We start from the raw sequence: 44,961 nt of genomic DNA on the forward strand, positions 1-44,961 counted from the left end.
GATTCTCGTCAAACATCGCGCACCCCCAAGGGTCAAGGATAGGCTTGTTAACCATTACCGTTCAAGCAATAATATACAAGCGTGTGCGGGTAAGGCTAATTCGGGATTTCGATATTCGCTGTTTTGCGCAACGTCTCGATAGCGAGCGATAAATGGGCTGAACCCAACATCGGTCCTATCGCGTCCAGATCGTGCAGAATCGCTTCAATACGACGGACGGCGTCGGCGATTTTTTCCCGGTCCTCCGGCGAATATATCGCACTATTTGCTTTCGTCAGGTGCGACATCTGGCCTCAATGTTGGAGGGAACCGGAGATGAAAGTTCACTAGCGCGGCCGCCGCGTTACCGACACTTATGTCAATTGGCAACAGGGGTTTTGCCGATAGACCAAAAACGATCCCTCAACCTGCTGGCTCACACCCTGGTCATCGACCAATTGCCGTCGCTGCCCTTGCACGCCTGCATCTTTTCGCTTTGCTCGCCCTGGCCGGGGACGTTGACCGTTTGGGTGACGACGCGGCAGTTGTTCGCGGCCATCTGTGCGGCGACCGCAGGCTTCATAAGGGGGGCGCTGACATAGCCCTGCGCGACGCCGCCGTCGCTGACCAGATACCATTGCTGGTTGGCGACCTGCGCGGGGATCCACACGCGCTGGCCGCTGGCGATGCGGCCGCGGATGGGGGCGGCGGTGGTCGGGGCCTGGCGAATGTTGACGTTGGCGGTGGCGACATAGGCGGCGTTCACGCTGCGGAAGCGGTCGACGGGGTCGATGCCATCGCGGAACTGGACGTCGGCGAGGGCTGCGCCGCCGCCGCTCAAATTGCCCTCATCCTCAACCTCGACCGTGCCCGAGGCGCCGGTTTCGGGGTTGCTCCATGTCTGGTCTTTGCCAGTCAGCACCGCGTCCTGCACCGCCCGTTCGGCCTTTTCCCGGTCGTCCTTTTGCAATTTGCAGCCGATGGCCGATCCGGCCGCCGCGCCGAGTGCGCCGCCGAGCACGGTGCCGAGCAGGCGGTTGCCGCGCCCGGCGATGCGGTTGCCAAGGAAACCGCCCAGCAGGCCGCCGACGCCCGCGCCGATTTCCTGACTGTCTCCGCCTACCGAGCAGCCGAAAATGCCACCAACGCCCAATACCTTGTCCTCGCGCTGCGCGGCGGCGGGCGGTGCGACAGCGAGCATGGCGGTGGCGGAGAAAATGGTGATAGCAGTTTTCATGGCGGCTCTCCCTAATGCAGCGAAGCTATGCCTTTGCATGCGGCATGTGAATGTAAAATGTCTCGACAGCGGCGCGGTTCCGTAAGGGATGCAGTGTAAGATTAACCGACACTCAATATGTGGCGGTTATGCACGGGCGCGATGTTCCGGCTGTTCAAACATTATGTGCCGCATGCGGTGATCGGCCTGTGGCTGGTCGAGCTGGCGACGCTGCTGCTGGCGGCGGAGGCGGGATGGCGGATTTATGCCCACCAGATCGGTATGGTGGTGGGGCCACTGAACGACCGCTGGCTGCCGCTCATTACCTTTTCGGTGACGCTGCAGCTGGGAATGATGGCGACGGGATTTTACGGCAACGAGGCACTGCGTTCGATGAAATTCGGCGTAGCGCGGCTGATTGCCGGCGTGTCGCTGGGGGTGATTTTCCTGGCGCTGGTGCGCTTCGCTTTTCCCGAATGGACGCTGTGGCGCGCGAACAGCATTTACGCGATGGCGGTGGCGCTGGCCGCGCTGTTCTGCATTCGCTTTCTGCTCATGCTGTGTGTTGGCACGGACACATTCCGGCGGCGCATTGTCGTGCTGGGCGCAGGACGGCGCGCAGCGCGGATTGGCGAGCTGGCGGAGCAGCCGGGCGGCGGCTTCACGGTCGCGGGTTATGTTGCGATGACCGATGCGCCGACCGTGGTGCCGGGCGCGGTGCGGCGCGGCGATATTCACAGTCTGGCCGACCATGTGACCGCGCTGGGGGCAGGCGAGGTGGTGCTGGCGCTGGAAGAAAGGCGCAACGCACTGCCACTGGCCGATCTGCTGCGCATCAAGACCACCGGTGTGCATGTGAACGACATGGCGAGCTTTCTGGAGCGCGAGACCGGGCGCGTCGATCTGGCCACCACCAACCCCAGCGTGCTCATCTTTTCCGACGGTTTTTCGGCGGGGCAGCGCGTGGCGCGGGTGAGCAAGCGGGTGTTTGACATCGTCGCCAGCCTGGTCGTGCTGCTCGCGACGCTGCCCCTGATGTTGATCGCCGCGATTGCCATCAAGCTCGATAGCCGCGGTCCGGTGCTCTACCGCCAGCCGCGCGTCGGTCTGTATGGCGAGACTTATGACATCTGGAAGCTGCGCTCGATGCGGACCGATGCCGAAGTCGCGGGGCAAGCGGTGTGGGCCGAGGAAAATGACCCGCGGATCACGCGCGTCGGGCGGATCATCCGGATGCTGCGTATCGACGAGCTGCCGCAGTGCTGGTGCGTGCTGAAGGGTGCGATGAGCTTTGTCGGACCGCGCCCTGAACGGCCGTGCTTTGTCGCCGATCTTGAACAGCAAATGCCCTATTATGCCGAGCGGCACATGGTGAAGCCGGGGCTGACCGGCTGGGCCCAGATTAATTTCCCTTATGGCGCGTCGGTCGAGGATGCGCGGGTCAAGCTGGAATATGACCTTTACTATGCCAAAAATTACTCGCCTTTCCTGGATCTGCTGATCCTGTTGCAGACGGTGCGGGTGGTGCTGTGGCCGGCGGGGGCACGGTAATGGGCGATTGGCTGGTCCAGCTGAGCAGCATCGTCGCCGGGCTAGCGCTGCTGGCTTTTGGCAGCGGTGCGCTGTGGCTGGCGCTGCGACCAGCGCGCCAGATGGCTGGGCTAATGCCGTCGCGGGCGGCGCTGGTGCTGCTGGTTGCGGGCATGGCACTGTGGAGCGGCGTGTGGTGGATGACCGGGCCGGGCAGTTCGGGCGCGCTGCTGGCCGATACGCTGCGCAATCTGGTGTTTCTGGGCTGGTTGCGGGCATCATTCGTCGTTGACGGTGCGGGTCTGGGAACGCGCGCCATCCGGCTGGTGATGCTTACGTTGGTGATGATCAACCTGATTGCCGCCATTTTTGGTGGTCTTGCCCTGCTCGACGTGGCCCTGGCCAGTGTCCCCATCGAGACGGGGTGGTTGCAACCGGGTTTGCGGCTGGTCGACATGTTGACGGCGTCGGGCGGGCTGCTGCTGGTGGAGAATTTTGCCCGGCATCGCAGCGACGGGCTGCGCGGACCCGTGCTGCTGGTTGCGGGCGGCATCGTGGTGATGTGGGCCTATACATTGAATAACCACCTGCTCGGCTGGCTTACCGGCAGCACTCCGGCGACGCTGGTATTGTTGGAGCCGCTGGTCGCCCTGATGGTGCTGCCGGCCTTTTTGCTGGTAGCGATGGATACCGGGCGTGAACGCATCCGGTTGTCGCGCACCATTGCTTTCCGCACGCTCGCGATTGTCGGACTCGCGGCCTATTTCATGGTTATCGCCCTGACCGCTGCTTTGGCGCGCCTGCTGGGCGGCGATTATGGGCAGCTGGTGCAGGGCGTGTTCCTGATCCTGGCGCTGGGTGTCGGCGGGCTGTTGTTTGCGTCGCGGCGCGCGCGGGCCTGGCTGTCGGTGATGATTGCGAAGCATTTCTTCGAGCACCGCTATGACTATCGCGCCGAATGGATGCGCTTCACCGCCACGCTGGAGGGACAGGCCGACGCCAGCGAGCCGACTTTTCGCCGCATCGCCCGCGCGCTGGCCGAACTGGCCGGCAGCCCGGGGGCGCTGCTGCTGACAGCCGATGGCGATGGCAATTACCAGATTATCGACCATTGGCAGTGGCCCACCGCGCTGGATGGTGACAATCTGCTTTCGGTGCGTGATGCGTTTGCCCTGCAAGAAACGGGGCATATCGTCGATATCGACCAGATCCGCCGTGGTGTAAGCAATCCGCAGGACGATGTCGGGCCGCCGATCGAACTGCCAGCCTGGCTGATTGCCGACCAGCGGGCGTGGGTGCTGATGCCGTTGCTGCACATGGGCCGCATGGTCGGCGTTGCGCTGCTGCACCGGCCGCTCGCCACGCGGGCACTCGATTGGGAGGATCTGGACGTGCTGCGCATTTCGGGGCGGCAGGCAGCCAGCCATATCGCCGAAATGCAGAGCCAGGCCGAATTGTCCGAGGCGCGACGCTTCGACGAATTCAACCGCCGTTTTGCGTTCATCATGCATGACGTCAAGAACCTGGCGAGCCAGCTGGGGTTGCTGGCGGCCAATGCCGAACGCCACGCGGACAATCCCGAATTCCGCGCGGACATGATCGAGACGTTGAAATTGTCGGTCGCCCGCATGAACGAGCTGCTGCTGCGCTTGTCACCGCAGGGGCGCGGCGGTGCGGTCAATCTTGGCGCGGTGCGGGTGGCGCCGCTGCTGAACCGGGTGGCGACCGAGGCCGGGCGGCGACACCCGGTTTCGACCGGCTATGATGATGGCTTGGCCGTGATTGGCGATAGCGATGCCGTGCTGCAGATTTTGGGCCATCTGGTGGCGAACGCGATCGACGCCAGCCCGGACAATGCGCCGGTGTTGCTGGCAGCGAGCGCCGAGGGCGACGGCGTCCGCATCGATGTAGTCGATCATGGGCGCGGTATGAGCCGCGAATTCATCCGCGGCGGCCTGTTCAAACCTTTCGTATCGACCAAAGACAACGGATTCGGCCTGGGCGCGTTTGAGGCGCTGCAGCTGGCGCGCGCGATGAACGGGCGGCTCGACGTCGACAGCCGCGAGGGCGAAGGCACGCGCTTTTCGCTGTGGCTGCCGCGCGCGGCGGCCGATGCTGAAAATGGACGGAAGGAACGGGCGGCATGAACGCAATGACGGGGGTGATAAAGGCCAAGCTGCTGGTGGTCGAAGATGATCCCGGGCTGCAGCGTCAGCTGAAATGGGCCTATGACGCGCACGAGGTGCTGATTGCCGGCGATTATGATTCCGCCATGACGCTGCTGCGCGCCGAGGAGCCCGAGGTGGTGACGCTCGACCTGGGGCTGCCGCCCGATCCCGATGGCGTGCGCGAAGGGCTGCGCCTGCTGAGCGCGATATTGGCCGAAAAGCCGGATACCAAGGTCATTGTCGCTTCTGGCCACGGCGCGCGCGAAAGTGCGCAAGCCGCCATTGCCGCGGGGGCGTGGGACTTTTACCAAAAGCCGCTGGATATTGACGAGTTGGGGCTGATCGTGCGGCGTGCGATGCACGTGCGCGCCATCGAGGTTGAAAATCAAAGACTCGTGACGCGCGCAGGCAGCGATAACCGCGTGCTGGGCAGCATGATAACGGGTGCACCCGAAATGCTGAAAGTGGCGCGCACCATCGAGCGTGTCGCCGGGGCCGATGTGTCGGTGATGCTGCTGGGCGCCAGCGGTACGGGCAAGGAATTGCTGGCGCGCGGGCTGCACGATGCGGGGCCGCGGCGCGGCGGCAATATCGTTGCGATCAACTGCGCTGCGATCCCCGAAAATCTGCTCGAAAGCGAATTGTTCGGGCATGAAAAGGGCGCGTTTACCGGAGCAGTCAAGGCGACCGAAGGGAAGATCGAGTTGGCGCATAAGGGCACGCTGTTCCTGGACGAAGTGGGCGACATTCCGCTGCCGTTGCAGGTCAAGCTGCTGCGCTTTTTGCAGGAACGCGTGATCGAGCGCGTTGGCGGACGGCGACCGATCCCGGTCGATACCCGAGTCGTATGCGCCACGCACCGCGATCTGGATGCGATGGTGGCCGAGGGGAGCTTCCGCGAGGATCTTTATTATCGGCTCGCCGAAATTGTCGTGCGCATTCCGTCATTGGCCGAACGGCCGGGCGATGCCGTGCTGCTCGCGCGCCATTTTGTTCAGACGCTGGCGCCCAAGCTGAATCCCAAGGTCAAGGGTCTGGCCCCCGACGCGCTGGCGCTGATCGACCAGTGGAGCTGGCCGGGCAATGTCCGCGAGCTGGAAAACCGCATCAAGCGCGCGGTGATTATGGCCGATGGCAAGCTGGTGACCGCCGCCGATCTCGATTTTTCCAATCCTGACGAAGCGGCCGCGAGCGACTATCTGAACCTGCGCGCCGCGCGCGAGGCGGCCGACCGCATCGCCATCCGCCGCGCGCTGGGGCAAAGCGAGGGAAATATTTCGGTCGCGGCCAAGCTGTTGGGGGTGAGCCGACCGACGCTTTACGACCTGCTGAAGCAATATGACATGCAGGCCTGATCAGGCGTCGATGTCATCCATCAGCGAGCGGACGTCGATCCCGATCCGGCGGATCTGGTCAGCCACTGGCGGCCACACATTGGTCAGAAATTCCTGACGCAGCGCAGCGCGCAATTTCTTCGAAGCGCCATCGGCCACGAACATGCCGACACCGCGGCGGACGATGACCAGCCCGTCATCCTGAAAGCTCTGATAGGCTTTGGCGACGGTCAGCGGATTGGCGCCCTCCTCGGCAGCGAGCGCGCGGACCGAGGGGAGCATGTCGCCGTCACCATATTTGCCGTCGAGGATCGCATTGGCGATGGTGTCGCGCAGACGCAGATAGACGGGCTTGTTGGGGTCGATCATCCCGCCCTATTGCCATAATACAGCAGCACAGTCAATCAGCGGGCGGGGTCCATTTGCGGATGATTGCGGTTGGATCGGGGCGCGGGCGTTCGGTGAGCTCGGCACCCGGCGAGCCGATGAAGAAATAGCCGACGATGCGGTCGTGCTCGCCCAGCCCGAACGCGGCGGCGACGTTGGGGCTGTAGGCCGCCCAGCCGGTCAGCCAGCTGGCAACAAAACTGTGCGCGTGCGCCGCGTGGAGCAGGTTCATCGCCACCGCGCCCGCCGACAATTGCTGTTCCCACAGCGGGATTTTGGACGGGATGACCGGGGTTGAGGCGAGCAGCACCAGCGTTGGGGCTTGATGCGCGAACTGGTCGAGCGCGGAGAGATCTTGTCCTGCAGCGCCGGGATGTTCGGCAATCCAGGCGGTCTTGAGCAATTGGGCAAGATCGGCGCGCTGGTTGTCGCCGATGACGATCATTCGCCACGGCGCAAGCTTGCCATGGTCGGGCGTGCGCGTCGCCAGCGTGAGGATTGCATCAAGCGTGGCGGCGTCGGGACCGGGCGCAACCATGTCGCGCGGCTTGCCCGACCGGCGCGTGGCGAGGTGGGAGCGCAAGGTGGAGGTGTCGTTGAACATGGGGCGTCCATGGCGGGGCGTGGGGGACGGCGCAAGGCCCATCGCGACTGTCACAGACGTGAAATTAGATTCTTCCCTTGCGCAATTTTCTCGCTAGGTTGGCCGCAATCAAACCATAAGGGGAAGGGTCGACATGACCAATGCAGCGCTGCCGCACGGAGATTCGGCAGGGACGATACTCGGACATCCCAAGGGCCTGTTTGTCCTGTTTTTCGCCGAAATGTGGGAGCGTTTCTCCTACTATGGCATGCGCGCCCTGCTGATTTTCTATCTCACCAAGCACTGGCTGTTTTCGGATGGGCAATCGGGCATCATCTATGGCGCCTATACGGCGCTGGTTTATATCACCCCGGTGCTCGGCGGCTATCTGGCTGACAAATATCTGGGGCAGCGAAAAGCGGTCGCTTACGGTGCGGTGCTGCTGACCTTCGGCCATTTCTTGATGGGTTTTGAAGGCGATGGGGGGCAGGATGCCGCGAGCCTCAACATCTTCTGGCTGGCGTTGGCGTTCATCATCGTCGGCTCGGGCTTTTTGAAGGCCAATATCTCGGTGATGGTGGGGCAACTTTATCCGCGCACCGACGTGCGCCGCGATGGCGCCTACACCATCTTTTACATGGGCATCAATTTGGGCGCGTTTCTCGGGTCGCTGCTGTGCGGCTATATCGGCGAAACCCGTGGTTGGTCCTATGGCTTTGGCCTCGCGGGCGTGGGCATGTTGTTGGGTCTGATCGTCTTCATCTGGGGCAAGCCGTTGCTGCTGGGCCGCGGCGAAGCGCCCGACCCGGCCCGGCTGGCTGCGCCGGTGGCAGGCATCAAGTTCGAATGGCTGCTCTATCTCGTCGGCTTGCTGGCGGTTGGCGCCTGTTGGTGGATGGTGCAGAATCAGGCGGTGGTCGGCACGGTGCTGGGCCTGAGCGGGGCCATATTGGTGGCTTACGTCCTCTTCACGGCGGTGGTGAAGCTGCCCGCCGAGGACCGTGACCGCATCTTTGCCGCGCTGTTCCTGATCCTTGGGTCCATTTTGTTCTGGGCGCTGTTCGAACAGGCCGGATCGTCGCTCAACCTGTTCACCGACCGCTATGTCGATCGCGCCGGAGTGCCGGCATCGGTGTTCCAGTCGCTGAACGCGGGATACATTGTGTTGCTCGCGCCCGTCTTTGCCGGGCTGTGGACCTGGCTGGGACGTCGCGGAAAAGAGCCTTCGGCGCCCGCCAAATTCGGCCTTGCCATGCTGCAACTGGGCCTTGGCTTTCTGGTCTTGAAATGGGGCGCGGAGTCGGTTGGGCTGGGCAATGCGACGCCGGTGATTTTCATCTTCCTGATCTATCTGCTCCACACCACGGGCGAGCTGTGCCTTTCGCCGGTGGGCTTAAGCGCAATGAACCGGTTGTCGCCCGCGCATATGGCGTCGCTGATCATGGGCACCTGGTTTTTTGCTTCGGCCACCGGCAATTTCGCCGCAGGGTTGATTGCGGCCGCGACGGGTTCGGAAAAGGCAAGCGGTGAGGGCGCGGGCAAGGCGCTGGTGCTGGATGTTTATCAAACCATCGGTCTTTACGCGATAGGCTTTGGCGTGCTGGTTATTTTGGTATCACCGTTGATCAAAAAGCTGATGCACCTCGACACGTTGAAGGATGCCAATGATGCGGCTTAATCTGGTTGCAACAAGCCTATTGGCGCTGGCCTTGTCGGCTTGCGCATCTACCGGCGGCAATGTGGCTTCCGCGGGCGACAAGCCTGTTGCCGAGGCCAAGGAAAAGCCCGTCGCCTTTAACAAGGACCCCTATCCTTCGACCTATAAGCCCTATCCCGGTGCGCCGGTGGCGATCATCAACGCCACTGTGCATGACGGCGAGGGCGGGGTGTTTGAACGCGGGGTCGTGTTCCTGTCGGGCGGCAAGGTGAGCAGCGTCGGTCCGGCGGGCACGCCTATTCCCGCCGACATCATGGTCATCGACGCGGCGGGGAAGTTTGTCACGCCCGGCATCATCGATATCCACAGCCACCTGGGCGATTATCCCTCGCCCGGCGTACCCGCGCACAGCGACGGGAATGAAGCGACCGATCCGATCACGCCGCAGGTGTGGGCGGAGCACAGCGTGTGGCCGCAGGACCCCGGCTTTGCCCGCGCGCTCGCCAACGGCGGGGTGACGAGCTTGCAGGTGCTGCCGGGCTCGGCGAACCTGATGGGCGGGCGCAGCGTGACGCTGAAGAATGTCTATGCGCGCACGATGCAGGGGATGAAGTTCCCCGGCGCGCCCTATGGCCTGAAAATGGCGTGCGGCGAAAATCCGAAGCGCGTTTACGGCGGGCGCAACCGCTTGCCATCGACGCGCATGGGCAATGTTGCGCTGAACCGCGCGACTTGGGCGAAGGCGGCGGCCTATAAGAAGAGGCTGGACGAGGGCAAAGCCGTCGAGCGCGATTTGCAGATGGAAACGCTCGCGGGCGTTTTGTCGGGAGAAATCCTGATCCAGAACCACTGCTACCGCGCCGACGAAATGGCCATTGTGCTCGATATGGCGCGCGAATTTGGATACAAAGTCAGCGCGTTCCACCATGCGGTCGAAAGCTATAAAATCGCCGACCTTTTGAAGGCCGACGACGTGTGCTCAGCCGTGTGGGCGGACTGGTGGGGTTTCAAGATGGAATCCTATGACACGGTGCGCGAAAATGCCGCGCTGATCCACAATGCGGGCGCGTGCACGGTGATCCATTCGGACGACGCCAACCAGATCCAGCGGCTGAATCAGGAGGCGGCAAAAGCGCTCGCCTCGGGCCGCCGCGCGGGGATGCAGATCAGCGATGCCGATGCAATCCGCTGGATAACCTATAACCCCGCCAAAGCGATGGGCATTGCTGATAAGACGGGCAGCCTGAAGCCCGGCAAGATGGCCGATGTTGTGCTGTGGAACGGCAATCCGCTGTCTGTTTATGCGCGGCCCGAAAAAGTGTGGATCGACGGTGCGCTGATGTTCGACGCGAACGACCCCAAGAAGCGGCCGGTGAGCGATTTCGAACTGGGCCAGCCGGGCGAAGGGGATGTGAAATGAGGCGCCAATTCTCCTTCTCCGTTCCCCGGCGGAAGCCGGGGTCCATCGCGGGTACAAATACACATTGGCTAAGGACACTCTGGGCCCCGGCTTTCGCCGGGGTGCTGTTGGCGGTTAGTCCAGCCAATGCACAGGACATCGCCATCACCAATGCGCGGCTCGTCATCGGCGACGGGAGCGCGCCGGTGGAAGGCGGCACAGTGGTGGTACGCGGCGGCAAGGTGGTCGCGGCGGGCGCGGGTGTCGCGGTGCCAGCGGGGATCGAAACGGTCGATGCGGGTGGGCAATATGTGACCCCCGGCATTGTCGCGGGGTTCAGCCGCGTGGGCCTGGTCGAGGTCGATGCAGTCGACGCCACCAACGACCGCAACGCAGGCAAGTCGCGCTTTTCGGCGGCCATCGACATTTCGCCTGCGCTCAACCCGATGGGCGCGCCGGTCGCAGTGAACCGCGCCGATGGCGTCACGCGCGCGCTGGTGTTTCCGGGGACCAGCGGCGGGTTGTTCCACGGGCAGGGCGCCGTGGTCGATCTGGGCGATGATATGGATATGGTGACGCGCCCGCGCGCTTTCCAATATGTCACCTTCGGCGAAGGCGGGGCGGAAACCGCGGGCGGCAGCCGCGCAGCGACCTTTCTGTTGTTTCGTGAACAATTGCTCGCCGCGCGCAGCTATGTCCGCGGCAATCTGGCCGACGCCGCTCCCGATGCGCTGCTCCAGCGCGCCGATGTCGAGGCGCTCGCGCGGGTCATTAATGGCACCGACAGGCTGTTCGTCCGCGTCGACCGCGCCGCCGATATTATCAATGTGCTGAAATTGCGCAGCGAGTTTCCGCAGCTTAAATTGGTGCTGGTTGGCGCGACCGAAGGCTGGATGGTGGCGCGCGCGATTGCGGCGGCGGGCGTGCCGGTGCTGGTATCGGCGCTGACCGATCTGCCCGACAGTTTTGAACGGTTGGCGGCGTCGCAGTCCAACGCCGGGCGGCTGAACGCGGCGGGGGTCGATGTCACCATCGGCGTGTTCGACGATGATGATGCGCACAAAATGGGATACACGCTGCAATATGCGGGCAACATTGTCGCGCTGACCAAAGTGCCCGGCGCGAGCGGCATGAGCTGGGATGCGGCGTTTGCCGCGATCACCTCTGCTCCCGCGCGCGCGGCCGGGGTCGATGGGGTGATCGGATCGCTGCGCCCGGGCCGTGCGGGCGACGTGGTGATCTGGTCGGGCGACCCGCTGGAGCTATCGAGCACGCCGATTGCGATCTGGATCGACGGCAAGCGCCAGTCGCTGGAAACGCGGCAGGACCGGCTGGCGAAGCGCTATAGCCAAGCGGGTGAGGGCGATTTGCCCAAGGCATACGAGCGCTAAGTGAGAAAAGGGTCGCACTGTTCCCCGGCGCAAGCCGGGGTCCAGCTGGCCCAAAGCCGCCAAAACTGGGCCCCGGCTTGCGCCGGGGAACAGGTAGCTGCCATAAGCGGATAGCCGCCAAACAAATTCAGGGCGACGGCATTGGGGGGAGTTTTGATATGGACCCGATGAACAACTTGGCTTTCGGAGCGGCGTTGTTCGTCGGTACCCATTTCCTGCTGTCGCATCCGCTGCGCGCGCCGCTCGCCGGGCGGATTGGCGAACGGGGTTTCCAGATTGTCTATTCGGTGGTGGCGCTCGCCACCTTTGTGCTGATGGTGCGCGCCTATCAGGCGATGCCCGCAGAACTGCCATTGTGGGCGGTGGGTGACGCGCTATGGGCGTTGGCGAGCCTGATTGTGCTGTTGGCCAGTATCCTGTTTCTGGGATCGCTGATCGGCAATCCCGCGCTTGCGGCGCCGGGGGCAGAAAAGGCCGCGGCCGCGCCGGCGCGCGGGGTGTTTGCGATTACGCGCCACCCGATGATGTGGGGCTTTTCGCTATGGGCGGCCGCTCACATCATGGTTGTGCCGACGCCGGGGCAGATTACCCTGTGCCTTGCGCTCATCCTGCTCGCGCTCGGCGGATCGCTGGGGCAGGACAGCAAGAAGGCCAAGCTGATGGGCGCGGCGTGGCAGGATTGGCAGTCGCGCACGGCGTTCGTGCCGTTTAGCGGACAGTTCAGCGGACGGCTGCGCTGGGCCGACGCAATGCCTCGCCCGCACGCGCTGTTCGGCGGGATTGTGGTGTGGCTGGGAGCGACCTGGGCGCATGGCGCACTGGGCTATATGGCAGCCGGGGTGTGGCGGTGGTTGTGACGGGCCGTCGCCGGGCTCAATAGCTTTGCCATCGTCATCCCGGACTTGATCCGGGATAACGACCGACGGCAGCATGTTATCCCGGATCAAGTCCGGGATGACGAAAGGGTGCTATATCCGCACCATCCGCATGCCGCGTTCGCCATAGCGCGGGCCAGCGGTGCCGCCGCGCGGCGCAGCGGCCTCGATTGCGGCGAGGTCGTCGGCGGTGAGCACCACATCGGCGGCGGCAACGCTATCCTCCATCGTCGCGCGGCGCTTGGTGCCGGGGATGGGGACGATATCGTCGCCCTGTGCCAGCAACCAGGCGAGAGCGACTTGGGCGTTCGACACGCCATGCTTCGCCGCCACGCCCGCAATCGCATCGACAATGGCAAGGTTGGCGGGCAGGTTTTCGGGGCTGTAGCGCGGGTCCTGCCGCCGCCAGTCATGCGCAGGCAGGTCATCAAGGCTGCGCACCGTGCCCGCGAGGAAACCGCGCCCGAGCGGCGAGTAAGGGATGAAGCCAATGCCAAATTCGCGGCACACGCCGAGGATTTCGTCTTCGACGTCGCGTTCCCAGATGCTGTATTCGCTTTGCAGCGCCGTGATGGGTGCAGCCTTCGCGGCGCGGCGCAATGTGTCGGGGCCGGCTTCGGACAGGGCGATGTGGCGCACCTTGCCTTCTTTCACCAACTCCATCATTCCGCCGACCGTTTCCTCGATGGGCACGTTGGGGTCGACGCGGTGCTGGTAAAAGAGGTCGATGGTGTCGATGCCGAGCCGTTTGAGCGACCCTTCGCATGAAGCGCGGGCGTTGGCAGGCGTGCCATCGACGCCGACAATCTGGTTGCCTTCGAACTTGAAGCCGAATTTGGTGGCGATGACTAGGCGCTCGCGCTTGCCCCTGATGGCGCTGCCGACCAGTTCCTCGTTGGTGAAGGGGCCATAGATTTGCGCGGTGTCGAAAAAAGTGACGCCCAGGTCGATGGCGCGGTGGATGGTCGCGGTCGCCTCGTCCATGTCGGCCACTTCGCCGTACATGATATTGCCATCCTTGATCATCGGCATGCAGCCGATGCCGATGGCGGATACGGTCAGGCCGTGGCCGAGGGTGCGGTATTTCATGGCTTGGGTTCCTCTCGTGGCACGGATTTGTCGATAGCGGCGGTTACCGCAACATCCATAGTGACATTGCCAAGTGTCCGGAAAATGTCAGGCAATTGTTCGACCGCGACCAAAATGGCCAGCGGCGCGATCGGCACGCCCATGGCGACGGCGATGGGCGAAATGGCGGTGATGAAGCTGATGCTGCCGGGCAGGCTGATCGAGGCGAGCGAGGTCATGGTGGCGACGCCAATGCCGATGGCGAGCGTGGGCACGTCAAGCGTGATCCCGAACATGTGCGCGACATAGATGGCGACCGCGAGGTTCATCGCGGGGCCGGTGAAGCGGAACAGCGCGACGGCCAGCGGAAGGATGACGTCGGCGCGCTCGGGCGGGACGCCCACAGCTTCGGATGCCTTGAGCATGGCAGGGAGCGAGGCGAGCGAGCTTTGCGTCGAAATGGCGACGGCCTGCGGCGCGAGGACGGCACGGCTGTAAGTGCCGACGGGCAGGCGGGCGACCGTGAAGGCAACGCCATAAGCGATGAAGGTGAGCAATATGCCAATGCTCGAGACGGCGGCGACATAGTGCGCGAGCCCGCCCAGCGCTGCGAGCCCGGTTTTGACTGCAACCGCATAGCCCAGCGCAAAGACGCCAATGGGCGCGAGGGCCAGCATCCAGTTGATGACCACCAGCATTGCTTCGCCCAGCGAGCGGAAAAAGTCGGTTAAAGGTGCGCGCGTCGCATCGGGCAAGCGCGTGATGGCGAAGGCAAAGATGGTCGAAAAGGCGACAAGATTGAGGATATTGTTCCCGGCTGCCGCGCTGACGACATTCGTGGGCAGGATTGAGCTGATAAAATTGGCGAAATCGGGCACCACGGTATCGGTGTCGCTGCTGACGCCTACCGATGCTGCCAGCGCCGCCATCGCTTCGGTCGGGGCTGGAACATTGGCAAGGATCAGCGGCATGACGATGGCGGCAAAAGTCGCCGACAGCGCCAGCAGAATCACGAAGGTCATCACCGCGCGCGCCGCCACTGCCCCCGCTTTGGCCGCGTTTGCGGCGGCATTGATGCCGGTGATGAGCAGCGCGACGAGAAGCGGGATGATTGTCATCTGCAAGCCCGATAACCACAGCCCGCCGATGGGTTCGATATAGGGCACCGATGCCTGTGCCGCATCGGGGGCGGTCTGGCCCAGCAATGCGCCGAGTGCGATACCCACCAGCAGCGCTCCGATGATCACCACCGCCGAAGGTTTGGCCAATTTCGCCAGCATCTTAGCGGATGCCCATCGCGCGCGCCTTGCCATTGGCAGGGCAGCGGATTAGGCGGGGCGAAGCGGGGGCCAATTGGCCAAGGCTGATATTGGTCATCGACCGCAAGGGTTAGGGAGAGCCGCAGGGATGCGCAAGTTTTTCGGCACCGACGGGATTCGCGGGCTGACCAACACGGCGCCGATGACCGCCGAAATTGCGATGCGCGTCGGCATGGCAGCGGGGACGCATTTCCTGCGCGGCGACCACAAGCATCGCGTCGTGATCGGCAAGGATACGCGCCTGTCGGGCTATATGATCGAAAATGCGCTGGTCGCGGGCTTTACCAGCGTCGGCATGGACGTGGTGCAGGTGGGGCCGATGCCAACCCCAGCGGTGGCGATGCTGACACGGTCGATGCGCGCCGATCTGGGCGTGATGATTTCGGCGAGCCACAATCCCTATCAGGACAATGGCATCAAATTGTTCGGCCCCGATGGCTATAAATTGTCCGACGAGGATGAACGGCACATCGAGCTGCAACTGGCGCGCGAGCCCAGGCTGGCGGCGCCGACCGCGATCGGGCGTGCAAAGCGCATCGAGGATGCGCGCGGACGGTATATCCATGCGGTCAAGCAGAGCTTGCCCGAAGCCGTGCGGCTCGATGGCATCCGCATGGTGATCGATTGCGCCAATGGCGCGGCGTACAACAGTTCGCCGACCGCTTTTTGGGAGCTGGGTGCGGATGTCATCACCATCGGCGTCACGCCCAACGGTACCAATATCAATGATCTGTGCGGATCGACTTCGCCCGCCTTGCTGCAGGAAACGGTGGTGGCGAGCGGGGCGGACATCGGCATCGCGCTGGATGGTGACGCCGACCGGCTGATCATCGTCGACGAGGCGGGGAAGATTGTCGACGGCGACCAGATCATGGCGCTGATCGGATCAAGCTGGGCGCGGCAGGGCCTGCTCAAAGGTGGCGGCGTGGTCGCGACGGTGATGTCGAACCTGGGGCTGGAGCGGCATTTGCAGGGCCAAGGGCTGACGCTGGAGCGCACCAAGGTCGGCGACCGCTATGTGCTCGAACGGATGAAGTCGGGCGGGTTTAACGTCGGCGGCGAGCAATCGGGGCATATGATATTGTCCGACCATGCGACGACCGGCGACGGGACGATTGCGGCGCTGCAGGTGCTCGCCGAGCTGATCCGTGCGGGGCGGCCCGCGAGCGAATTGCTCCACCAATTTGATCCGGTGCCGCAGCTGCTGAAGAATGTGCGCTTTGCCGGCGGCGCGCCGCTGGAGGATGCGGCGGTCAAGGCCGCGATTGCCGAGGGCGAAGCGGCACTGGCGGGCAAAGGCCGCCTGGTGATCCGCCCGTCAGGCACCGAACCGCTGATCCGCGTGATGGCCGAAGGCGATGATGCGGGCCAAGTAACCCAAGTGGTCGATATGATTTGTGATGCGGTGCGCACCGCGACTGCCACCTAAATTCCCGTCACCGTTTGTGCTGAGCTTGTCGAAGCACCGTCCTTTCTTTAACCACAGCGAAAGGACGGCCCTTCGACAAGCTCAGGGCAGGCGGTTTAGAAAGTTAGATATATGCTTGAAATGCGACCCGATTGCGAAAAATGCGGCGTGGATTTGCCCGCGCAGATGCACGGTGCCTTTATCTGTTCGTTCGAGTGCACATTCTGCGCCAATTGCGCCGACCGTCTTGACGAGATTTGCCCCAATTGCGGCGGCGACCTGCTCGACCGGCCGATCCGTGATGCCAAGCATCTGGAAAAGCATCCGGCCTCGACAGTGCGGCGCTACAAGCGCTGACCCTCGTGACCGCACGCATCCTGATCATCGCCGGGTCGGACAGCGGCGGCGGGGCGGGGATTCAGGCGGACATCAAGACGGTCACCATGCTGGGCGGGCATGCGATGACCGCGGTCACCGCGATCACAGCGCAGAATACCTTGGGGGTGCAGGCGGTGCATGCGGTGCCGACCGAGATGGTGCTGGCGCAGATCGACAGCGTGGTCAGCGATATCGGTGTCGATGCGGTGAAAATCGGCATGATCGGCAGCGCCGAGACGGCAGAGCGGGTGGCCGCGCGGTTGACCGCGCTGACCGTGCCGATTGTGTTTGATCCGGTGATGGTGGCGACGAGCGGATCGGTGCTGGCCGATGCGCGTACCATCGCAGCCTTTGGCAAGCTGATGGAAATTGCGGCGCTGGTGACGCCTAACTTGCCCGAACTTAATGCGCTGGGCGGCACCGCGCCGGTCCTGCGCCATGGTTGTCACCTGCTGGTCAAGGGCGGGCACGGCGACGGCGCGGTGGTGGTCGATACGCTGATTTCGCCTTCGGGCCAGCAGCGGCATTGGGAGGGCAAGCGTTTCGACACCAACGATACGCACGGCACCGGCTGCACGCTGGCCAGCGCCATTGCGACGGGGCTGGGGCAGGGGATGGCAATCGGCGACGCGGTCGAGCGCGCAATCAGCTTCACCCGCATCGCGATTATGGAGGCGCCGGGGCTGGGGCAGGGGCATGGCCCGCTGGGGCAGCAGCGCGTGACCGATTTCCTGCTGGACGATGAGGCATAGTAGGTGAGGCCCACGCCCTCAACCGTAGCGCTGAGCCTGTCGAAGCGCGCGTCGCGGCGGCACGCCCTTCGACAAGCTCAGGGCTACGGTGTTTTGATCAAGGCTCCGTTGTGATTATCGGCGTTGACGAGGCCGGGCGCGGGCCGCTGGCGGGGCCGGTGGTCGCGGCGGCGGTGCTGCTGTGCGATGGCGGGATCGCCGGGCTGGATGACAGCAAGAAACTGAGCGAGCGGCGGCGGGTAGCGCTGGAAGCCGAGATCAAGGCGCGGTGCCGCTGGGCAATCGGCGTGGCGAGCGCCGAAGAGATTGACCGCATCAACATCCTGCAGGCGACGATGCTGGCGATGACGCGCGCGGTGGATACGCTGGCGACCGAGCTGGCCGAACCGGCTGAAGTGCTGGTCGACGGCAACCGCCTGCCGCAATGGCGCTACCGCGCGCGCGCCATTGTCGGCGGCGATGCGATCGAGCCCTGTATTTCGGCGGCCAGCATCATCGCCAAACAGCACCGCGACCGGCTGATGGCGGAGGCCGATGCCGCGCACCCCGGCTATGGCTGGCGGTCGAACAAGGGCTATGGCTCGGCGCAGCATCTAGCCGCCTTGCGCGCGTTGGGGCCATCGCCGCTGCACCGGCGCAGCTTTGCCCCTGTCGCGCAGCATTTTTTGCCGCTGTGAGTCCTTCGCGCCACACCACCACCCCTTGAGTCCGCATGCGCGCGCGGACTCCACATGCTGTGGCGGACTCCATTCGTTCGCGCCGCGTTAACCATATTGTCAGGCCTGCGACCTAAGTCTTTGAGCTTGACGGCGGACTCCGCCGGACTCACACCTCGGCTAGCGGGCCCGTCCTGGCGCGCCGATGGACGGGGGAACGACGATGGGCGTGATGGAAAAGGTCGGCCACAAGACGGCGGCCAAAGCGGCGGCGTTGCCGCTCGACACCATCCTGCAGGGCGATTGCGTGGCGATGATGCGCAGCCTGCCCGCCGCGTCGGTCGACCTGATTTTCGCCGATCCGCCGTATAACCTGCAGCTTGGCGGCGACCTGCACCGCCCCGATGGCAGCACGGTCGATGCGGTGAATGACGAATGGGACAAGTTCGACAGCATCGCCGCCTATGACCGTTTCACCCACGCCTGGCTGGCCGAGGCGCGGCGCATTTTGAAGCCCGGCGGCAGCATCTGGGTGATCGGCAGCTATCACAACATCTTCCGCGTCGGCGCGGCGCTGCAGGATCAGGGCTATTGGATCCTGAACGACATCGTCTGGCGCAAGGCCAACCCCATGCCCAATTTCAAGGGCACGCGCTTTACCAACGCGCACGAGACGCTGATCTGGGCGAGCATGGGTGAGAAGGCGAAATACACCTTCAATTACCGCGCCATGAAGACGCTGAATGATGAACTCCAGATGCGGTCGGACTGGTTGATCCCGATTTGCGGCGGGCAGGAGCGGCTGAAAAAAGGGGGGCACAAGGTCCACCCGACGCAAAAGCCCGAGGCGCTGCTGTACCGCATATTGCTCGCTTGCTCGAACCCCGGCGATGTCGTGCTCGACCCCTTTTTCGGCACCGGGACGACCGGCGCGGTGGCGAAGCGGCTGGGGCGGCATTTCATCGGCATCGAGCGCGAGGATGATTATATCGCCGCCGCCGAGGAACGCATCGCGATGGCGCTGCCGCTCGATGAAAGCGCATTGAAGACGATGATGGCGCCGACGGCGGCGACGCGCGTGGCGTTTGGCATGCTGGTCGAGGCGGGACTGATCCCGGCGGGCGCGGTGCTGACCGACGCCAAGCGCCGCTGGCGCGCGACGGTGCGCATCGACGGATCGCTGGACCATGGCGGCGCGAGCGGATCGATCCACAAGGTTGGCGCGAGCGTGCAGGGCGCGCCGAGCTGTAACGGCTGGACCTTCTGGCATGTCGAAACCGCCGAGGGATTGCGCGTGATCGACGCGGTGCGGCAGGATTGGTTGCTGGCGAATGAGGCGTAACCGCAATTCGTCATTGCGAGCAAAGCGAAGCAATCCAGCGCTTGGGTAAACCGCTCTGGATTGCTTCGCTTCGCTCGCAATGACGGGTAAGGAAGCAATATGTTCACCCCCCTGACCAAATCCGACCTGAGCAGCGCTCCCGGCAGCGCGCGCCTCTATTGCCGCCCCACCTGTTTCGTTGATCGCCCGCACGAGCTGGACGAGGCGTGCCTGCGCCTTGCCGACACGATGGTCTGGTTCGCGGCGTGGCATGTCAGCCTGGTCGATGGGGCGAGCGTGCAATCGGCCATCGTGCCGGTGCCCGATCTGGCGGAGTGGATCGCCGCCATGCCGTCGGCGCTGGGCGATGCGGCGCAGCGGCAGGTGGCCGCGGTGCAGCGCCCGCGCGGCCCGCTGCAGCTGGGCGCGCGGACCATCCGGCTGAACGAGCCGCAGATCATGGGCATATTGAACGTCACGCCCGACAGTTTTTCGGACGGCGGCAAGCATGTCGATGGACCGGCCGCGATCGACGCGGGCTTTGCGATGGCCGCGGCGGGGGCGGCGATCGTCGATGTCGGCGGCGAAAGCACGCGCCCCGGCGCGCCGCTGGTGTGGGAAGGCGACGAGATCAAGCGCGTCGAACCCGTCGTCGCGGCGCTGGCCAAGGGCGGCGTCGCGGTGTCGATCGACACGCGCAAGGCCGCGGTGATGGAAGCCGCGCTGGCGGCGGGCGCGGGGCTGGTCAACGACATATCGGCGCTGCGCTATGACGAGCGCGCGCTGGAGGTGGTCGCCAAGGCGGGCTGCGCCGTGGTGCTGATGCACGCGCCATCGGCCAAAAGCGACCCGCACGAGGGCGGCGATTATGCCCACCCGCTGTTCGATGTGTACGACCTGCTGGCCGCGCGCGTGGCCGCGTGCACGGCGGCAGGGATCGATGCCGCGCGCATCATCGTCGACCCTGGCATCGGCTTTGGCAAGGGCGTGGCGGACAATCTGGCGCTGGTGGGCGGCCTGGCGCTGTTCCACACGCTGGGTTGCCCTGTGCTGTTCGGCGCGAGCCGCAAGCGGATGATCGGCGCGCTGGATGGCGAAGCCGCCGCCGACGCGCGGCTGGGCGGATCGATCGCGCTGCATTATCAGGCGGCGAGCCACGGCGCGCAGCTGCTGCGCGTCCACGACGTCCCCGAATCGCGCCAGGCGCTGCGCATGTGGCGCGGGCTGCGCGACGCCGCGCTGGTGGGGTAGGGGGGGCGCATCCCCCCGCCACGCGCGGAGGATTATCACCCCCCAAAGCGCGCCCCACCGACCCCGCAAAACCCGCGGATTCTTCAGAAAGTAGAAGCATCCCCCTATCCCCCCGGCCACCGCCCCCCGGCGGCGGGGTGCGCCCCCTTAAAGCAACAAAAGCCACGGCCACCCCACTCCCGACTGTATCTTTTGTCGCTTTAAGCGCGGACCGGCGCGCGGGGCGGAAGGCGGGGCGGCGCGGCGCAAGCGAACGGGCATTGGCAACAGGCTAAGCCGATCGGGCGGATGTAGGAAAGGGGAAAGTTTGGGGGGCGTGGGGCTGCGCGGCGGGATGGGGTTCACGCAGAGATCGCGGAGGTCCGCAGGGGACGCAGAGGGGGAGGCGTGTTCCGAGGACATGTCCGCCTGCCCTGAGCTTGTCGAAGGGTTGCGTGTCCCCGACCGGGGGTGCGGTCAGAGTTTGGGGGTTAGGCAGGGAGTCATCATAACCGCACCGCAACCCCGCCACAGCCCCACAGGAAATCAGTGTTCATTGCAGTTCAGAATTTACTTCAGCGAAAATCTCGCTCCGTGCTGAATACATCCAACGAAGCAGCAACATTCCTAATGCGCCAAAGGCTGTCAAAAGCATCACTTTAAGTTCGATCTCCATACGTTCCCATCTGGTGGGATTGATTCTACTGTTATTTCTCCAAACGGAATCGCCAAAACCAACAAGGTGAACTTTATTAGGGCCATCGTACTGGCCTCGAAGAGAGCCGGCGATCAAATAGGTACCTGAACTTCGGGCTTCTTGTTTCACCCCATCTATCCAAACGTCGCTCCCTGCTTCCGAAAACGAGATTATTCCAGTGTCACCGAGACTACCTTCGTATTCTTCGCTATCAGCCTTGGCCTCGACGTTCAGCCAGCCATTCGCGTTTTCAATTTTGAGCTGGGACTTGTCAGTCACAAATGACCCGTCCGCATTGCTTTCTGTCACATCGACCCAAAGAGTTGCTCCCAACGCTACGTCGGACAAAGAGAGGTCAAATTCATTTTCGTCTGAATTTACCGTTAGCCCGGGAGCCTCGCTGCATTCCGCGAAGGTCCCTTCCGCTAAGCTCCCGCTAGGTACAAGATTAACCGCCTTATTTACGCCATCAACGGTCAATGCGTAACGGACGGACCGGGATTGAGTGTCTGGTTTCCCCAAGCTCACCATCAGGCTTGAAAGCCCGAACGACAGATCATTACCGGAAATCTTGACTACGTCATCTTTAGTCAGAAATGTTGAAATATTTGGAATCGCAATTTTTCTATCCGTGCTTGTGTCAAGCCAATAAAATGAAAGTATCTTTGGAATTACTTCGATTGTAGATTCCTCTACCAGCCAAAGATTAGATATTCTAGAATTTTCGAGAGAAATATTAAAAGTCTTTACATTCGGGAAATGAAGGATAGTTCGGCGTGGCTTATTGACAACCTCCCTAACTTTAGAAAGATGCATACAGTTCCGCAAAACAGAGATATTCACATCATAAAGGCGCCCCCGCCTCTTTGGAGCAAGCGTCGCGACTAACCTACCCTCGGGATCTGTTAAGTTAATGCTGGCTGCAGGGGTTCCACTAGGAAAAAACGTGAAATTGCGCAGTGAACTTTCGTCTAGGCCATACTTCTCTAAGCGCGACGCTCCTCCGGCACGAAAAAATCCGGAATTTGGCGCATTCAAATGAGCTTCAACACGCACAAGAGTCGGTTGAAAAAATAGCGTCAGGCCATAATAGACAAATGTAGACGTTAGTATCGCAAAAAATACGCAAATTATCGAAAAAAATTCTCTACGATATTTGAAAGATCGTTCTGTTAGAAATCTATATACGTAAAACAGAACGAAATAAACGATAAAAATCAGCACTCCGCCACAGATATTGAAAAATAAATTTACAGTTAAGGAAAATTCAAATTCTGTGGACTGTAATATGTACAATGTTAAATCGTATATCATCCAAACAACGAACGTCAATATGCCTGCGTAGAGTGATATATTTAGAATTTTTCTAGAAAATAGCACAGGGCTAGAAATAGCCAGAGACATGACTAAAATATAAGGATCCAATATTGTGGCATACCATTGGCCTAAATTTGGGAACTGGACTATGCCATGCCCGTATGCTGCATCATAAATCGAAGGTGCTTTGTTGTTGACAGCACTCTCAATTACCAGCTGTACGTATGGTCCTAGTGATATGGCTATGTTTGTTAATATCCAGACGGGCAAGAAAAAGAACGCTATCTCTTGCCAAGTAAGTCTAACAAGTTTGCTTGTAACGTATTGAACGCTACGATTGACGCTGGCGGGCGTCCTTGCAATCGCCCGTCTGAAGGCGGTACTGCGATCTCGGAAAAAATTACGGATTGAGCCCATCATACGGCAATTATGTTAGCTGGCTCAAATGCTAAAGTCGATCTGATACGCAACTTCGCAGCAGCTGATGTGCTGAGGTGAAAACCTAGTTTTGGTGGGCCATTGCCTCTAGATTAACTAGGTTCTGTGCTTGCGCGATGAAAATATAGGTTGCCGTGGGTCGCACCCCCCCCCATCACCCCAACTTAACCGCCTCGCTAAACGGCACATCCTTGTCGGGCCGCACGTCGCCCGGCAGGCCCAGCACGCGCTCGGCGATGATGTTGCGCAGAATCTCGTCGGTGCCGCCGGCGATGCGCAGGCCGGCGGCGCCGATGTAGCTGCCCTGAAAGCGCGTCATGTGGGGCAGGGCGGGGGCGTCGGGGCCCGTCATCGCGCCCGCGCTGTCGGCCAGGTCGGTGGCGAAGGCGCCCATTTCCTGCATCGTTTTGGCGACGACGACCTTGCTGATGCTGCTTTCGGGGCCGGGGGTGCGGCCGCTCGATAGCGCGCTGATCGTGCGCATGCGCGTCAGCGCGATGCCGCGGTCGGCGATATAGGCGTCGGCGATTTTCTGGCGGACGTGGCTTTGTTCGAGCGCGCTGCCGCCTTCGTCGGTGGCAATCGCGCGTGCGAGCTCGATCATTTCCTGCACGCCGGGCGCGCTCGCGGGTTTGCCGCCGACGGCCAGGCGTTCGTGCATCAGCGTGGTCAGCGATACCTTCCACCCTTCGCCCACGCCGCCGAGGCGGTGGGTGTCGGCGATGCGCACGTCGGTGAAGAACACCTCGTTAAATTCGCTGCCCCCCGACATTTGCTTGATGGGGCGCACGTCGACGCCGGGCGCGCGCATGTCGACGATGAACATGGTCAGCCCCTTATGCTTGGGGACCGACGGATCGGTGCGGGTTACGATGATGCCATAGTCGGACAGGTGCGCACCGCTGGTCCACACCTTTTGCCCGTTGATGATCCAGTCGTCGCCATCGCGCTCCGCCCGGGTGCGGATGGCGGCAAGGTCGGACCCCGCGCTGGGTTCGCTGAACAGCTGGCACCACACTTCGTCGCCCTTCATCGCAGCGGGCACATAGCGCGCGGCGATGTCGGGGCTGAGCGCGTGGGTGAAGACGGTGGGGATGCACATGCCGAGGCCGATGGCGTAGAGGCCGGTGGGCGCGCCGACCTTTGCCTCTTCCTGATTGAAGATGATCTGCTGCATCGCGGTGCCGCCCTGGCCGCCGACGGCTTTGGGCCAGGTGATGCCGACATAGCCCGCGGCATATTTGCGCGCCTGCCACGCCTTGGCGGCGGCGATGGATTCGGCGCGGCTGGAATAATCCTCCGCCCGCAGCGCGTCGGCATTGGCGGCCAGCCATTCGCGCACCTGCGCGCGGTAGGCGGCTTCGGCGGGGGTGTCGTTGAAATCCATGTTGGGTGCCTCTCTCCAATCAGTTCGTCATTGCGAGCGCAGCGAAGCAATCCAGAGCGGTGCGGAGCCGCCCCTGGATTGCTTCGTCGCTGCGCTCCTCGCAATGACGATGCATCTTACGCTGCCATCGCCGAATTGCGCTGTTCGAGCGCGCGGACGAGGCGGTCGGCCCAGAGCGCCTTGCCGCCCAAGGCCAGCGTGAGCGTGCGCGCGCGGCGATAGAAAAATTGGCAGTCGCTTTCCCAGGTGAAGCCGATGCCGCCGTGCAGCTGGACATTTTCTTCCGCCGCAAACTGATAGGCATCGATCGCGGCGAGGCGCGCGCCCGCGGCGGCCTGCGCCAGTTCGGGGGCATCGGTGCTGAGCGCCCAGGCGCCATAATAGGCGTGGCTGCGCGCCAGCTGGTTCTTGATGTACATGTCGGCAAGGCGGTGCTTGACCGCCTGATAGCCCGCGATCTTGCGGCCAAAGGCGACGCGCTGCTGCGTGTAGCCCAATGCCATTTCCATCGCCGCGTCGGCCCCGCCCAGCCCTTCGAAAGCGAGGAGGATGGCGGCGCTGTGCTGGAAGGCTTCGGCGGCGGTGCCGCCGCCCGCCATGGGGGCGGCATGGCCGGTGAGGGTCACGCGCGAGGCTCGGCGGACAAGGTCGACGGTTTCGACGGGTTCGACCTTGCACTGCGCGGTTTCAATGAGGTGCAGGCCATTGGGCGCGGTGAAGATGATGAAATCGGCGGCCGCGGCGTCGTGGACGGGGGCCAGCGTGTCGCCGGTGACGGGCTTGGCGGACAGGGCGACGGTGCCAATCGCGCTGCCCTCGGCAAGTTTGGGCAGCCAGCGCGCTTGCTGCTCGGGCGTGCCGGCGATGAGCAGCGCCTCGGTCGCAAGCAGGACCGAGCTGGTGAAGGGCACCGGCGCGAGCGCGCGGCCAACTTCTTCGGCGAGCACGCACAGGTCGAGGATGGAGAGGCCAAGGCCGCCGTGCTCTTCCGGAATGCGCAGCGCGGGCCAGCCGAGCGCGACAATTTCGGCCCACAGCGCGGCGTCGTGGCTGGCGCCCGATTCCATGACGGCGCGCGCCTTGGCCTTGTCGGCGCGTTCGGCCAGGAATTTGCGCGCCTGGTCGCGCAGCGCTTCGGCTTCGTCCGAAAATTGGAAATTCATGGCGTCGTCTCTCCCTTTACGTGAACGTAAGGGGAAGGCGCGCGCAGTCAATGGGGTTGTGGGGTCAGCCCGCCAGCGCTGGATTAATAGCCGTGCTGGCCCTCGGGGTAGGTGGCGACGGAGTCGCCTTCGCCGGGGGCGGTCGTTGGGCGATACGACTCGCTCATCTCGAGGCGCCGGCGCAGGCTTTCGGGCGGGGCCGGGCGCGGCGGCGGCGGGCCGGAGGTGAAGGTTCCGAAGGGCGGTGGGTCGTCACGCTTTGCTATGACCTCTTCGATGCAGGGCTGCGCGAGGCTTTGGTGAACGGCAAGCGTATATTCGGCGTCATCGTTCGCGCGCTTCCACTTTGTCGCGGCGCGCAAGGCACAGCCGCACATCTCGACCGCTTCCATGCGGGTGAAGCCATTGTCATCGGCGATCGCGATGCATTGGCGGCGCGCCTCGCTCTGGGCGCTGGGCGGGCTTTCGCGCCACTCGCTATATGCCTCGTTAAGTCCGCCCATCGCCACGGCCGGAACGATGATCATCCAAAGTCGCATGCGCCGCCTCCCTGTGTCGTGGGGGGAGCGTAAGGCGATGAATTTAATGCCCGGTTAGCATCGGGGCGAGATATTCGCCGGTGAAACTGCCCTTGGTTTTCGCCACCACCTCTGGCGTGCCTTCCGCCACAATCCGCCCGCCTTTGACGCCGCCTTCGGGGCCCATGTCGATGATCCAGTCGGCGGTTTTGATAACGTCGAGGTTGTGCTCGATCACGACCACGCTGTTGCCCTGGTCGACGAGGGCGTGGAGCACCTCGAGCAGCTTGCGGACATCTTCGAAATGCAGCCCCGTCGTGGGCTCGTCGAGGATGTAGAGCGTCTTGCCGGTTGAACGGCGCGAGAGTTCCTTGGCGAGTTTGACGCGCTGCGCCTCGCCCCCCGACAGGGTGGTGGCCTGCTGGCCGACCTTGATGTAGCCAAGGCCGACTTCGCACAGCATCGCCATCTTGTCGCGGATCGCGGGGACGGCCTTGAAGAAGTCGTTGGCATCCTCGACCGTCATGTCGAGCACGTCGGCGATGCTCATCCCCTTGAACTTCACCTCGAGCGTTTCGCGGTTGTAGCGTTTGCCGTGGCACGTCTCGCACGTCACATAGACGTCGGGCAGGAAGTGCATCTCGATTTTGATGAGGCCATCGCCGGCGCAGGTTTCGCAGCGCCCGCCCTTGACGTTGAAGCTGAACCGCCCGGGCTTGTAGCCGCGCGCCTGCGCCTCGGGCAGCCCGGCGAACCAGTCGCGGATGGTGGTAAAGGCGCCGGTGTAGGTCGCAGGGTTCGAACGCGGGGTGCGGCCGATGGGCGACTGGTCGATGTCGATAATCTTGTCGCAATATTCGAGCCCGGTCAGGCTGTCGTGCGCGCCCGCGACGACGCGCGCGCCATTCAATGTGCGTGCGGCCGCGGCATAGAGCGTGTCGATGACCAGACTGGATTTCCCGCTGCCGCTAAGGCCGGTGACGCAGGTGAAGGTGCCCAATGGAATGCGCGCGGTGACATCGAGCAGATTGTTCGCGCGTGCGCCCTTCAGCACCAGATCGAGCCCATTGCCGGGGCGACGACGCTTCGGCACGTCGATGCGCCGCGTGCCGTTGAGATAGTCGGCGGTCAGGCTCTTCTTGCTTTTCAGCACCGTTTTGAGCGGACCTTCAGCGACGATTTCGCCGCCGTGCACGCCCGCGCCGGGGCCCATGTCGACGATATGGTCGGCGCTGCGGATCGCATCCTCGTCATGCTCGACGACGATCACGGTGTTGCCGAGGTCGCGCAAGCGGCGCAGCGTGGCGAGCAGCCGGTCGTTATCGCGCTGGTGCAGCCCGATGCTGGGCTCGTCGAGCACGTAGAGGACGCCTGACAGGCCGCTGCCAATCTGGCTAGCGAGGCGGATGCGCTGGCTCTCGCCGCCGCTGAGCGTCCCGCTGGTGCGGTTGAGGTTGAGATAATCGAGCCCGACATTGTTGAGGAAGCCCAGCCGCTCGTTGATTTCCTTGAGGATGGCTTTGGCGATCTGGCGCTGCGTGTCGGTCAGCTTGTCCTCGAGGCCAGAGAACCACGCCAGCGCATCGCCGACGCTGCGCTGCGCCGCCATGCTGATATGTTCGCCCGCGATCTTGACCGCGAGCGGTTCGGGACGCAGCCGCGCGCCGTGGCAAGTTTCGCACGGCTGCGCGGTCTGGAACTTGCCCAGTTCCTCGCGCATCCACGCGCTTTCGGTTTGCAGCATGCGGCGGTTCAAATTGCCGATGACGCCCTCGAACGGCTTTTTGGTGGTGAAGGTGCGGCGGCCATCGATGAAGGTCAGCTCGACCGGCACGCCGCCGCTGCCGTAAAGAATGACCAGCTGCTGCTCGCCGCTGAGTTTGCTCCACGGCGCGTCGAGGCTGAACCCGTACGCTTTGGCGAGGCTGGCGAGCACCTGCATATAATAGGGGCTGGGCGGGTTCGATTTGGCCCAGGGCACGACCGCGCCTTGTTTGATCGACAGCGCATGGTTCGGGACGACCAGCTCGGGATCAAACTCCAGCCGCTCGCCAAGACCATCGCATGCCGGGCAGGCGCCCTGCGGGGCGTTGAAGCTGAACAGCCGCGGCTCAATCTCGGCGATGGTGAATCCCGAGACGGGGCAGGCGAATTTCTCGCTGAAGACGATACGGTTAGGGGGCAGGCCTGCGCCCTTCATTGCGCCCCCCGCGGCGTCCTCTTCCTCCCGGCCGGGGACATTGCCATCTGCTAAATCCACATAGGCCAACCCGTCGGCCAGCTTCAGTGCGGTTTCGAAGCTGTCGGCGAGGCGCGTTTCGAGGCCTTCGCGCACGGCGATGCGATCAACCACCACTTCGATGTCGTGTTTGTATTTTTTGTCGAGCACCGGCGCGTCGGCAATGTCATAAAATTCGCCGTTGACGCGAACACGGGTGAAGCCGTCCTTTTGCCACTGCGCCAGTTCTTTCCGGTATTCACCCTTGCGCCCGCGCACGACGGGGGCCAGCAGATAGGCGCGCGTGCCTTCGGGCAGCGCCATGACGCGGTCGACCATCTGGCTGACATTTTGCGCGGTGATCGGCAGCCCGGTGGCGGGCGAATAGGGCACGCCGACGCGCGCCCATAAGAGGCGCATATAGTCATAGATTTCGGTGACGGTGGCGACGGTCGAACGCGGATTGCGGCTGGTGGTTTTCTGCTCGATGGAAATGGCAGGCGACAGGCCGTCGATATGTTCGACATCCGGCTTTTGCATCATTTCCAGAAACTGGCGCGCATAGGCCGATAGCGACTCCACATAGCGCCGCTGCCCCTCGGCATAGATGGTGTCGAAAGCGAGGCTTGATTTGCCGCTGCCTGACAGCCCCGTAATCACGATCAGGCTGTCGCGCGGCAGATCGACATCGACGCCCTTGAGGTTGTGTTCGCGCGCGCCGCGCACTTTGATGTGGGTCAGCATATGGAAAACCTATGCTGGCGGATGCGGGTGAGACTCATAGGAGTGGATGTTCCAGATTTGTTCGCCCGATGCAATATGGTGCGGACGAGATAGATTGCACCCAGCAAGTGGCGTGGGCCGCGACAGAGTCAAGCTGCAAGCGAACATGGCCCTTTGTTTCACCCTCATTTCATCGCTTTGGCCGTTGGTCGATTTGCATCCGTCGTCCGTCCCCCCATCGACACGTAAACAGATGTAATCGAAGCCGTGTCGCACCACGGTAATACAGTTCGTAGAAGGGGGCTGCGGGGTTCGGAGGCGGTGGTGCTTCCCCGGTCTCTTCGCCTTCGGCTCCGCGCCCCATTTCGCAGCATGGCCGCTGCCCCAGACCCAGAACGGGCGGGACTGCGGCCTATAGGAAAAGAAAGCTCTCCCCCCCATGACACGTAAACTGACCCTTTTCGCCGCCATATGTGCCACCACTGTTGCCAGCGCCGCACCGGTGCTGGCGCAGAACACAGGGCCCTATGAACCCACCAGCCGCATCGTGCGCTATGACGACCTTGACCTCAACAACGAGCGTGGACGCGAGCGGCTTGAAACCCGCCTGCGTATGGCCGCCAATTCGGCCTGCGGTTTCAGGAGCGCCACGTCGCTGGCCGACCGCGCGCGCGCCAACGAATGCCGCAAGGCTGCCATCGAGCGCGTCGAGCCGAAGGTCGCCGACGCGGTGCGCAAGGCCGCGCAGCGCTACGCGCGCGCGGATTGAGGCAGAAGTAAAGCTCGTCATTGCGAGCCAAAGGTGAAGCAATCCAGGGCAGCGACAAGCCGCACTGGATTGCTTTGCTTCGTTTGCAAGGACGTGACGTTCGTCGCCAACTTTTCGTCATCCTGAACTTGTTTCAGGATAACGGACAGAGAGTGGCTTGTTGTCCTGAAACAAGTTCAGGACGACGATAGCGTTTAGGACGACGATGGCTAGGTGCCCTGTCGTCTCACCCTTGCTGCATGATCGCCTTGACGTCGTGCAGATAGGTGCGGCCGATGCGGTGCTGACCGGCTTCGCCCAGATCGATGCTCCACGCGCCATCGCCATGATGCTTGAGCGCGCGGACGCGATCGCGCCGCACCATTTTTGACCGGTGGATCCGCAGGAAGGCAGCGGGGTCGAGCCGCACTTCCAGTTCCTTGATGGTCTGGTGGATCAGCCAGCTGCGCGGGCCGACGTGCAGGCGCATATAGTCGCGCTCGGCCTCGATCCAGTCGACCGTATCGGCGTCGATCCGCAGCATTTCGCCGCGATGCTGGACCCAGAATTCATTGATCCAGTTGCCGCGCCGCTGCGCCGGATCGCCCTGCCGCAGTTCGCGCACGCGCGCGATGGCGCGGGCAAGGCGGTCTGGTGACACCGGTTTGAGCAGATAATCGACCGCGGCAACATCGAACGCGGCGACCGCAAATTTATCGAAGGCGGTCACGAAAACGACGGCAGGCGGGGTGTCGAGCTTGTCGAGCGCAGCAGCCACACCCAGACCATCGAGCCCGGGCATGGCGATGTCGCACAGCAACAGATCGGGGGCGAGCGCTTCGACCATGCGCAGCGCCGATGCGCCGTCGCTGGCGGTCCCGACGAGCAGCACGCCTTCCTGCTGGCCCGCGAGTATTTGCAGCCGTTCAATGGCGAGCGGTTCGTCGTCGACGATCAGCGTGCGGAGCGTGCGGTCCATCAGGAAAAGGCCTCATCGCCCAGCGGCAGCCACAGGGTGACGGTGAAACCGCCCGCCTCGTTCGGCCCCCATTCGCACCCGGCGCGCGCACCGTAACGCGTCATCAGCCGGTCGCGGACATTGTTCAGACCCAGGCCGGTGCCGGGAGCGGGAACGGGCGCATCAGGGTCGATATCGTTGCTGACCGAGACCACCAGCTGGCCATATTCGGCCGACGCATCGAGGCGGATGCCGATCGGCTTACGTGCCGGGCCGACGCCATATTTGATGGCATTTTCGATGATCGGTTGCAGGATCAGCACCGGCACGAGCGCATTTTCCAGCGTGGCGGGGACATTTTCATCGACGTGCAGCCGATCGGGGAAGCGGGCTTGTTCGATGTTGAGATAGAGCCGCTGCAGCGCGATTTCATCGGCCAGTGTGACCAGGGTTTCGGGGTCGGCCGCCAAATTGCTGCGCAGGAAAGACGACAGGTTGATGATCATCGCTTCGGCATCGGCCTTGCGCCCGGCGAGCACCAGCGAGGACAGGCTGTTGAGCGTGTTGAACAGGAAATGCGGGTTGACCTGATAATGGAGCGCCCGCAGCTGCGCGGTCTTGGCCTCTAGCCGATAGGTGTTTGCCTGACTTTCCACCGCGCGCATTTCATTGGCATAGCCCAATGCAACATAGAGCGCGGCCCAGACGGCGAAGAAGAAATACCATCTTATGCTGCTGTCGAGCACCAACACCGTCTGCCAGGCAGCGGGGTATTTGTCCTGCACTTCGGCGATGATCTTCACGCTCTCGTCGGTGGGGAACCAGACGAAAAAGGCATAAAGATTGATGATCGCGTAAAGGATGGTCAGCGGTACCGCTGCGCCGAACGCGACGCCGAGCCGCGCGCCGAACGAACGCGGCTGGACGCGGATGAGCAGCAGATAAAGCAGCAATGTGCACAGCGCGCCAAAAACGACGACAATGGCGCGGCGCCCCATCAGCCCGACCTGTTCGGGTGCGCCCGCGAGTGCGGCAAGGCCGGTGGTAATCAGGAAATAAATCGCCCACATGGCGATGATCGACCCCACCGCCACGCGCCAATCGACGCGCGCATCCGCCGCAGCCCATTCGGGCGGCGCAGCGAGCAAGCGCGCGCGCTGGTCAGCAACGAAACGGGCAGGCGAGGTGGGTTTGTTCACGACGCCTGCATAGCAAGGTGACGCGGGCTTTGCAGCCCCCGTGCGGATTTTGGTCGAACGGGCGGGCGGGTTGGTCGAAGCCTACGCTCAACCCAACCGCGCCAGCGCCGCACCCAACCGTTCAGCCTCGGCGGCCTTGGCGGCGTGGTCGGCGCGGGCCTTTTCGACCGCTTCGGGCTTGGCGCGCTCGGTGAAGGCGGGGTTGGCGAGGCGCGCGGCGAGGGCGTCGCGCTCCTTCGCGGCGGCCTCGAGCGATTTGGCAAGGCGCGCCTTTTCCGCCGCAATGTCGATGATGCCTTCGAGCGGGATGACGATGGTCTCACCGTCAATCACCAGCTGCGCCGATGCCCCCGCCGGGGCCGGATCGGTGCTGACCGAAGAGAGGCGGGCCACACGTTCAAGCGCGGGAGCCATGGCGGCGGCGCGTGGCGCAAGGCTGGCGGGAATATGCGCCGCGAGGCGTGCACCGGGGGCGATGCCCAGTTCAGCCTTGGCCGCGCGCAGCTCGCTGACCAGCTTGATCAGCCATTCGATTTCGGCCTTGGCGGCGGCATCGACGCCTGCGCCCGGTTCGGGCCATTTCGCGGTGATCAGCGGATAGTTGGCGCGATCACCCAGCTGGCCCCACAATTCTTCGGTAACGAACGGCATGAAGGGGTGGAGCATGACCAAAATCTGGTCGAGCACCCAGCCGGCGACAGCCCTGGTTTCGTCATCGATCTGGCCTTTGATCAGCTCCAGATACCAGTCGCAGAAGCGGTCCCAGGTGAAGCTGTAGATTGCATTCCCCGCCTCATCGAAGCGGAAGGCGGCGAGCGCGGCGTCGACGGCGGCGACGGTTTCGGCGACTTCGCCGATGATCCAGCGGTTGACCGCCAGCGTCGCGGGCGGCGCGGCGATGGTGGTGCTGGCGCCAATGCCATTGGCCTCGCAAAAGCGCGCGGCGTTCCATAGCTTGGTCGCGAAATTGCGGTAACCGGCGAGGCGCGCGTCATCCATCTTGATGTCGCGCCCCTGGCTTTCCATCGCGGCCATGAAGAAACGCAGCGCGTCGGCGCCGTACTGGTCGATCAGGCCCAGCGGATCGACCACATTGCCCTTGGATTTGGACATTTTCTGCCCGTCGGGCGCGCGGACGAGGCCGTGGAGGTACAGCGTCCGCCACGGCACTTCTTTCATGAAGTGCAACCCCTGCATCGCCATGCGCGCATCCCAGAAAAAGAGGATGTCGAAGCCGGAAATGAGGACGTCGTTGGGGTAATGGCGCGATATTGTGTCTGTCTGCTCCGGCCATCCCAGCGTCGCGAAGGGCCACAGCGCCGAGGAGAACCAGGTGTCGAGGACGTCGGGATCGCGCGTCAGCGTGACGCCGTCGCCCGCCAGCGCCTGCGCCGCTTCTTCATTCTCGGCGACATAGCACCCACCGTCATCGCCATACCATGCGGGGATTTGATGGCCCCACCACAGCTGCCGCGACACGCACCAAGGCTGGATATTCTCCAGCCAGTTGAACCAGGTTTTTTCCCACGTCTTGGGGACGATATTGATGTCGCCGTCGCGGACGGCCTTGATCGCGGGCTGGGCGAGCGTGGCGGCGTCGACATACCATTGGTCGGTCAGCCAGGGTTCGATCACCACACCGCCGCGGTCACCGAAAGGGGTGGGGATGGTGCGCGGTTCGGCGTCGTGTTCGACGACGTCCCCATTCTTGTCAGCCACGATGTGCGGGACGAGCAGGCCGAGCGCCTTCAACCGTGCGACAACATCCTTGCGCGCGTCGAAACGCTCCATGCCGATCAGGTCGGCGGGGATGAGGCCGTCTGCCGTCTGCACGACCCGCGCTTCGGCGTCGAACATGTTGAGCATGTCGGCGGGTTTGATGCCCGCGCGCTTGCCGACCTCGAAGTCGTTGAAATCATGGCCCGGCGTGATCTTGACGGCGCCGCTGCCCAGTTCGGGGTCGGCATGCTCGTCGGCGACGATGGGCACTCGGCGGCCGGTCAGCGGCAGTTCGACATATTTGCCGATGACACTCTTATAGCGCGGATCGTCGGGGTGCACCGCGACCGCCATGTCGGCGAGCATCGTTTCGGGGCGCGTGGTGGCGACGACAATATGGTCGCTGCCATCATCGAGCTTTACCCCATCGGCGAGCGGATAGCGGAAGCGCCAGAAATGGCCCGGTACGTCGTGTGTTTCGACCTCAAGGTCCGAAATCGCGGTCTTGAGCTTGGGGTCCCAGTTGACGAGACGCTTGTCGCGGTAGAGCAGGCCCTGATTATAGAGGCCGACAAACACTTTGGCGACGGCGCGGTTCATGCCGTCGTCCATCGTGAAGCGTTCGTTGGCCCAGTCCATCGAACAGCCGAGCCGCCGCAGCTGGCCGGTAATCGCGCCGCCGCTTTCGGCCTTCCATTCCCAGACCTTTTGAACAAATTCGTCGCGGGTGAAATCGGTGCGCTTTTGCTGGCGTTCGGCCATTTGCCGTTCGACCACCATCTGCGTCGCGATGCCGGCATGGTCCATGCCGACGACCCACAAGGCATCCTTGCCGCGCAGCCGTTCGTAGCGGATCAGCACATCCTGAAGCGTGTTGTCGAGCGCATGGCCGATGTGGAGCGCGCCCGTCACATTGGGCGGCGGGTTGACGATGGTATAGGGGACTGCATCGGGGCGGTGCGGGCGGAACAAGCCGTTCGCCTCCCAATGCTGCGCCCATTTCGCCTCGATTGCGGCGGGTTCGAAGGTTTTTTCCAGTGCCATGACGCGCTGGCCTTAGCCGCCGATGGTGCGGTGCGGCAAGGGGGCGCTATTTTTCCAAATGCCGTCCCACGAAATCGAACACGGTGCGGTACCATTGGACGCTGTTCTGCCCCTTCAAAATCCAGTGGTTTTCGTCGGGAAAGACGAGCAGTTCGGCGGGCACGCCGCGGCGCTGCGCCGCGGTCCAGCCTGCGATGCTTTGCGTGTAAGGGACGCGGTAGTCCTTTTCGCCGTGGATGAAGAGCGTGGGGGTTCGCCAGTCAGCCACATGGTTTACCGGGTTCCATTTTTCGGGGTCGGGGCGGCTGTACCACGGTCCGCCATGGTCCCATTCGTCGAACCATAGCTCTTCGGTTTCATAGGCCATGGCGCGCAGGTCGAAGATACCGGCGTGGTTGACCAGGCATTTGAAGCCGCCCGGCCACTGGCCCGCGATCCAGTTCATCATATAGCCGCCGTAAGAGCCGCCGAGCGCGCAGGCGTTGGCGGGATCGACCGCCGGATTGGTGTTGGCGGCGGCGGCCATCCCAAGCTGCAGGTCGGTGAGCGGCTTGCCGCCCCAGTCGCGGTTGATGCTGTCGGTAAAGGCTTGGCCGTACCCGCTCGACCCGTGGAAATCGATGGTGACGACGGCATATTGGCCGTTCGCGAACAGACGCGGGTTCCAGCGCGTGGACCAGCTGTTGAAGAAACTGCTCTGCGGCCCGCCATGGACGAGGAGCAGGGTAGGCAATTTGCCCTTCGCCCCCATCGGCGTGATGATTTGCCCGCGCACCAAATCGCCATTTGCGCCGGCAAAGCCGAACTGTTCATATTGCACCGGCGCGAGCGCGGCGAGGCGATCTGCGTTGCTGTTCGACAGGTTGCGCGCCTGCCCCTTGGCATCGCGCAGGATGACGTCGGTCGGCCCGGCGATGCTGTTGAGCAGATGCACCATGCCGCCCTTCGCGAGCGGCACGACGTCGAACACATTGCCGCGTTCGGTGATGCGGTCGACCTTGCCGCTGCGGATGTCGACACGGAAGGCGGGATGTTCGAGCAGATCCTGTGCGGTGACGATGATGCTCTTGCTATCGGGCGACCAAGCGATCAAGCCGACCGAGCGGTCCCAATTTTGCGTGAGCCGGCGCACTGCGCCGCTTTTCAGGTCGCGCAGCATCAACACCTGCCGGTCGGCCTCATAGCCCGGCCGCGCCATCGCGGCATAGGCAAGCCATTTGCCATCGGGCGAGGCGGCGGGAAGGGTGTCGGTGGCGGCATTGGCGGCGGTCAGATTGACGGGCGGGGCGCTGCCGTCGGCCGGGGCCTGATAAATGTCGAGGTTGGTTGACCGCGGTTCATTCCTGTCAGCAAGGCGCAGCGTGAAGAAGACCGATTTGCTGTCGGCGCTCCAGCTGAGTTCGCCGCCGTCACCGAAGGGTTTGGACGGCGTGTCGCCGACAAGGGTGCCGGATACGGCGCGCGGGTTGGCAGCCTTGCCGTCGATCAGATCAAAGACGAAAGCGCGGCTGTAGCGGCCCGGCGTTTCCCAGGCGTCCCAGTGGCGGACAAAGCCGACGCCGTCCTTGTAATGACGTCCGGTTGCCGCAGGGATACCCGTTGCTGCTGTCGCTGGACAACCCAATGTCGAACAATCGACAGGCGCATCGCCCCAGACCAGTAGCTTTTTGCCATCTGGGGATATTTTGAAACCGGCCACGTCAGCTTGAGTGCTGGTAATTTGCTCCGGTTTGCCCGCCGCTGCTGGCCCGGCGCTGCGCCACACCTGTGTCAGGCCCGACGTGTTGGACAGGAAATAGAGGCCGCCATCGGGGCCAAAGGCCGGCGCGCTTTCATTTTTGCCGGGCGTGTCGACAATCTGGATGGGCCGGGGTTCGGCGTCGCCGGTGGCCGCCATCCACAAGCCGGTGCTGCGGGCATAGGTGGCGGGGTCGGTCGCGGTCTGTTGCCACACCACGACTGCGCCATCGGGCGACACGGTGGGGGCGGCGACACGGTCGAAGGTCGCCAGATCCTCGGGCGACAATGGGCGCTGGTTTTGCGCCATGGCAGGGGCAGCTAAGGCAAAGGGGGCGGCGGTGAGCGCAAGGGCGCGGATGAAGTGCTGGATCATGCCGCAGGTGTAGCGGCGGGCGGTAGGAGAGGGAAGGGGGTGAACATCATCGTTCGTCGTCCTGGACTTGTTTCAGGACAACGGGGGTACGGTGGCTTGTTGTCCTGAAACAAGTTCAGGACGACTATGGTTTTGGTGAATTTACAATTCCCCGTCGGCATCCAGCGCATAGCCCGCCGAGCGCACCGTGCGGATGATGTCGGCGTGGCCGTGCGCGTTGATCGCTTTGCGCAGCCGGCGGATATGGACGTCGACGGTGCGCAATTCGATATCGCTATCCTGTCCCCACACGCTGTCGAGCAGTTGCCCGCGCGAAAAGACGCGGCCGGGATGTTCCATGAAATGCCTGAGCAGGCGAAATTCGGTGGGGCCGATGGCGAGCGTCGTGCCGCCGCGCTTGACCTTGTGCGCCACCGCGTCGAGCTCGATGTCCGAATAGGCGAGGATTTCGCCCGCCAGCGCCGGGCGCAGACGGCGCAGCACCGCCGCCACGCGCGCCACCAGTTCGCGCGGGCTGAACGGCTTGGTGACATAATCGTCGGCACCGGTTTCGAGGCCGCGAATGCGGTCTTCTTCCTCGCCGCGCGCAGTGAGCATGATGATGGGCACGTTCGCGGTGCGTGCGTTGCGGCGCAGGCGGCGGCACACTTCAATGCCCGACAGACTTTCGACCATCCAGTCGAGCAGGACGATGTCGGGTACGCGCTCGGCCGCCAGCACCAGCGCCTGTTCGCCGTCGGGCGTATGGCGCACAGCATAACCTTCTTTGGCGAAATGCCAGACGATGAGTTCGGCAATGGCCTCGTCATCTTCGACGAGCAACAAGTCAGGCTGTGGCATTTGTTACCCCTCAAGCAACGGGATCGTCGCCCTTTTCGCGGTCTTCCAAGCGGTTTCCTGTGACAACATAATGAACCATTTCCGCAATATTTGTGGCATGGTCCCCGATGCGTTCGAGGTTCTTGGCAACGAACAGCAAATGCGCCGATTCGGAGATAGCGCGCGGATTTTCCATCATGAAAGTCACCAGCGCGCGGAAGATGCTGTTGTAGAAATCGTCGACCGGCTTGTCGCGCACTGTCACATTCCGGGCGAGTTCGGCGTCGCGCCGGGCGAAGCTGTCGAGCGAGTCCCGGACCAGGCCAGCAACCAGTTCGGACATCGACATGAGCAGCGGAATTGCCTCGATCGAGCGGCTTTCGTTCAGCTGCGCGACGCGCTTGGCGATATTCTTGCTATAATCGCCGATGCGTTCGACAACCGACACGATTTTCAGCGACGCGATGAGTTCGCGCAGGTCGTCGGCCATGGGTGCACGCAGGGCAATCACTTCGACAGCCAACCGCTCTACTTCGGCCTCCAGCGCGTCGATGCGCGCGTCGTCGCGGATCACCTCGCTCGCAAGCTGAAGGTCGCCGGTGTTGAGCGCCGTCATAGCGCGGGTCAGCGCCTGTTCGGCCCGCCCGCCCATTTCGCTGATCAGCCCGCGCAGGCGATTGATGTCATCGTCAAACGCCTTGACCGTATGTTCGCCGCCGATACCCATGTCTTTTTGTCCTTGTACGCCGGTCAGCCGTAGCGGCCGGTGATATAATCCTTGGTCCGTTCATTCTTCGGATTGGTGAAGATGTCGGTCGTCTTGCCATATTCGATCAGGCTGCCGAGATGGAAAAAGGCGGTGCGCTGTGACACGCGGGCGGCCTGTTGCATGTTATGCGTGACGATAACGATGGCGTAGTTGCCGCGCAGTTCGTGGATCAGCTCTTCGATTTTTGCCGTCGCAATCGGGTCGAGCGCCGAACAGGGTTCATCCATCAGAATGACTTCGGGGTCGACCGCGATGGCGCGCGCGATGCACAGCCGCTGTTGCTGACCGCCCGACAGCGCAGTGCCGCTTTCGCTCAGCCGGTCCTTGACCTCGTCCCACAGCCCCGAGCGGTGGAGCGCGCGCTCGACGATGACGTCGAGATCGGCTTTGTTCGGCGCCAGCCCATGAATGCGGGGACCATAGGCGACATTGTCATAGATGGATTTGGGGAATGGATTGGGCTTCTGAAACACCATCCCGACCCGTGCGCGCAGCTGGACCACGTCCATCGCGGGGTCATAGATGTTTTCGCCATCCAGCTTGATCGCGCCGGTCACCCGCGCGCCGGCGATGGTGTCGTTCATGCGGTTCAAGGAACGCAAGAAAGTGGATTTTCCGCAACCCGACGGGCCGATGAAGGCGGTAACCAAATCGGTGCCTACGGCAATCGACACGTCCTTGATGGCCTGTTTCTCGCCATAAAATACGTTGACGCTTTCCGCCGTCATCTTCGGATTTTCAGGCAGGGCGGCAGTTTCGGCTTCGGTCATGTCACCAGCGCTTTTCAAAACGGTTGCGAAGATAGATGGCGAGCGCGTTCATCGATAAAAGGACGATGAGCAGCACGATAATGGCGGCGGACGTTTTCTCGACAAAGCCGCGGTTGACTTCGTCCGACCACAGGAAAATCTGCATTGGCAGCACGGTCGACGGCGAACACAAGCCGTTTGGCACATCGCCGATAAAAGCACGCATGCCGACCAGCAGCAGCGGCGCGGTTTCGCCCAGCGCGCGCGCCATGCCGATGATCGTCCCCGTCATGATGCCGGGCAAAGCGAGCGGCAAGACATGATGGAACACGACCTGCACGGGTGATGCGCCAACGCCCAGCGCGGCATCGCGGATCGACGGTGGCACCGATTTGATGGCATTGCGGCTGGCGATGACGATAACGGGCATAGTCATCAGCGCCAACGTCAACCCGCCGACGAGCGGGCTGGCCTGGCAAATGCCGAAAAACTGGATGAACACCGCCAGGGCAAGCAGACCAAAGATAATCGATGGCACCGCCGCCAGATTGTTGATCGACACTTCGATGAGATCGGTCCAGCGGTTCTTGGCGGCATATTCCTCGAGATAGAGGGCCGCCAGTACGCCCATCGGGAAAGCGACGACAAAGGCGATGAGGATAGTCATCAACGAGCCTTTGAGCGCGCCCCAGATGCCGGCAACCGCAGGGTCGGTGGCGTCGGCGCTGGTGAAAAAGGGCCAATGGATGCCGGTCGACAACAGGCTTTTGGCCTTCAGATCGGCCACTACGGCCTCCGCCGCCGCGCTGCCATCACTCTTGGCGGCAATGTCCACGTCAGATGAAACAGGAATCGTAAAATCGCTGCGTTTTGTTGCCAGTTCAGGATCGGCCTTGATGGCGTCGCGGACGACTTTCCAGCCATTTTCGGAGACGACCCAGCGACGGTCCGCGCCTAGTGCCGCTTCGGCAGAAAAATCGACAATGTCGCGCAGACCCGCATTGGCGAGCTGGCGATCAATATCGGGTGCCGCAAAATCCTCGGTACTGACGGTCAAAGGATTGGCAGCGAAATCGATCGGGACGGTCACGCTGGTATAAGTAAAGCCGCGCAGCCCGTTGCCGATCATCGTGATCAGCAGGAAAGCCAGAAACAGACCCGACAGCGTCACCGCCCCCAAGCCGATAAACCGGAACCGGCGCTCGGCAGCGTAGCGCCGCGCGATGCGGCCCTGCATGGCACTGCCTTTCCAGTCGGTCGGGCCGGTGCGCGCGGAAGTGGGGACGGGGCTATTCATACGCTTCCCGGTATTTCTTGACGATGCGCAGCGCGACGATGTTGAGCAGCAATGTCACGACAAACAGCACTAGCCCCAGCGCGAAGGCCGCCAGTGTCTTGGCGCTGTCGAATTCCTGATCGCCGGTCAGGAGCTTGACGATCTGTGCCGTAACCGTGGTGACGCTGGCAAAGGGGTTGGCGGTCAGGTTCGCCGACAGGCCGGCGGCCATAACCACAATCATGGTTTCGCCAATGGCGCGGCTGACCGCCAGCAATATGCCGCCCATGACCCCGGGCAACGCCGCCGGAATCAGCACTTCACGGATGGTTTCGTTGGAAGTCGCGCCCAGCGCCAGCGAGCCATCGCGCATCGCCTGCGGCACGGCATTGATGCTGTCATCGGCCATTGACGAGACAAAGGGGATAATCATGATGCCCATCACCACGCCCGCCGCCAGCGCGCTTTCGGTGCTTGCATTGGGCACACCGAGCATCGCGGCAAAATTGCGAAAGGCGGGGGCGACGGTCAGCGCAGCAAAATAGCCGTAAACGACCGTCGGGACCCCCGCGAGGATTTCCAGCATCGGCTTCACCCACTGCCGGACTTGGGGGCGCGCATATTGGGTGAGATAGATGGCGCTCATCATCCCGATGGGGATCGCAACGATCATCGCGATGATCGCGCCAATCAGCACGGTGCCCCAGAACAGCGGGATAGCGCCGAAGGTATCGGGTTCAGGAACGCCCGCTTCGGGCTTCCACGTTGTTCCGAACAAGAGCTCGGTTGGCGGGACCAGTGCAAAGAAGCGCAAGGATTCAAACAGGAGCGAAAACACAATGCCAAAGGTGGTCAGGATCGCCACCAACGATGCTGCAAACAACAGCACCATCACCACCCGTTCAACCCGCGTGCGCGCACGGAAATCCGGCTTGATGCGGGTGAAGGCATAGGCCCCCCCGGCCAGCAGCAGCGCGATGGTAGCGACGACACCGATGGTGCGGAATTTTGCCGTTGCCTCGCGATATGGCCGAATGAAAGGCCCGGCGGCCGGGTTGGAAGCGATGCTCTTCTCTCCGGTCGCAACGCTGCGCGCGTCGCCCAAAATGGCCGCGCGCTCAAATCCGGGCGGTGGCAGCTGTTCGGCCGCGCGCGTCGTCAGCACATCGTTGGTAATCAACGCCGGCGTGATGTTGTTCCAAACCGCCAGAAACAGCGCCGCCGGGACAACGAGCCACAAGGCGACGTACCAGCCGTGGTAACCAGGCAAGCTGTGCAGACGCGTCGCGGGTTGGCGCGCCAGCATCGCCGCGCGCGCACGCGCGCTGAGCCAGCCAACCACCCCCAGCCCGAAAACGAGCAAGATCAGGATGAAAGTCGTACTGCCCATTTTGCCCCTGTCGTTCCGGCGGGGTCAGACGCGCTGTCCATCCCGCCCGGCATTAAAAACTGCGTTGGCACCCCGCTGGACTGGCCAGCCGCGCAAAGTCCTCAGTTCAGTCCCGCTCCGGTCATGACGGTCCTTGCCTTCAGCGCTTCGGCGACTGTTTCGGCCTGCTTTGCGGTGGGCGGAATCAGACCGCGTTCATTCAGATAGCCGCCGCTGGCGGAACCCTTGGCGAATTCGGCAGCATATTCCATCAGGCCGGGGATCACCCCGACATGCGCCTTTTTGATATAGATGAACATGGCGCGCGAACCCGGATAGCTGCCGTTGCCGATGGTTTCCAGACTTGGCGTCACGCCGCCAACGGGCACAGCCTTAATCTTGTCGCTGTTGCTGTTGAGATAGCTGAAGCCGAACGCCCCGATGCTGTTGGGGTTCTTGTCGAGCTTTGAGATGATCAGATTGTCATTCTCGCCCTGCTCGACATAATAGGGCGCACCGCGAAATGTGCCGCAAACCTTGTCGTGGCGTTCCTTGTCGCTGGCCTTCAGCGCCTTCATTTCGGGATTCTGGTCGCAGCCCGCGATCAAGAACAATTCCTTGAAACTGTCATAGGTGCCCGAGGTCGACGGGGGGCCGAACAGCGAAATCGGTACGGCGGGGAGAGCCGGGTTCACATCTTTCCAGGTCTTGGCGGTGTTGGGCTTGCCATAGGGTTCGGCCGCCAGCGCCTTATAGACATCCTCCAGCGTCAACGACAGGCCCGGCCCCGCCTTTGCTTCGCCAAAGGCAAGGCCGTCGAAGCCAATCTGGACTTCGATGATGTCGGTGACGCCATTCGCCTTGCACTTTTCAAATTCAGATTTCTTCATCCGGCGCGATGCGTTGGCAATATCGGGTGTGTCGGGGCCGATGCCGGCGCAAAAACGCTCCAGCCCGCCGCCGGTGCCGGTCGATTCAATCTGCGGCTTTTTCATGCCGGTGGCTTCGGCGAAGCGTTCGCCAACTAGGGTGGCGAAGGGATAAACGGTCGAGGAGCCCACCGCACGGATGGTGTCGCGCGCGCCGCCACCCGACGAAGCCTGGTCCTGGCATGCGGACAATGCCAAAGCGGACATGGCAACGAGGGCGACTTTCCTCAGCATATGCAACTCCTGTTTGCAGATTGATGCAGCGTGTAGGCGGCATGATTCGATGTTGGCCCAATCCGCTGGCGCGATGACGGTTTGATGACAACTTGCCGTCATATTTATGTAACATTGGTCAATTGTCGCCCTCTGACATGGGCAAGAGCAAGCTGACCGTAGTGCCTTTGCCCACCTCGCTTTCAATCAAAAGCCGTGCGCGGTGGCGTTCGGCGATATGCTTGACGATAGCCAGGCCCAGCCCGGTCCCGCCGACGGCGCGGCTGCGGGCGTCGTCGGCGCGGTAGAAGCGCTCGGTCAGGCGCGGCAGATGTTCGGGCGCAATGCCTTCGCCGACATCGCTGACGGCGAGCAGCCAATTCTTGCCCTCCGCGCTGAGCGCCACTTTGACGGGGGTCCCGGCCCGGCCATATTTCATGGCGTTGCCGACAATATTGTGAATGAGCTGGGTCAGCTGGGCCGCATCGCCGGGCATGGGCGCCGCCGCGATACTGTCGAGCGTGACATCGGCCCCGCGCAGCGGATCGGCAGCGCGAATGTCCGCCAGCGCGCGCTGGAGCAGCTCGGCAAGGTCAACCCGCGCGGTTGGACGGCGGTAGCGGTCAGCCTCGATCCGGGATATCGAAATCAGGTCGGCGACCAATTGTTGCATCCGCCGCGCTTCGCGGTCGATGATGCCGAGGAATCGCTTCATCACTGGTTCGGCCTCGGTCGGGTCAAGCTGGTCCAGCGTCTCGACATAGCCAAGGATGGCGGCGAGCGGCGTGCGCAGTTCGTGGCTGGCATTGGCGACAAAATCGGACCGCATCCGGTCGGCCGCGTCGATTGCCGACCGATCGTCAAGCATCAGCAGATTTTGGCTTTCCCCCAGGTTCACGATGCCGATTTGCCAGCGGTCGCCCGGTTGCTGGAAATCGACGACGTCGACCGACGCGGCGTCGCCCTGGCGGATACAGCCAAGCAGCGCGTCGATGACGGCGGGATTGCGGATGGCGGTGCGTACATCGGCGCCCGAAATATGCCGCCCAAGCAGCGCGAGTGCGGCGTCGTTGGCGAGCGATATGCGCATCGCCGACAGGCCAAGGACCGCGCGAGCATCATTGTCGATCAGCGTGTGGAAGGCGGGATGGTCAAACAGCGCTGTTTGCCGCGACTGTGCCGCCAGCAGGGGCGACGTGGGCGTTGGCGTGTTGTCGGGCAAGGTCATCACGAAAACGGCCATGACCGTCGCCAGCCCCACCACCGCCACGGCTTCGGGCACGCTAGACATGAACAGCGCCGCAATGGTTCCGGCAACCTGCAGCAATGCCGCCAGCGGCAAATGGAATGAGGCGCGGTCCATGGCGATGCTGCGCTCGCACAGGCGGGGTGCGCGGCGCAAGGGGGTTCCGCCCCTTTACGCTTGGCAAAACGTCTGTGCCAATGCGGGAAAGCGGGGGTGAGCGGCTTTGCGGGCGCCCTGCATTTGGCTAAGGTCGCCTGATGGAACCAAATAATGCCGAACAACGGGATGAAAGCGACGCACCGGACGTTCCGACCCGGCGGCGGCTGCTCGTGCTTGGCGCGGCGGGCGCAGGCGCGGCGCTAACCATCCGGCCGGCTCTGGCGCAGACCGCCGTGTCCGTGCTCAACTGCCAGATTCCCGTGCCGGGTCCGAACGGCGCGGGCCAGCATATCGACCCCTATGGCAAGCTCGTCCCGGCAGGAACGCGCGGGGCATTTCCCGGTGCGCCACGGCCCTTTACGGGTGAAGAGGTAAAGGCGGCTTTTCAGGGCCGCTCGCTGCCCGGCACGTCGCGCGACCAAAGCCAAGCCTATTTGCAATATATCCGCCGCTTGCAGGCGGGGCAGACCGGCTTTACCTGTTTCGCATCAATCCAGATGCCGCGCTGAACCCGCCACCCGGGGGGGGGGGGGGGGGGA

38 protein-coding genes (1 of these 38 cut by a window edge) are annotated in these 44,961 nt (G+C 63.1%); 15 read left to right on the forward strand and 23 right to left on the reverse strand.

Going from position 1 to position 44,961, the window contains the following annotated elements; translation table 11 throughout:
* From AC2TC0_RS08295 to AC2TC0_RS08305, 3 genes are all read right to left on the reverse strand, one after another.
* A protein-coding gene (locus AC2TC0_RS08295) for a LuxR C-terminal-related transcriptional regulator (RefSeq protein ID WP_484717034.1) crosses the window boundary here: on the reverse strand, positions 1–16 show its beginning. It extends 491 nt beyond the left edge of the window; the window shows 16 of its 507 coding nt (coding positions 1–16); its start codon is at positions 14–16; its stop codon lies off the left edge, out of view.
* A gap of 79 nt (positions 17–95) precedes the next feature.
* Positions 96–287 (reverse strand): hypothetical protein, encoded by a 192-nt coding sequence (locus AC2TC0_RS08300; protein ID WP_484717035.1) that lies wholly within the window; start codon positions 285–287, stop codon positions 96–98.
* 128 nt (positions 288–415) lie between these two features.
* Entirely contained in the window at positions 416–1,216 is an 801-nt protein-coding gene (locus tag AC2TC0_RS08305; protein WP_484717036.1) for an SH3 domain-containing protein, read from the reverse strand.
* 141 nt (positions 1,217–1,357) lie between these two features.
* Between AC2TC0_RS08305 and AC2TC0_RS08310 the strand changes: the two genes are divergently transcribed.
* From AC2TC0_RS08310 to prsR, 3 genes are read left to right on the forward strand one after another with little or no spacing between them, the layout of a single operon-like run.
* Positions 1,358–2,746 carry a TIGR03013 family XrtA/PEP-CTERM system glycosyltransferase gene (locus AC2TC0_RS08310; protein WP_484717037.1) on the forward strand — a complete coding sequence of 463 codons (1,389 nt, stop codon included), beginning with the start codon at positions 1,358–1,360 and terminating at the stop codon, positions 2,744–2,746.
* Positions 2,746–4,872 (forward strand): XrtA/PEP-CTERM system histidine kinase PrsK, encoded by a 2,127-nt coding sequence (gene prsK, locus AC2TC0_RS08315; RefSeq protein WP_484717038.1) that lies wholly within the window; start codon positions 2,746–2,748, stop codon positions 4,870–4,872. Before AC2TC0_RS08310 ends, prsK begins: the two co-directional genes overlap by 1 nt.
* The gene (gene prsR / locus AC2TC0_RS08320; protein ID WP_484717039.1) at positions 4,869–6,248 is read left to right on the forward strand and encodes a PEP-CTERM-box response regulator transcription factor; all 1,380 of its coding nucleotides are present in this window, start codon (positions 4,869–4,871) and stop codon (positions 6,246–6,248) included. The genes prsK and prsR overlap by 4 nt, the downstream gene beginning before the upstream one ends.
* Here the strand turns inward: prsR and AC2TC0_RS08325 are convergent, their stop codons facing one another.
* On the reverse strand, positions 6,249–6,596 hold the full coding sequence (locus AC2TC0_RS08325) for a GntR family transcriptional regulator (protein ID WP_484717040.1): 348 nt from the start codon (positions 6,594–6,596) through the stop codon (positions 6,249–6,251).
* Between the two features lie 31 nt (positions 6,597–6,627).
* Entirely contained in the window at positions 6,628–7,218 is a 591-nt protein-coding gene (locus AC2TC0_RS08330; protein ID WP_484717041.1) for a nitroreductase family protein, read from the reverse strand.
* A gap of 133 nt (positions 7,219–7,351) precedes the next feature.
* Between AC2TC0_RS08330 and AC2TC0_RS08335 the strand changes: the two genes are divergently transcribed.
* From AC2TC0_RS08335 to AC2TC0_RS08350, 4 genes are all read left to right on the forward strand, one after another.
* Positions 7,352–8,875 (forward strand): peptide MFS transporter, encoded by a 1,524-nt coding sequence (locus AC2TC0_RS08335; RefSeq protein ID WP_484717042.1) that lies wholly within the window; start codon positions 7,352–7,354, stop codon positions 8,873–8,875.
* Positions 8,862–10,274: an amidohydrolase gene (locus AC2TC0_RS08340; RefSeq protein WP_484717043.1), complete on the forward strand. Its 1,413-nt coding sequence runs from the start codon at positions 8,862–8,864 to the stop codon at positions 10,272–10,274. The genes AC2TC0_RS08335 and AC2TC0_RS08340 overlap by 14 nt, the downstream gene beginning before the upstream one ends.
* Before the next feature lie 101 nt (positions 10,275–10,375).
* Positions 10,376–11,644, forward strand: coding sequence for an amidohydrolase family protein (locus tag AC2TC0_RS08345; RefSeq protein ID WP_484717044.1), 1,269 nt, complete (start codon positions 10,376–10,378; stop codon positions 11,642–11,644).
* A 158-nt stretch (positions 11,645–11,802) separates the two neighbouring features.
* Positions 11,803–12,501 (forward strand): NnrU family protein, encoded by a 699-nt coding sequence (locus AC2TC0_RS08350; RefSeq protein WP_484717045.1) that lies wholly within the window; start codon positions 11,803–11,805, stop codon positions 12,499–12,501.
* A gap of 111 nt (positions 12,502–12,612) precedes the next feature.
* On the opposite strand, the gene AC2TC0_RS08355 is transcribed toward AC2TC0_RS08350, so the two are convergent.
* Positions 12,613–13,608 carry an aldo/keto reductase gene (locus tag AC2TC0_RS08355; protein ID WP_484717046.1) on the reverse strand — a complete coding sequence of 332 codons (996 nt, stop codon included), beginning with the start codon at positions 13,606–13,608 and terminating at the stop codon, positions 12,613–12,615.
* Positions 13,605–14,867 carry a dicarboxylate/amino acid:cation symporter gene (locus AC2TC0_RS08360; RefSeq protein ID WP_484717047.1) on the reverse strand — a complete coding sequence of 421 codons (1,263 nt, stop codon included), beginning with the start codon at positions 14,865–14,867 and terminating at the stop codon, positions 13,605–13,607. The genes AC2TC0_RS08355 and AC2TC0_RS08360 overlap by 4 nt, the downstream gene beginning before the upstream one ends.
* 127 nt (positions 14,868–14,994) lie before the next feature.
* Here AC2TC0_RS08360 and glmM point away from each other — a divergent pair, with 127 nt between their 5' ends.
* From glmM to folP, 6 genes are all read left to right on the forward strand, one after another.
* Complete coding sequence (glmM, locus tag AC2TC0_RS08365) at positions 14,995–16,335, forward strand: phosphoglucosamine mutase (RefSeq protein WP_484717048.1); 1,341 nt, start codon at positions 14,995–14,997, stop codon at positions 16,333–16,335.
* Between the two features lie 111 nt (positions 16,336–16,446).
* Positions 16,447–16,671 carry a DUF1272 domain-containing protein gene (locus AC2TC0_RS08370; protein WP_484717049.1) on the forward strand — a complete coding sequence of 75 codons (225 nt, stop codon included), beginning with the start codon at positions 16,447–16,449 and terminating at the stop codon, positions 16,669–16,671.
* A gap of 5 nt (positions 16,672–16,676) precedes the next feature.
* Positions 16,677–17,444 (forward strand): bifunctional hydroxymethylpyrimidine kinase/phosphomethylpyrimidine kinase, encoded by a 768-nt coding sequence (thiD, locus tag AC2TC0_RS08375; protein WP_484717050.1) that lies wholly within the window; start codon positions 16,677–16,679, stop codon positions 17,442–17,444.
* A gap of 110 nt (positions 17,445–17,554) precedes the next feature.
* Complete coding sequence (locus AC2TC0_RS08380) at positions 17,555–18,121, forward strand: ribonuclease HII (protein ID WP_484717051.1); 567 nt, start codon at positions 17,555–17,557, stop codon at positions 18,119–18,121.
* A gap of 202 nt (positions 18,122–18,323) precedes the next feature.
* A complete protein-coding gene (locus AC2TC0_RS08385) occupies positions 18,324–19,442 on the forward strand; it encodes a DNA methyltransferase (protein ID WP_484717480.1) in 1,119 nt (372 codons plus the stop codon).
* Positions 19,443–19,541: 99 nt separating this feature from the next.
* Positions 19,542–20,672 (forward strand): dihydropteroate synthase, encoded by a 1,131-nt coding sequence (gene folP / locus AC2TC0_RS08390; protein ID WP_484717052.1) that lies wholly within the window; start codon positions 19,542–19,544, stop codon positions 20,670–20,672.
* Positions 20,673–21,204: 532 nt separating this feature from the next.
* On the opposite strand, the gene AC2TC0_RS08395 is transcribed toward folP, so the two are convergent.
* The 5 genes from AC2TC0_RS08395 to uvrA form a co-directional block, all read right to left on the reverse strand.
* A complete protein-coding gene (locus tag AC2TC0_RS08395; RefSeq protein WP_484717053.1) occupies positions 21,205–23,085 on the reverse strand; it encodes a hypothetical protein in 1,881 nt (626 codons plus the stop codon).
* A gap of 172 nt (positions 23,086–23,257) precedes the next feature.
* Positions 23,258–24,490 carry an acyl-CoA dehydrogenase family protein gene (locus AC2TC0_RS08400; protein ID WP_484717054.1) on the reverse strand — a complete coding sequence of 411 codons (1,233 nt, stop codon included), beginning with the start codon at positions 24,488–24,490 and terminating at the stop codon, positions 23,258–23,260.
* 116 nt (positions 24,491–24,606) lie between these two features.
* Positions 24,607–25,653, reverse strand: a complete 1,047-nt coding sequence (locus tag AC2TC0_RS08405) for an acyl-CoA dehydrogenase family protein (protein WP_484717055.1) — start codon at positions 25,651–25,653, stop codon at positions 24,607–24,609.
* Between the two features lie 83 nt (positions 25,654–25,736).
* Positions 25,737–26,180: a hypothetical protein gene (locus AC2TC0_RS08410; protein WP_484717056.1), complete on the reverse strand. Its 444-nt coding sequence runs from the start codon at positions 26,178–26,180 to the stop codon at positions 25,737–25,739.
* 55 nt (positions 26,181–26,235) lie between these two features.
* Positions 26,236–29,133: an excinuclease ABC subunit UvrA gene (gene uvrA / locus AC2TC0_RS08415; protein WP_484717057.1), complete on the reverse strand. Its 2,898-nt coding sequence runs from the start codon at positions 29,131–29,133 to the stop codon at positions 26,236–26,238.
* A gap of 418 nt (positions 29,134–29,551) precedes the next feature.
* Between uvrA and AC2TC0_RS08420 the strand changes: the two genes are divergently transcribed.
* A complete protein-coding gene (locus AC2TC0_RS08420; protein WP_484717058.1) occupies positions 29,552–29,881 on the forward strand; it encodes a UrcA family protein in 330 nt (109 codons plus the stop codon).
* Between the two features lie 226 nt (positions 29,882–30,107).
* On the opposite strand, the gene AC2TC0_RS08425 is transcribed toward AC2TC0_RS08420, so the two are convergent.
* The 11 genes from AC2TC0_RS08425 to AC2TC0_RS08475 form a co-directional block, all read right to left on the reverse strand.
* Positions 30,108–30,839, reverse strand: a complete 732-nt coding sequence (locus AC2TC0_RS08425; protein WP_484717059.1) for a LytR/AlgR family response regulator transcription factor — start codon at positions 30,837–30,839, stop codon at positions 30,108–30,110.
* Complete coding sequence (locus tag AC2TC0_RS08430) at positions 30,839–32,017, reverse strand: sensor histidine kinase (protein ID WP_484717060.1); 1,179 nt, start codon at positions 32,015–32,017, stop codon at positions 30,839–30,841. Before AC2TC0_RS08430 ends, AC2TC0_RS08425 begins: the two co-directional genes overlap by 1 nt.
* 87 nt (positions 32,018–32,104) lie before the next feature.
* A complete protein-coding gene (locus tag AC2TC0_RS08435) occupies positions 32,105–34,780 on the reverse strand; it encodes a valine--tRNA ligase (protein ID WP_484717061.1) in 2,676 nt (891 codons plus the stop codon).
* Between the two features lie 46 nt (positions 34,781–34,826).
* Entirely contained in the window at positions 34,827–36,893 is a 2,067-nt protein-coding gene (locus AC2TC0_RS08440) for a dipeptidyl-peptidase 5 (protein WP_484717062.1), read from the reverse strand.
* 141 nt (positions 36,894–37,034) lie between these two features.
* Positions 37,035–37,733 (reverse strand): phosphate regulon transcriptional regulator PhoB, encoded by a 699-nt coding sequence (phoB, locus tag AC2TC0_RS08445; RefSeq protein WP_484717063.1) that lies wholly within the window; start codon positions 37,731–37,733, stop codon positions 37,035–37,037.
* A 10-nt stretch (positions 37,734–37,743) separates the two neighbouring features.
* Positions 37,744–38,439, reverse strand: coding sequence for a phosphate signaling complex protein PhoU (gene phoU, locus AC2TC0_RS08450; protein WP_484717064.1), 696 nt, complete (start codon positions 38,437–38,439; stop codon positions 37,744–37,746).
* A 23-nt stretch (positions 38,440–38,462) separates the two neighbouring features.
* On the reverse strand, positions 38,463–39,251 hold the full coding sequence (gene pstB / locus AC2TC0_RS08455; protein ID WP_484717065.1) for a phosphate ABC transporter ATP-binding protein PstB: 789 nt from the start codon (positions 39,249–39,251) through the stop codon (positions 38,463–38,465).
* Between the two features lies 1 nt (position 39,252).
* A complete protein-coding gene (pstA, locus tag AC2TC0_RS08460) occupies positions 39,253–40,527 on the reverse strand; it encodes a phosphate ABC transporter permease PstA (RefSeq protein ID WP_484717066.1) in 1,275 nt (424 codons plus the stop codon).
* The gene (gene pstC / locus AC2TC0_RS08465; RefSeq protein ID WP_484717067.1) at positions 40,520–41,896 is read right to left on the reverse strand and encodes a phosphate ABC transporter permease subunit PstC; all 1,377 of its coding nucleotides are present in this window, start codon (positions 41,894–41,896) and stop codon (positions 40,520–40,522) included. The genes pstA and pstC overlap by 8 nt, the downstream gene beginning before the upstream one ends.
* Before the next feature lie 101 nt (positions 41,897–41,997).
* Positions 41,998–43,038 (reverse strand): substrate-binding domain-containing protein, encoded by a 1,041-nt coding sequence (locus AC2TC0_RS08470; RefSeq protein WP_484717068.1) that lies wholly within the window; start codon positions 43,036–43,038, stop codon positions 41,998–42,000.
* A 118-nt stretch (positions 43,039–43,156) separates the two neighbouring features.
* Entirely contained in the window at positions 43,157–44,419 is a 1,263-nt protein-coding gene (locus AC2TC0_RS08475; protein ID WP_484717069.1) for a sensor histidine kinase, read from the reverse strand.
* Between the two features lie 101 nt (positions 44,420–44,520).
* Between AC2TC0_RS08475 and AC2TC0_RS08480 the strand changes: the two genes are divergently transcribed.
* Entirely contained in the window at positions 44,521–44,931 is a 411-nt protein-coding gene (locus tag AC2TC0_RS08480; RefSeq protein WP_484717070.1) for a hypothetical protein, read from the forward strand.
* Positions 44,932–44,961: the final 30 nt, after the last annotated feature.

Source organism: Sphingopyxis sp. sgz302558 (assembly GCF_057220455.1).

Coding starts and splice junctions, on each gene's coding strand:
- AC2TC0_RS08300 (WP_484717035.1), bottom strand. CDS start 287: ATGTCGCACCTGACGAAAGCAAATAGTGCGATATATTCGCCGGAGGAC.
- AC2TC0_RS08305 (WP_484717036.1), bottom strand. CDS start 1,216: ATGAAAACTGCTATCACCATTTTCTCCGCCACCGCCATGCTCGCTGTC.
- AC2TC0_RS08310 (WP_484717037.1), top strand. CDS start 1,358: ATGTTCCGGCTGTTCAAACATTATGTGCCGCATGCGGTGATCGGCCTG.
- prsK (WP_484717038.1), top strand. CDS start 2,746: ATGGGCGATTGGCTGGTCCAGCTGAGCAGCATCGTCGCCGGGCTAGCG.
- prsR (WP_484717039.1), top strand. CDS start 4,869: ATGAACGCAATGACGGGGGTGATAAAGGCCAAGCTGCTGGTGGTCGAA.
- AC2TC0_RS08325 (WP_484717040.1), bottom strand. CDS start 6,596: ATGATCGACCCCAACAAGCCCGTCTATCTGCGTCTGCGCGACACCATC.
- AC2TC0_RS08330 (WP_484717041.1), bottom strand. CDS start 7,218: ATGTTCAACGACACCTCCACCTTGCGCTCCCACCTCGCCACGCGCCGG.
- AC2TC0_RS08335 (WP_484717042.1), top strand. CDS start 7,352: ATGACCAATGCAGCGCTGCCGCACGGAGATTCGGCAGGGACGATACTC.
- AC2TC0_RS08340 (WP_484717043.1), top strand. CDS start 8,862: ATGATGCGGCTTAATCTGGTTGCAACAAGCCTATTGGCGCTGGCCTTG.
- AC2TC0_RS08350 (WP_484717045.1), top strand. CDS start 11,803: ATGGACCCGATGAACAACTTGGCTTTCGGAGCGGCGTTGTTCGTCGGT.
- AC2TC0_RS08355 (WP_484717046.1), bottom strand. CDS start 13,608: ATGAAATACCGCACCCTCGGCCACGGCCTGACCGTATCCGCCATCGGC.
- AC2TC0_RS08360 (WP_484717047.1), bottom strand. CDS start 14,867: ATGCTGGCGAAATTGGCCAAACCTTCGGCGGTGGTGATCATCGGAGCG.
- glmM (WP_484717048.1), top strand. CDS start 14,995: ATGCGCAAGTTTTTCGGCACCGACGGGATTCGCGGGCTGACCAACACG.
- AC2TC0_RS08370 (WP_484717049.1), top strand. CDS start 16,447: ATGCTTGAAATGCGACCCGATTGCGAAAAATGCGGCGTGGATTTGCCC.
- AC2TC0_RS08385 (WP_484717480.1), top strand. CDS start 18,324: ATGGGCGTGATGGAAAAGGTCGGCCACAAGACGGCGGCCAAAGCGGCG.
- folP (WP_484717052.1), top strand. CDS start 19,542: ATGTTCACCCCCCTGACCAAATCCGACCTGAGCAGCGCTCCCGGCAGC.
- AC2TC0_RS08395 (WP_484717053.1), bottom strand. CDS start 23,085: ATGATGGGCTCAATCCGTAATTTTTTCCGAGATCGCAGTACCGCCTTC.
- AC2TC0_RS08400 (WP_484717054.1), bottom strand. CDS start 24,490: ATGGATTTCAACGACACCCCCGCCGAAGCCGCCTACCGCGCGCAGGTG.
- AC2TC0_RS08405 (WP_484717055.1), bottom strand. CDS start 25,653: ATGAATTTCCAATTTTCGGACGAAGCCGAAGCGCTGCGCGACCAGGCG.
- AC2TC0_RS08410 (WP_484717056.1), bottom strand. CDS start 26,180: ATGATCATCGTTCCGGCCGTGGCGATGGGCGGACTTAACGAGGCATAT.
- uvrA (WP_484717057.1), bottom strand. CDS start 29,133: ATGCTGACCCACATCAAAGTGCGCGGCGCGCGCGAACACAACCTCAAG.
- AC2TC0_RS08420 (WP_484717058.1), top strand. CDS start 29,552: ATGACACGTAAACTGACCCTTTTCGCCGCCATATGTGCCACCACTGTT.
- AC2TC0_RS08425 (WP_484717059.1), bottom strand. CDS start 30,839: ATGGACCGCACGCTCCGCACGCTGATCGTCGACGACGAACCGCTCGCC.
- AC2TC0_RS08435 (WP_484717061.1), bottom strand. CDS start 34,780: ATGGCACTGGAAAAAACCTTCGAACCCGCCGCAATCGAGGCGAAATGG.
- AC2TC0_RS08440 (WP_484717062.1), bottom strand. CDS start 36,893: ATGATCCAGCACTTCATCCGCGCCCTTGCGCTCACCGCCGCCCCCTTT.
- phoB (WP_484717063.1), bottom strand. CDS start 37,733: ATGCCACAGCCTGACTTGTTGCTCGTCGAAGATGACGAGGCCATTGCC.
- phoU (WP_484717064.1), bottom strand. CDS start 38,439: ATGGGTATCGGCGGCGAACATACGGTCAAGGCGTTTGACGATGACATC.
- pstB (WP_484717065.1), bottom strand. CDS start 39,251: ATGACCGAAGCCGAAACTGCCGCCCTGCCTGAAAATCCGAAGATGACG.
- pstA (WP_484717066.1), bottom strand. CDS start 40,527: ATGAATAGCCCCGTCCCCACTTCCGCGCGCACCGGCCCGACCGACTGG.
- pstC (WP_484717067.1), bottom strand. CDS start 41,896: ATGGGCAGTACGACTTTCATCCTGATCTTGCTCGTTTTCGGGCTGGGG.
- AC2TC0_RS08470 (WP_484717068.1), bottom strand. CDS start 43,038: ATGCTGAGGAAAGTCGCCCTCGTTGCCATGTCCGCTTTGGCATTGTCC.
- AC2TC0_RS08480 (WP_484717070.1), top strand. CDS start 44,521: ATGGAACCAAATAATGCCGAACAACGGGATGAAAGCGACGCACCGGAC.